We start from the raw sequence: 57,671 nt of genomic DNA on the forward strand, positions 1-57,671 counted from the left end.
ATTTTATTGTTTTTAAATATCCTCATAAAAAAATATATATTAAAATAACATAATTGATAGTAATTTATATATTACATACGTAAGTTTTAAAAGTCAATATTATTATTACTATTTTAATAAACTTTCACCTTAATTTAAAAATAAATTAGAGTTATTTTATTTACTAACCATTTTATTTGCTGGCTGTTTTATACTATATAAATTTAAATTGACAAAGCGACACAAGTGTCTTATAATTAAAAACGACAGTTATGTCGCAAAGGAGGAAAATCTATGGCAACAAAAGGAATGCAAACTAAACAATTTATTATTGATATTTCAATAAAGTTATTTTCTGAAAAAGGCTATAGTAATGTAACTATGAAAGATCTTTGTGAGGCATGTAATTTAAGTCGTGGTGGTCTATACAGACATTTTAATTCAACAAAAGAAATTTTTATTGATATGTTAAATTCTCATAAAGATAATGCTAAAAATTTATTAGATGAAAGTATCAAGGAAGATATATCAGCTAGGCAGATGTTAGAGTATTTTCTTAATCAACAAAAGTCAGAAATACAAAGTGAATACTCTGGATTAGATTTTGCAATCCATGAATTTGCTTTTGTAGAAAAAGACCAGCGTGATTATATGAACAAAAGATATAATTCAGCCATTACAATGCTTTCGAAGTTAATTGATTATGGGCAATCTAAAGGTGAATTTAAAAAATGTAATTCTATGACACTTGCAACACACATAATGTTCTTGTTTGATAGTATGAAGACATCAGCACCTGTTTTAGTACTTACAGATGACGATATTGATAAGCAAATAAATTTTATAAAGGATATGGTGATTTTATATGAATAAACAACAATTCCATAAAATTGACTTACAAAACTGGGAACGATATACACATTTTTATTATTTTTCAAAGATGACAAATGTAGGATTTGATTTAACTATAGAAATAGATATTACTCGTTTACTTGATGAAACGAAAAAGAGAAATATCAAATTTTATCCAGCATATCTATATATAGTAACAACTTGTTTAAATCGATATAAAGAACTAAAGATTGCATATGATGAAAATGAACTTGGATATTGGGACACTTTAACTCCATTTTATGCAATTTTTCATGATGATAATAAAACTTTTTCATCAATATGGACAGAATACAATAAAGATTTTTCAATATTCTATAAAAGTTATTTAAATGATATTGAACGATATGGAAAAAATTATGGTTTTTTAGCAAAACCTAATCCTCCAAAAAATTGCTATACTGTTTCATGTCTTCCATGGATTAGTTTTAAAAGCTTTACTGTACATAATCATGGTCTTGAAAATTATTTTTTCCCTACAGTTGAATCAGGCAAATATTATCAAAAAGATGAAAAAATACTTCTCCCTCTTTCTATAACAGTACATCATGCAGCTACTGATGGATACCATGTAAGTTGTTTTATTGATGATATACAAAAAATGTGCTTTAATACTGATACATGGTTATTCTAAAAAATAATCTGTATTATAGACATATATTATAATATTTATAATCTAAGATAAACAATCACATTACATGAATAAGATAATGTGATTGTTTACTTATACTCATATTTTTTCTTATTTTAATTATAATTATTTATTTTTTCTTCAATTTTATTTAAATACTTTACTCTCTTAGTACATCCCACAGTTAACAAAACTAAAACTACTATTATTGATGTTAAAATATAAATATAGTTCATATTAGAAAACCATCCTTTACCATCTTCCATGTAAGTCGAAATACTTATAAACCATCGTATTGGACTTATGATACTCATATTTTGCAACATAGTAGGCATTTTATCAATTGGAATAAATGAACCACCAATAAGTGATAGTATAAGAGATATACCAGTAGCAAATAAATTTGCATACATCTCTTTATTAAACAATGAAGATACAAATGTTCCAAAAGAAGTTGCTAAAGCCGATATCCATACACCCATTAAAAGTAAATTTATATAACTGATACTAATATCAATATTAAACAATTTAATGATAGTTATTGAAACTAAATATTGAAAATATGTGATTGCAAAGTTATATAGTATATTCCCTAACACATATCCTCTTATATTTTGTGGTGAATATAATATTCTTGTAAATGTACCTGAATTTTTATCTTTAATAATCATTGATGCTGTAACAGTAGATGTTATCATTAAAAATAATACAATAAAAGCAATTATTCTTTGCAAAACACCTAAGGTATTTTCTTGTAGTTTATTTATATTTATAGGTGTTGAATCTTCTTTATATGATTCTATTAAATACTCTAATATATTATTTGTATTTTTATCTTTTATCGAATACAGTTTGAAATTACCCTTATTGAAATATATAACAGCAGAATATTTTCCAGTTATAATATCAGTTTTGACTGTTTTAAAGTCTGCAATTTCAACATCAATTCCTTGAGTGCTTTTTAATGTCTTAACCATATCTGTATAAATCTTCTTTTCAGATTTATTTAAAACTTGTTCATTTTTATACTCACTCAAAATCCCAATATTAAAAGATGGTTTACTTATGTAATTTGCTAGTACTCCAAGTATTACTATAATTATTGGAAATAATAGTATAACTAAAAAACCCGATTTTTTATTTATATTTCTTTTAAAATTATTATTAAAAATACCTAGTAAGTTCACTATATAAAGGCCTCCCTTTTAAATAATTTAACTGTAAGTACTGTCATTAAAATACTTGTCATTACAAATATAGATGATATATTAAAAAGGGGTTGTAAATTATCATCATAAATACAAGTAACTATACTCCTATTGACCCAAGTTAATGGTGATATATTAATTACTAATGAAACAACTGGATTTAATGAACTAACTGGAAAAAATACACCTCCTAAGAAACCAAAAATTACTATTGGTATATTAATGACATTACGTAGTATATCTAAGTTTTTGCATGCAAGACCTAAAAACAAACCTATAGCTGATACTACAGTTGACTCACACACTAAAAGAAAAATAATAGCTAAAAAATTTCCACCAAAACTTATCTGAAAAACTCCTTTTATTATAACTAAAGTTATTACATTACACAGTGAAAGTATAATTGTACAAGAGAAAAGTTTTGAAAGTACTAACTCTTTTATGGAAATAGGAGAAATCATATAACGATAGGATGTATTAGAAATTTTCTCATCTTGTGCAGCATATGAAACACTAATGATTCCCATAAGAATACAAAATGGTATTGTGACAATAGTATAATAGTTATATGATGTAAATTCTGTTCCATAAGACTTTGATGTTAAATATCCTAATAACATTATGATTATTAATGGAAAAACAATATTATAAAATAAAATAAAAAAATCTTTACTTCTTCGCTTGATTCCTAATCTAAACAATGGCAAAAAATATCTCATCTATTATTCCTCCAAATCTCTCAAATTTGTACCTGTAAGATATAAAAAAATATCCTCCAGTGTCTTGCAACCAAGTTTTAAATACTTATCTTTATATAAGCTTTTATCTAAGTCTTCTAAAATTACTCCTTTATCAATTAAAACAATCCTATTACATAAAGCTTCTATTTCCTCCATATAGTGACTAGTATAAATAACTGTTGTACCATTCTTATTAATCGTTTTAATTGCTTCCATAATTTTATTTCTCGATTGAGGGTCAATTCCAACTGTTGGCTCATCCATAATGAGAATTTTAGGGCTATGTGCAATTGCACAAGCTATATTTAATCTACGTTTCATTCCTCCAGAAAATTTTGATGGTAGTTCTTTATGTCTACCCCAAAGTTCGACAAACTCCAAAGCCTCTTTAGTTCGAGATTTAAGTTCATTTCCTCTAAAACCATACAATGAACAAAAGAATTTAACATTATCATATGCACTTAGGTCTTCATATATTGCCAGCTCTTGTGGTACAACACCAAGAGCACTTTTAAAGATATTTTGCTGAGTTTTGATACTTTTACCCCTATAATATATATCTCCACTATCTGGAGATACAGTTGTAGTAAACATATTAATAGATGTGCTTTTTCCTGCTCCATTTGGTCCAATAAAACCTAAAATATCTCCTTCTAGTATTTTAAAACTCTCTCCTGATACAACTTCCTTATTGTTATATCTTTTAGATAACTTTTCAATCTCTAATAGTACATTTTCCATTTATAAAACCTCCTAATATTTTAACCAATATTATATATCCAATGTTGTATATATTATTTTTTTAAAACACGAGTCTTTGACTCGTGCTATTATAAATAAACTTATTTTTTATTTTGTAATTTTAGTATTATTTTATCTATATTCTCGATAGCTTTGTCTGGATTATTAATTATTTCATCTCTGAGTTTTTGAACCTCTAATAGTTCACTTTTTGCCTCATTTTCAAATAAAAAATCGTCTTCTATATTTGAAAAATCTATAGATTTAATTACGTTCTGTGTTTCATAACCAACAGATATGTACTTATCAATATTATTGAGTATTTCCTCATGCCATAGTATTTGATAATTCAAATTATCTATTGTCATATCAAAGGCAATTCTTTCTGTTGGAAGACTTTTTTTATCAATATTTTTAATTTCTTTCCAGTTTTCCCAATACTTTTTCTGCTCTATAAGATGCTTTATATGCTTTTCAAGATTGATTTGTATAGTATCTCTTGGTAATACATCTAAAATATTATACAACAGGAATTTATTTGAACCTACTGGAACTATAGGCATCTGTAATTCTTTTTGTAGTTCTTCCTTTAACTCCACTTTACCACTTTGTGTAATCTCATAAATCTTACGAATTCTAGCACCAGTTTTTTCTTCTCTCAAAACTCTGACTGCCCCATCTTTTTCTAGCTTTGTCAATGCATAGTAGATTGAACCTGATTGTATTTTTGTCCATCTATCTGCACCAGAAACCTGTAAAAATTTTTGAATCTCATATCCATGTGTTGGCTTAATATTTAAATAATATAAAATTAAAGTACGTATCAGAAAAATTCACCACCTTATACTCTATCTTGGATATTATATTATCACCAACGTTGTATATAGTCAATAGTTGTTATTTAAATAAATATATCATAACTTACTATTTTTATTGTTTAGCACAAGGAATCCCATGAGACATACATATCCAATTGTATTTTAAATTTTCTATCTCACTTACAGATTTCATCATTTTTTCAGAATCCCAGTTCCACAGATTAGGATATGGGATTATATTTCCTTTCTTATTCTTAACTAAATCTCCTGCAAACAATACATCTTCAAAAAGCATACATACATGTCCTGGTGTATGTCCAGGAGTATGAATAATTTTTATATTCCCGACTTGCATATTATTTCTATAAGGCTCTACATCTTTAATAATTCTTTTTGAAATTGTCTTTCCAATAAATTTTTTGAATCCAGGTCTATCCTTCTTCCCTATAATAAAAGGTATATCTTCCATATGAGCCCACACTTTTGCTCCTGTATGTTCTTTCAATAACTTAATATTAGATATATGGTCAACATCATGATGAGTCAGTAAAATATGCTTAATCTCAGTTAGTTGAATCCCAAGTGTTTTTAATTCTTTAATTATACTATTCCCCATAAAAGGAAGTCCTGTATCTATCAATGTAATCTCTTCATCAAACACAATAAAACAATTTGCACCATGAGTACTATCTAACAACAATACATTTTCTTTTATTTTCATAAATAAATCCCCCTTATTTTATATTTTACCTATATAATTAATTAGTAAAGTTATAATAAATTATAGTGCTTTACATTAACTTTATTTTTAAAAAGTATACTATCGTTATACAAGTATACCATCAGTATATTTTTTTATCAATAGAATCAGTAGAAAGGAGTATTTTATATGTCAGAATTATCAAGAAGAGATAAAGAAAAAATCCAAAGAGAAAATGAAATTATTGTTAAAGCAGAAAAATTATTTTGTCTTAATGGATTTGATAACACTTCTATGAATGAACTAGCAAAAGAAGTAGAATATACAAAACGTACTATATATAAGTATTTTTCATGCAAAGAAGATTTATTTTTTGCTGTTGTACTAAGAGGGTATAAAAGACTTTGGAATAGTGTTAAAATAGAAAGTTCAAAAGGTAAAACTGGATTTGAAAAATTAAAATTTTCATATTCTGCATTTCATAAATTTTATTGTAAGGAGCCTTCTTTACTAGCTTTAATGGGAATGATTGGACTTGTACAATCTAAAAATTCAGACTTAGAGATACCTTTTAAAGAAAATTTTTTTTCTTTCAATAAGTTTATGTTTGAAGAAATACAAGAACTATTTGAAATGGGAAAAGTTGATGGAAGTATTAGGTCAGATATTGAGATACCTACTCTTATGTATTCATCAATATTTACACTTACAGGATTTTTTAATTTATTATCTATAACAGGAAAATCGTATCTCAACAATTTTAATATAGAAGAGAAAAAATTTATTGAAACCACACTTGGTCTTTTGATAGATTCACTTAAAGCGTAGTTTTAATTTATAAGTTTTTGACAGGGATTTTATTTTACACTATAAATTTTTTTAAATGAAAGGACTGAAAATAAATGGCAAAAATACTTCTTTTAGAAGATGATGATACAATTGCATTTGGAATAAAAGCTTCCCTAGAAAAGAAAAAACATGTAGTTTGTTGTTATAGTACAATTACTGAAGCTAAGAAAAAATTTGACAAAGATATCGATTTAATTCTACTTGATTTAAATCTACCTGATGGGATTGGATATGAATTTTGTAAATATGTTAAAAATATAAGAGATACTCCAGTGATATTTTTGACAGTGCGTGATGATGAAAAAGATATTGTACAAGGTCTGGATATGGGTGCAGACGACTATGTGGTTAAGCCATTCTTGCTTTCAGTACTTCAATCTAGAATTAATGCTGTGCTTAGGCGTACCCAATATAACACTACTAGCACTCTTACATGTGAAAATATAAAATTGAATAAAGATGAAGTTAAAGTATATTTGGATAATATTGAAATCCCTTTGACAGCAGGAGAATACAAACTACTCCTAAGCTTAATGGAAAATAAAAATAAAGCACTTACTCGTGCAAAACTATTAGAAATGCTCTGGGATATAGATGGCAACTTTGTAAATGATAATACTCTTACTGTTACAATAAAGCGACTTAGAGAAAAACTAAAAAATCCATCCTGCATAAAGACCTTGAGAGGTATAGGATATAGAATGGAGGACAGCTAGTGAAAACTCCAAGAAATATCAATAATACTGTTATTTTTATAGTATTCTGCTTAACTATCACTATTTTATTAAGTATAATTCTAACAACTATAACTTCTTCTGAAGAATATAATATGATATCTAAAACCATTGGTACATCATATCAACTTAACCCTAAATCTACAGAATATATTTTAGAATCACTAAAAAATTCAAGTTCTCATGACTTTAATGTAGGAAATGAGATTTTATTAAAACATGGTTATACTAAAAATACATTTTGGTATAAAAACTTTTTTTATTTCATGATAGTATCCTTTGTTATAGTGTCAACAATGGCTATGGTTGTGTTCATAATTCAGTATAGAAAAAAAATACATAACATGATTAGAATCAATACTCTTACTCACTATTTGGAAGAAGTCAATTTAGGGAAAGAATCCATACTTTTACGATGTGAAGATGAGTTTTCACATCTTGAAGACGAGATATATAAAACTGTGGGAGAACTTCGTTGCTCAAAAGAATTTGCTTTAAAAGAAAGACAAACTCTTTCAGATAATCTTGCAGATATTGCACATCAACTTAAAACTCCAATTACTTCTATGTCGCTTATGGCACAATTACTTGCAGAAAGTTGTCCAGATGAAGAAATAGATTACCTTAATAGACTTACAAACCAAATATTAAGATTAGAAAGATTGGTGTCATCTTTACTTACTTTGTCAAAATTAGATGCAAGTACTTTAATATTTGAAAATAAACTTATAGATGTCCATTCTCTTCTTACTAATGCTGTTGAACCTATAGAAGGAATTTTAAAAGAAAAAAATCAGACATTTATTATTGAAGACTCTTCGTTCGTAGAATTTGAGATTGATATTAACTGGACTTTGGAAGCTCTTTTAAATATTCTTAAAAACTGCAGTGAACATGTAGAAGATGGCGGACATATTGTTGCTTATTATAGTAAAAACCCTCTATACATTGAAATTATTATAGAGGATAATGGGAAAGGTTTTGCTCAAGAAGACCTACCATATATTTTTAATCGATTTTATCGTGGTAAAAATGCTAGTAAAGACAGCATTGGTATAGGTCTTGCTCTATCAAAGTCTATTATAGAAGGTCAAAATGGTACTATACATGCAGAAAATGGTCATCATGGTGGTGCACGATTCATAATTAAGTTTTATACATAAAAGACTGGATTATAGGAAAACACCTATAATCCAGTTACATTATATCCTATTTATCTATCATTTACACATTATCTATCACTTACACACAATATTCTTTAAAGTTGCTTTTAAAAAATATTCAATAAATCTTGTTTATATTGTCTCATTTTTTATAGATTCTACTATGTTTTCACTCTTTAATTGTTTACATCCCATAGTATACGACGCTATTACTACAATAAGTATCAATATGGTAAAGCTCGTCACTATGGATATTGGTGCAAATAATAAGTACTCCATAAAACTTATTTCATTTATATGGATGAAAGCATACAATATAGCTATTTGCACAGGAATACTGAGTAATAATGGTGTAAGACCAAAAAATAATCCTTCTAGGATAAGCATCTTTTTCATACCCTTTGGAGACAATCCTGCAGAACGTAACATAGCAAATTCTTGTCGTCTACTTCTAAGATTCCCTGAAACAGTCGCCCATACATTTGATAAACCAATTGCAGCTAATAATGCTGTAATAAATCCTACTATCAAATTCATAGTTATTTGTCCACTCTCACTTAATTCTTCATTTTCTACAACATCATTAATGCTATAATCACCTGACCCATAATATTTATTGCAAATAGATTCAAACTCTTTTCTTACTTTAGAAATATTATCATTATTATCTATTTTAAATAATCCTGTTATTCTATTTGATTTTAATCTACGGTTTTCATGATAGTTTTTGGACACATCCTGTACTATAGACATTGGTACTATTTGAATTAATGTGTATCTACCAAGATTTTCTGCTATTTGTGGAAGTGTATCTGTAATAGTTCCTACTTTCATATTAAAAGTATAATTTCCCTCATCTTCATCATATACCTTTTCATTTAATGTAATGTTATCTCCTACAGAAAGATTTAAATAATCTATATATACTTTATCCCTACGTGTACTACGCTCAACATTTTCCTCACGATTATATACAATCGAAATCGGATTTTTTGTATCATAATATGGTTTTGGGTCTATAGAAAGTTGTTTACAATATTTTGCAAAACTCTCATCATCAAGTCCAATCATAGTTGAAGTAATACGAAACTTACCATCACGTTCTATAGGAGCATATTTTTTAGCTGATACTATCTTTTTAAATCCTCCACTCTTTGCAAGCTCTTTTGAAGCGTCTTTTTCAGTTAACCAAGTGATTGCAGACATTTTTAGATAATATAATGAACTCTCTACACCTTGTGTACTGTTTAATTGTTCTAAAAACTGTTTTTCTGCAGGTTCACTATTTTCCAAATGCAATGATATATCCCTTTGATTAGCATAAATATCACTACCATAAACACGCTCTGCACCTCTTTGACATGCAATTATATTTAGAAAGCTCATCAACAATAAAAAAGAAAGTGTTAAAGATATTGTTGCGGTACGATAAGATTTTTTACGGGAACGAAGCGCATTTACTGCAAGCTCTCCTTCTATACCAAATAAGTTTGTTAGTGAATATTTATGTGACTTTTTGATTTTAATACTATCACCTTGTCTAATTGCTTCTATAGGTGATATTTTTGATACTTTACGTGCTGGGATAAGTGCAGAAATCCATACTGTTATTATTGTAAGTAAAACAGCTGGCAAGAAAGCAATAACACCATAAGTAAAGATTACCTGTTGATTATTATTAACAGTATCGACTGAATTAATATAACTTACAAGACCCTTACACAATGCCCATCCTAAAAATAAGCCTATAGGCAAAGGAATAATTGTCAATAAAAACCCTTCAAAAACCACAGACTTTTTAATCTGCTTTGGTGATGCTCCAATACTAGCTAGTATACCCAATTGAGTAAGTCTAGCATTTGCTGATAGTGCAAAAGCATTGTAAATCACCATTACAAATACGCCTACTGTAAAGATTGCTATTGTTAGATACATAATAGGTGTTGAAAATTTTTCTATACTGTTCATAGATGCTTTTTGCTCTGGAGAAAAAACTAACATTTTTAAAAGATAATTACTATTATACTTAAGATTGTATTTTCCATATTCATTCATTTTCCATCCTAATGATTTAGCAAGCTTTGGAAGCTCTTTATATGTATCTCTAATATTTTTAAATCGTAAATATACAGTAATATTATCACTAGGCTTTATACTTGCTCTATCAAGATAACCAAGAGCTGTATATGCAGGTACAACTGATGAAGTAGTAACATCTATTTTCCCTACTATTGTCAACGTAGTCTCTGAAATCTCCTTAAAACTTTCACCTTTCGATTTTGGAGCTACGGGTTCAAGAAGATTTCCATTTAAAACCCTATCTCCTATTGGTATAGTAATCTTATCACCAATTTTTACATTTGGATTACTCTCAAAATATTGTTTTGATAGTGCAATTTCATTAGCATTATTTGGTCGACGACCCTCTAGTATAGTGTCTTTCTCTGGCATAGAATTCCAATATTCTGAGGTAGCATTTCTATAAATTATGTAATCCCTTTTATCATCATCAATTTTACCTACATACCACTGTCCTTTAATCATCACATCATCAACTGAAGAGAAATTTTCAATTAATGATAAGTCACTTCCATGAGTTTCATCAAATAACTCTCCATGCCAATTACCTTCTTTCTCAATTGAAAGCCTTATAAAATCACTCCACATTGTATATAATAGTCCACACAAAGAAGACATCATAGTTGTAGTAAGTAATATAGCTAACATTATAGCCATACTACTGCGCTTATTACGACGTACAAAATCTAAGGTGTATTCTTGAAGAATATTCATTTCTTCACCACCTTTTCAGAAACTATCATACCATCTTCCATAGTTATAATACGATTTGCTTCTAATGCTATTTTTTCATCATGAGTAATAAGAAGTATTGTTTGATTAAATCGTTTATTTGATAAGTTTAGTAAATCTACAATTTCTTCAGAATTTTTTCTATCAAGATTACCTGTTGGTTCATCTGCTAATAAAATAGCTGGTCTATATATTAAACTTCTAGCTATAGCTACTCTTTGCTGTTGTCCACCTGAAAGTTGACCTGGAAGATGTTTAAGCCTATCAGTTAATCCAAGTGTAGATACAATTTCAGAAAACCTATCTTCATCCACTTTCCTTTTATCAAGTAACATTGGTAATAATATATTTTTTCTAACATCAAGAGTAGGTATAAGATTATAAAATTGATATATAAGCCCTACTTTTCTACGTCGAAAAATTGCCAATGCTTCCTCTTTTAAGCTTGCTATTTCAGTGTCTTCAATATAAATTTTTCCAGATGTAGGTCTATCTACTCCTCCAAGCATATGAAGTAATGTAGATTTCCCAGAACCAGAGGCTCCTACTATAGATACAAAATCACCTTTTTGAACTGATAAATTCAAATTATTAAGAGCTGTCACCATGGTTTGATTTGAGCCATATGTCTTTGTTAAATTTTCACATTTTAGTATTTCCATATACAATCATCTCCTTTATAGTTAAAGTTTAGCAATCCAAAATGACATTATAGTGACACACCAAACTAAATGTTTACACTCTCTTAAAATCCTCTTTTCAATTAAATATAATACTTTACATAAACACCTTATAATTTTTAACCAATATAAGATTATTTTTTATTAAATTTTGTTCATATCTTTTTACATCTACTTAAGATAATATAAATAAAATAAAAACTATGCAATATATTTATCAATTCATTGCATAGTTCCTTAAATTTAACTATATTTTAGTATAAAGTTATGTCTATTATATAGTACTGTAATATTTCTTAATTATATCAATTGCAATCTCTTTTACTTTTGGTCCTCCAATTTCTTTATTAGAATCATCTGATTTAATAGCAAAGTAATATGTATCATCTTCATTTTCTACCATACCAACAAACCATGCATCAACACATTGCTTCTTTTCATCAAATCCTGTTCCAGTTTTACCATATACATTCATTTTCTTATCATTTATATCTATTTTCATAATGTCCTTCAAGAGATTAATATTCTCTTTTTTAAAGCTTGTATCACCCTCAAAAATTTTAGCTAATACTTGTGTTTGCTCTTTAGGAGATATTTTTAATGAAGATTCTAACCAGAACCCATTTAAATCTTTACTTCCATTTTTTAAATTTCCTTCCCACTCACTAATGTCACAATTTCCATATTTTAGATTATCTAGTGTGTTTTGAACAAATTTAGCATCAACTTGATTCATCAGTTTTCTATGATACCAAACACAAGATGCTTTAAATGCTTTTTCTAGATTAAGATTTCTATTCCAATCTTCAATCTCATAAATTGTTCCATTATACCCCATAACTGATTCTTTTGAGTTTACTATTCCCTTTTCTAGACCAATTAATGTTGAAATTATTTTGAAAGTAGAACAAGGTGAAGCCCTTGTTTCAATTAATTCTTTGTTATATATGTTATATTCTTTATTTTTACTACTGTAAAAAATAGCTCCTCCACTAATATCTTTAAAACAATCACTATAATCAACTACATTAACTTTATCTTTTTTCTCCTGTGTACTATCTTTAGCCTCTAATTCATTTGATTTAAAATTTGTATTGTTACTCTTAATATTTTGTTCTTTATTATTTTGATTACTTCCCATTAAATATTTTGCTATAAACACAATGACTAATAGAATAATTATTAAAATAAAACTTGTTTTTCTTTTCATACCTTACTCCTTCCTAATATGTATATCTATAATCCTCCTCTAATATTATAAAAACCACTATTATAACTATCAATAACATTATTCTCTCCCTTCAAGTAGTAAGACTATGCCTGAATACGCACCTAAAACTTACTATTGTAGTATTTAAAATACTACAATAGTAAGTTTTAAAAGTCAAGTTATTTAAATCTTTTAAACTCGCTCATTTTTACTAAATTTTAAATAAGTTCTATGATAGGATTTTTGTTTTTTATATGCAACATCACTAATTAATACTGTTTACAATGTAAACAAATTTAAAAATAATATCTGTAATATAGCAGAATATATCAGGAAAATAGGTTTTAATCTTATTATAATATAACTACATAATATAATTACGCTACTCAAATATATAAAGAAAGGACTTAGTATTTATGTCAGATATCATAATAAAAGGACTTACACATAATAATTTAAAAAACATATCACTTAAACTTCCCAAAAACAAAATCATTGTCTTTACTGGAGTTTCTGGCTCTGGAAAATCAAGTATTGTATTTGACACAATTGCAGCAGAATCACAAAGACAAATGAATGAAACATATTCAGCATTTATTAGAGGTCGACTTCCAAAATACAAAAAACCTCATGTAGAACTGATTGATAATTTAACTGCTTCTGTAATCGTGGACCAGTCTCCTCTTGGTGGCAATGCACGTTCTACAGTAGGAACTATAAGCGATTTGTATTCTTCACTAAGATTATTATTTTCTAGAATTGGAAAACCATATATAGGAACAGCATCCTACTTTTCGTTTAATGACCCAAATGGTATGTGCAAAAACTGTTCTGGAATTGGTAGAGTTAAAGTGATTAATATTGAATCTATTCTAAATCCTGAAAATTCATGGAATGAAGGTTGTGTAAATGACTCTCTATTTAAACCTAATTCATGGTATTGGAAACAATATGCTGAATCTGGACTATTTGATTTAGATAAACCTCTAAAGTATTATTCTATGGAGGAATATAATTTATTGCTATATGGCTCAAGAGATGGAAAAAGCAAGCCTGAAAATTCAAAAGTTGAAGGTATTTTTAATAAGTACAATCAAACATATCTAAATCGAGATATTAGCAATATGAGCAAACACACCAAAGAAAAGTCGGAAAGACTTATAACTGATGAGGAATGTCCTCAATGTCATGGAAAAAGATTAAATAAAGATGCACTTAACTGCACTATTTTAGGGTATTCTATAGCAGATATGGGTAATATGGAATTTACTGAACTTTATAATTTACTCTCTCAAATAAATGATAAAAAAGTTGAAACAGTTGTCAACGCTCTTACTGATGGTTTAAAAAGAATGATTGATATTGGACTTCCTTATTTACATCTAAATAGGGAATCAACTTCTCTATCTGGAGGAGAAGCCCAGAGATTAAAACTTGTACGCTATATGGGAAGTAGTCTCACAGGTCTAACTTATATTTTTGATGAACCCAGCACTGGAATGCACCCAAGAGATGTATATCGTATGAATCAATTATTAAAAAAACTTAGAGACAGAGGAAATACAGTTTTGGTAGTAGAGCATGATAAAGATGTCATATCTATAGCCGATGAGATTATAGATATTGGCCCAAATGCTGGTAAACATGGGGGAAATATTATATTTCAAGGTACCTATAATGAATTACTTCTAGCAAATACACTTACTTCAAAAGCCATGAATTTATCATTATCTCTAAAATCTAATACTCGTAAAGCAAAAAGCTTTCTTCCCATTAGAGGAGCTTGTTTGCATAATCTAAAAAATGTTGATATAGATATACCAGTTGGAATCATGACAGTTGTTACTGGAGTTGCTGGTTCTGGTAAAAGTACTTTGATTTCTCGTATTTTTGCAAAAAAATATGAAAAAGATGTTATTAAAATTGACCAAAACCCTATCACAACTACAAATCGCTCTATGCCAGCTACATTTCTTGGTTTTTTTGATGAGATAAGAAAACTTTTTGCTAAGGAAAATAATGTTGGCGAAAGTTTATTCAGCTTTAATTCTAAAGGGGCTTGTCCTATTTGTAATGGAAAAGGAGTACTTGTTACAGAACTGGTATTTATGGACCCTGTTATTAACACATGTGAAGCTTGTAGAGGTACTAGATATAATGAAGAAGTCCTGTCTAAATTATACAAGGGTAAAAATATAGTTGAAGTTCTTTCTATGACAGTGGATGAATCTCTTGAATTCTTTACAGAAAAGAAACTTTGCAAAATACTACAAACTATGAAAGATGTGGGATTATCTTATATGACTTTAGGGCAGCCACTTAGTACACTGTCTGGTGGAGAATGTCAAAGAATTAAACTAGCAAAAAATCTTAATAAAAAAGGTACTATATATATTCTAGATGAACCAACTACTGGTCTTCATATGTCCGACATTGACAAGCTTATGTTGATTTTTGAAAGAATAGTAGACGAAGGTAATACAGTTATTATCATTGAACATAATTTAGATGTTTTAAAACAAGCAGATTGGGTGATTGATATTGGACCTGATGGTGGTAAAAATGGTGGGCAGGTGGTGTTTGAAGGTACTCCATTAGAAATGCTTGAAAAAGGTAATACTATAACATCAGACTTTCTTAGAAAATCAATAAAAAAATAAGAACAATGGTGTAAATAAAACTACAGAAGAAATGCTTTTTCATTTAAAAAAATATCTATTAAAGTACGAAATAAGAATATGCATAATTATATATTTTATTTATGGCTTGTACAGTTCTAATTACCTCAAATAGTACTGCTGATATTTTGTTAATTCTATAGAAGATACTTTAATCTATAGAATTAACAAAATGATTAACAAAATAATTGGTAAAATAAAAAAATTTCAACAAATACAATTATATACACAAACGTTAAACTTGTATAATTGAATAATTTATAGAGTAATCTTAGGTAAGCTTATATAAACTATATATATCTCAATTAAGTTCTATCAACTGCGTTAAATTTCCAGTGTATGTAAGCTTAAGTCTATGCATAGCCCGTGTACAAGCAATATATAATAAACTACGGTCGTAATCATTGTAATATGTTTTATTATTTACTGAAGGAATAACAACTTCATCAAACTCCAACCCTTTTGACATTTTAATAGAAGTAATTGATACGCCTTTTACAAAACTAGAGCTTTCAGGAGATATTAAATTAACATCATATTCTTGCTTAATAACATCATAGATTGCTTTAGCCTCACTGTTGGTTTTTAGTATAATACCAAGGGTAGCATTGTTGCTTTCCTCAAACTGCTCAATCTCCATTTTTATCTTATCTATCTCATCTTGTTCATTGATGCATTTAATTAAAACTGGCTCCTCACCATGTCTTTCTATAGCTTCCAGTGAAGTTATATTTTGAATTTTCTTGGCAAAATTAATAATCTCAAAAGTAGAACGATAACTCTTATTTAACATTACTAACTCTCCACCATCATAAATCTGCACCATATCATCTAACGTATGTAGATGATTGGGGTTGATTAGTTGTCCAAAATCTCCAAGGATAGTCTTTTTACATTTGAAAAGCAAGTTTATTACAGCATATTGAATAGGAGTATAATCTTGCATTTCATCAATAACAATGTGTCTTATCACTTTGTCTTCTTGTAATCCTTCATAGGCAGCATGAAGATATATAAATGGATACACATCTGCCCACTCCAGAGTCTTCTTTGATGGCATTACAAACATATCTTGAATATTCATCTGTTTGAAGAAGTCCTTATACAGTGCCAGAGTATTTTTTATTGTTAGCATTCCATTTAGACTTTTCAGTATATTTTTTACTTTTGGTAAGTCTTCTTCCATAATATTATCTGATTCAAATCTATAACGAATATCTTCTGCTACCATCTCTAGCCTTTGCTTAACTGGATATTTGTTATATGCATCAAATCTTCTTCGTATCCAATCACTTTTAGCTGTAAAACTTCCAAAAGTATAATCTTTAGGAATAAAAAGTCTATTTGGCATTTGCTTTATATATTTGTCCATAAGCTTTAAAAAATCAAGTGTAGACTTGAAACGTACTCTTTCATCCCATTGTACATCATTTATTTCCAGAGAATCTTTTTCTCCTTCAAAATCAATAATTCGTTCTAATTGAACTTCGGCTATATCTTCAAAACTTAATTCACATAGGGGTTCTTCTCCTAGCTCAGGAAGTACATTAGAAATATAGTCACCAAAGACTTTATTAGGTGATAGAATAATTACATTATTTGCTGATATCTTATCTTTAAATCGATAAAGAAGAAAAGCAATTCGATGTAATGCTATAGATGTTTTTCCAGAACCAGCTACTCCTTGAATAATGAGAGTGTCAGCCTTGTCATTTCTAATAATTTGATTTTGCTCTTTTTGTATTGTTGAAATGATGGATTTCATCTTTTCATCTGAAGTATTACTAAGTTCCTGTTGAAGAATATCATCTTGTATATTCATAGAACTTTCAAGTACATATTCCAGTGTTCCATTTTTAATTTTAAACTGTCGTTTACGTGTTATTTCTCCATCTATCCATCCTAGTGGTGCATTATACCCTGCTGGCCCTATCTCACAATCATAAAACATACTGGCCATTGGAGAACGCCAATCGAGTATTAGAAGTTCATTTTCATAATCAAATGCAAATCGACCAATATAATACTTTGAATCATCATCTTCATCTTTTAGTTTAAAATCTATCCTAGCAAAATATGGCGAATCTTTCATTTTAGCAATCTTGTCTCGAACTTTTACCATAAAAGCCCCATAACTATCTATTTGCTTTAGTGCCAGTTCATTCTGAAACATTTCATGTGGGTCTATCTCTCCACGATTCTTTACCATATATAATTTAGCATCCATGTAATCTCTATCAAGTTTATCAACTGAATTTTCTGCTTTCTCCAAAGAATTATCCAACTTGTTATTTATATCTATAAGATATGAAATCTCATCTGGAAAAGATGTTTTTAACTCTATCTTTTGTTCAGATATATTATGTTTAGAAACAGATGTGATAGAATTACAACTTTCTAATTGCTGATTTTTAGACATTTGAACCCTCCTTGTCAACTGAGTATTATCTTAAATCATTATACTGAATTGAACTTTAAATTTTTTAATCATTCTTGCTCTTTGGTTCAAATTTAGTTAACTCATTAGTACTATTCATTGTCTTTATCATTCTCAGAAGACAGAACAAATTTTTGAGTAGGATACCCAAATTCAGTCAGTAATTCAGCTTCTGCAAAACCTAACTTCTTTATCATATTCCGATGTCCTGTATCAGCTTTATCTCCTTCTCTAAAAGTTGTGATTGAGATAGATGTATCTATCAAAAAATTCTCAATAACCTTTTTCAGAAACACCTGTGCAATATCTGAATTACGATATTGAGGGTGTATTCCAAAAAAGTCAATGCTTCCAGTTTCTTTATTAAATATCATATTTGCAATAGCAATGTTATTAAATTTTAATATCAAGGCTCTTTCTTCCAAAATATATTGTTTTAATTGAGAAATATACTCTTCCTCCTGTAAATTTGGAAAACCATCTATAACCAATCTGACTAAATTCATCCATAATGGTATATCAGATATCTTAGCAAGTGTAATATCTTTTTCTAATTCCGATATATTTTTTGAAAATAAATTATCTTTTTTCAAAACAAATCTTAGCTGCAAAGGATAAAATTCTTGTTCTTTTCGATATTTATTTGGAGATTTTTTATACATATCTTTAAATACAGAAGTAAATGCTTGTTGACTTTCATAGCCAGCTATCAATGCAATTTCAATAATCGATTTTTTAGAAAATACTAATAGTTTTGCTGCCTCTGTGAGTTTTCTTCGTTTTATATAATCATGCATTGTCAAACCAACAGAAGTTGTGAAAGTTCTATGTAGATGATATTTTGAATAATGAACAGCATTAGCAACTATATCTAAGTCCAGCTTTTCTGATAAATGTTCCTCTATATAATCAATAGCAGTTATAACATTATTTACTTTATAAAACATTGCAGCTCTCCTCCTTTTATCCATGAGACATTATATCAGTTACTTCTTAGTCATATTTAATAAATCTTGCTCTTTTTTATAATGTAAAAATTATTGTTTATACATCTATCTCATCCTATAACCTATTTTCAAATTTTCTTACATATTCCTAACTTAATAATATCCACTTCTTCATATAATATAATCATAAAAAAGTAAAGTAGAGTATTTCATTTGAGATTCTTAATATTCTCTTGAAATACTCTTCTTTATATAAATACTTCTTTATTTTTAAATATACACTTAATTTATTTAGCTTAAAATAAAATTTCAAATTTACTATCTTTTCTTCTATTATTTAATTAAAGACTCCAATCCTTTAATTTGCAATAGTTTTTTGTTTAATAAAGCTAAAAATTTGGCTATTGTTTCCTGTTTATTAGATTCTTTAACTAAGTAATAAATAAACCTATCTGGTGGCGCATCCTTTATATAATGTATCTCGATATTGGATATTTCCTTAAGATGATATGCTACTGACACTGGCACAATTGCCCATACATTTTCTTGTCTCATAAAATATTCTAAAAGAGACATCTGGTCTAAAAATACTTTAGGTTGAAGAGTTGAGCGAAACCAAAAGTTATTCCACAAATCATATTCAGGATTCCATGGAAGTCTTATTTCATCCGCAACATCTAAAACAGATGGGTGCAATTCCCCATTGTATTTTGAGCCATAACTTGTTACCAGCAACATGGCTTCTTTAAATATTGGTATTGTTTCTATGTTATTAAAAAACATATCATCTGAAATAAGGGCTATATCAACTTCACCCTTGGAAACATAATCGTATGCTTCATAAGAATGATAGTTGTAAAAGTTTACATTATACTCTGGATATGTATTCATAAAACAGGAAAATACATCTGGAAGGATGTATGAACTAACACTTCCTATAGAGGATATATTTAGAATTTTACTTCTATCAATCTTAGTTATATACTTAGCTTCTTGTAAGAGAGTTTTATATTTTTCTGCTATTGGAACAAATGCCTTCCCTTCTTCTGTCAACTCTGATATTCGGATTCCTTTTTTTCGATTAATTAATTTGTATCCCAATTCAGCTTCTAATGCATGTATGCGTCTACTTAAGGCTGGCTGAGTAACATATAAACTTTCAGCAGCAGCAGAAATGCTTCCTAGCTTTATAATAGTCAAAAAAGCTTGTATCTCAAGTTCTGTCATAATCTTACCCCAATTCATAATATAAATATTTATTTATATTATATGGATAAAAACAGCATTTTACAATTATTTAATATGACTGTAAACTAATTGTATCTTAAGATTTAACGAGGTGTCATTATGAAATATACAACTAACTTAACAGAGGGAAACATAAGGAATGAATTGCTTATACTCATGTTCCCATTACTCTTAGGAAATATACTCCAACAACTTTATAATACTATTGATGCTATTATAGTTGGTAGGTTTGTAAGTCAAACTGCTTTTGCTGCTGTAGGTGTAGCTGGAACTATTATGAACCTTTTTATATTTGTACTAAGTGGAAGTTGTACAGGTATATCAATTATATTTGCACATTTTTATGGAGCTGGTGATTTATCTTCATTTAGAAAAGAATCTTTTCTAGCAACTGTTTTTGGCATTATATTAACTTTAGGATTAAGTATATGTGCAATATTTATACTTTCTCCATTACTAAATCTAATTCATACACCACAAGAAGTTTCAAGTATTGCGATATCATACCTAAATATTATTTTTTGTGGACTTATCGCAACATATTTTTATAATTTATTATCGGCAGCCTTGAGAGCTGTTGGAAATACTAAAGCTGCTCTAATTATCTTAATGTTTTCAATGATAATAAATACTGTTTTGGATATAGTTTTTGTTGCAGTATGTGATTTTGGAATCCAAGGAGCAGCTTCTGCAACTGTACTTTCACAGACTCTTGCATCAATTCTTTGTTTTATTTATATAAGAAAAAACATTTCATTTCTTTTGTTTGGAAGGGAAGATATGAAGTTTGAATGGAAATTACTAAAATTAACTATATCCTATAGTCTAATTTCAGCTCTTCATCAATCCAGTTTATATATTGGAAAATTACTAGTACAGGGAGCTGTAAATCTAATGGGGACAGACATGATTACAGCATATACTGCTACTACAAGAATTGAAGGATTTGCTAATTCTTTTGGTGATAGTGGTACTGAGGCTATCTCTATATTTGTCGCACAAAATACTGGAAATGAAAATAGAAAAAGAGCAAAACAAGGATTTTATACAGGATTGATTATCCTAGTGTGTCTAGGAATTGGATTATCTTTGATAATGTATTTCTTTGCAAGGACTACTATTGAATTTATGACGAATAATTCCAATAGTAGAATTATGATAAATGGCATAGAGTACATGAAAACTATAGCTATTTTCTATGTTTTATGTTTTATAGGGAGTGCATTTGTTGGATGGTATAGAGGAAGTGGAAAAGTAAATATTCCTGTGATTGGAACCATCTTACATATATCAATTCGTGTTATTATTTCTTATTTGTTTATTCAACAATTTGGTTTAAAGACAATTGCATTTGCTACTGGCATAGGATGGCTTTCTGTTGTAACATTTCAGTATATTATTTTTTATAGGTCAAAAAAAATAGAAAGGTGAACTCTATCCAAAGTTCACCTTTTATGTAAATAACTTTTTTTATTTTGATAGATATTAATCTAATTTATAATATATCAGAGTTAAGATTAACAAATTAAACTTTTGAGTATATAATATATTACCCTAAGCTATTTATTAGTAACTCTATTTTAAGTTAATATTGTGTTTGAGTTAATCCCATGTTTTGAGCTAATTTTATTTTGTATGCTGAACATACTCTATAATTGTGCCATCTGGATGTTTTACTGTCATATTATATCCTGTAGGAACTATTTTCTTATCTCTTATCACTACTGCTCCACTTTGTAGCAGATAACTTCTCCATTCATCCACAGAATCAACCATAAAAGTAGCTTTAGTTTCTATAAATGGTTTAAGAGCAGTATCAGAACCAGATAACAGTAAAATGTTTCCTACTTGAGCCAACTCTAACCCCACTTCTTTATAAGAAAAACGTAAAGAACATTTATCTTTTAAAAGATTTTAATAAAAAGGAATTGCATTTTCTATATCTTTAATATAAAAACGTGTTAATACATCATATATCTTCATATTATTTACTCCTTTATTTATCTGTCTTGTTTCTTCTCGATTATATCATTTTGCAAATATTATGACAATGTCTCAATCATTAAACCACAACTATAATAATTACCCTAATAAGTCCTTATTATCGTATAACAGGTAGTAACTTTCAATAAAAACGTCTATCAGTCACTTATTAAATAACAATTTAATGTGTCATATCATAAACAATCCATATAAAAAACAAGTTAACTACCATTCATAGTAAAATGTTAGTTAACTTGTTTTTTATTACAGTTAAACCTATGTGTCCGCAGAATTTTTATTCAGTTTTGTTGTTTATATAATAGGTAACATCATTTTAGTGAGATACTCGCTTTCAGGACGATTTAAATCATTCAAATACTGATAATAGATATCTCCATGAAGTTCATATCCCCTATCCTTCGCCCACAAAAATAATTCTTCAAGTGTAGGGTCTTGCAGTTCATATGGTCCTAAATCAATTGCAGTTATTATTTTCTGTGTTGGAACAATCTTTTGCAAAATTTCATTTTCTGTATCCATATGATTAAATACAGAATGATTAGTTACAGGAAAACCTACTTCAACATCTAATTTTTCCAAGTCCATGTTATGAAAACATACAATTGGTGCTCCTGCAGACAATATTCCCTTTTCTTCTAGATAGTTGGAAATTTTTCGAAAACTTTGCTGTGAAAACTCTGAAAATTCCACCATAAAGTCAATAGTTTTTCGTATTGCTAAAATGCAATACTCAGGCTGTTCAGCCATCGTTATATTAGATATTCTAGCCATTTTATATCCTCCATTATTTTATTTTTTTCTTAGCCTCTGTTTTGTAATCTTTATTATTAGTTGCATTTTTTATATTAATAGTATAGCAAAACCAATATTATGATGCTTGTCACACAATGCTCTTATTTTAAGTAGATATATACAAAATAATGGATAATTCAAATAAAAAATAGTTCTACTTGTTAAATAGCTAGTATTTATCATTTAAAGTCATAAAGAAAAGTAAAATTGACTTTGTAGTTCTTCTAATATATTAATAACATTAAGATTAAACATATTTGTTAAATTGCTTCTTTTATAGGTACCTTCTGCATAAAATTAAGAGATAGTTTGACAACTATCGCTTAAAATAATTCCATTATTTAAATTTAATTAATTCTTATTTTTATTATCAAATTACTAATATTCTAAAACATTTTAACAGTTTTCATCTAATTCGCCTAGAATCTTATGAATATGAATCATTAAATATAATTCCTCCTGCCTAGGCAATTTTCTAGAGTATTCCTTGTATATATAAGCTCCTATTTTTTTTACACATTCATATTCTTCTTTACAATTTTTGCGTACTTGATTATATATAAAATCTATCTTTTCTTTTGATGGTTCATTAGCCAGAAATCTTTGAGAAAAAGCCTTTAGATGCATTACAAATCTCATATAATAAAAGGATTCTTTATTATATACAATAGAAAAGTGATAATGAACTATTTGTAAAATGGCATTTACAATTTTAGCACTTCTCTTATTTCTATCACTATAAGGATTGTCTTGTTGTGCATTTATAAAATGGCCTGCTATATTACCAATTTCCTCTTCTGGTAGTTCTAAACCAAGAACCTCCTTAAAAACAGTAATCGCGTATTTTCCTATATCATATTCTTTTGGATTAAATTCTTTAATTTCAAACAAATAGTAATTCTCAATCATTATACCTTCTTTAAATCGTCTCACTGCAAAGGCGATGTGGTCAGTTAAAGCCAAGTATATATGGTTCATAAGTTTTAAGTTATACTTTTCTATTCCATATGAGATTATCATTTGAGCTATACCAAAGTAGTCTGCATCTATTTCTGATGCAAGTTGTATAATACTCTTTTTTACATTTTCATCATAAAGAACGAAAGTTTTTTCTATATCTTCTTTATTTAACTCAGACCCAATCTTATAATTATGACCAATTCCTTTTCCCATCAATATTATTTCTTCGTCATTATCATCCTTTGCAAGTAGCAACGAATTATTTAATACCTTTGTAATGTACATACTAAAAACCTCAATATATTATATTTATTTTGTTATTCCATTACTCTCTATGACTTCTTTATACCAATAAAAACTATCTTTCTTTATTCTTTTTAAATCTAAAGTTTCGTGGTCTGTCCTGTTTATATAAACAAGCCCATAACGTTTATTGAAACCTTGTGAAGAACTTAAAAGGTCTGTAAATGACCATAGACAATATCCCATCATCTCTACACCATCTTCAATAGCTAATTTGCATGCATTTATGTGACTGTTTAAATAATCTATACGATAGTCATCATGAATTTTACCATCTTCAAGGACATCTTTAGCTCCAAGCCCATTCTCCGTTATTATAACAGGTAAGTGATACCTTTGCCAATATTCATTCAATGCAACTCTAAGACCTGATGAATCTATTGATGCACCATACTCTGAAGCCTTTAGATTAGGATTCATCGACATTTTAAATAATCCATACATACTGAAGTCAACTGTTCCTTCTCTTAACCCAAATGGATGTTGTGAATCCTCAGGTAAAGCCTCTGCACAGTTTGTTCTATAATAATTTACAGCTATAAAATCCATTTTAGCTTTTTTAAGTACTTCTTTATCTTCATCTTCCATATGAGGAACTATATTTCTTTTCTCAAGATAATTCATATAATACCCAGGATATTCTCCATAATAATGCATATCAAGCATGTAGTACACTTTAAAGTTATCGTTCATTCTTGCAGCGTATACATCTTCTGGTTTAGATGTAAGAGGATATGTTACAGACGATGATACTGCTGCTCCAATCTTGCTTCCTTCTATCATTTCATGGCATGCATTAACAGCCAATGCATGGGCTAAACAAAGATTATAATCCATTTGAGCACGCATTTTATCTATCTTCCATGGGTCTGTTTCATTGTATATATTAATTCTCTCTTCTACTCTAACTATTAAATTCTGTTCATTATGAGGTTGCCAATATTTCACTCTATCTCCAAAGTGCTCAAAGCATACTTTGGCAAATCTTTCAAAAGCATAAACAGTCTCTCTACTTTCCCAACCATTATACTTCTCCACTAGTGTAAATGGCAGGTCAAAGTGATATAAAGTTACAAATGGTTCAATGTCACACTCTATCAATTTATCTATTACTTTATTATAAAAATCTAGCCCTTTTTGGTTTATTTCTCCTTCACCATCTGGAATTATTCTTGCCCATGAAATTGAGAAACGATAAGTTTTCATTCCTAATTCTTTCATCAATTCAATATCTTCTTCATAATTATGATAAAAATCTGATGCTACTTTAGTGTCTGCTTGCAAGTGAGACTTTTTAAAAGAATTGTAATCAGCCACTGTTTTTCCTTTATTGTCTTTATCCCAAGCTCCTTCCACTTGAAATGCTGAAGATGATGCTCCCCATAAAAAATTTTTTGGAAATCCTGTGTTCATAAATGTCACTCCCTTTATATTAATTTTTTAATCGTTTTATTTATTAATTTATTACGCTGAGTTAATCTTTATAGTTCTAATCAACTTAATTATTAACTAATGAAATTATTTTATCATTTGTAGATACATGACTAGATTTATAAGAAATCACTTGCGCAAAATCAAACGTATTATTTACTATAACTGGTGTAGTTACATCATATCCAGCTTTTTTTATTTCATCTATATCAAAGGTTATAAGTTTAGCACCTTTTTTAACTAAATCGCCCTGATTAACATGTTTTACAAAGTGTTTTCCATTTAACTCTACTGTATTAATTCCAACATGTATTAACATTTCTGCTCCATTATCTAGCTTTAATCCTATTGCATGTAGTGTTGGAAATAAAGAAGCTACTTCACAATCAGTAGGAGCTATTATTACTCCTTTTGTAGGTAATACAGCTATACCTTCTCCCATAGCTTTTGATGCAAATACATCATCTTTCACTTCTGATAATTCTATACAATCTCCTTCCACAGGTGAAGTTATATCAATAACTCCCTCTTTTGTTTCTACTTTTATAGTAGAGCTATTTCCTTTAGAAGATTCTTCTAAGTCTTCAAACCCAACCAAATAAGTTAAAATTGCTGAACCAAAAAATGCTATAGCACAACCTCCTAGATAACTTAAAAAACCTAACACTCCTGCTTCAGCATATACAGGTATAGTTAAAACACCTTGGTTTGCAAATGCGTTACCATAAGAGCCACCCATTCCCATTATGCCACCTCCGATTGCACCACATATTACAGCACATACCATTGGTTTTTTTAACCTAAGATTAGCACCATATATTGCAGGCTCAGTTATACCAAATAGTGCCGTTATAGTTGCAGACATAGAGATTGTCTTTAATCCTTGATTTTTAGTTTTAAAGAACACCCCTAGAGCAGCTCCTGCTTGCGAGAAGTTTGCAGCTCCTGCAAAAGCCAATAAATTCTGTCTTCCTGTTTGAGCAACATCACTTATACCTATTGGTAGTAGTGCTCTATGTGCACCAAATATAACCAATACACACCATAATCCACCTATGAATGCTCCACACAATGCAGGACTTAGTTCATAAATATACTTGTAAACAAAGTTTATAACATTTCCTACATATATCCCAATTGGTCCAAATAAGAATAATGTTGCAGGTAACATTATAACTAATGATAAAGTTGGAACCATTATTATTTTAATTACTTCAGGTATATACTTTTCCAGCATTTTCTCAACATATGAAAGAGCCCATATAGCAATAATTATTGGAATAACAGATGATGTATATGTGGCCTTTGTTACTGCCAAGCCTAAAAATCTAACTGTTTCTTCTCCTGCCATCAAAGCTGTAAAAGTTGGATAACAAAGTGTTGCCCCTAATACCATAGATATTATTTTATTTGCATTAAACACTTTAGCCGCAGTATACCCTAGTATGATAGGCATAAAATAGAATATAGAATCAGCCATAGCATTTAGAATAATATAACTTTGAGTCTCTTTTATATCTACACCATTTTTATTCATATAATACATAGCAAGAACTGATAAAATACCTTTAATCATACCAACCCCTGCTATAGCAGGTATTGTAGGTGTAAATATTCCAGCTACAGCAGATAATATAGAGTTCATTATACCTTGTTTTTCTTCATTTCCACTTTTCTTATCTATTTCACTTGATTGAGGTACCATTTTTACAACCTCATCATACACCTTTTTTACTTTATTACCAATTACAACTTGTATCTGACCCATACTCTCTACAACAGTTATTACTCCCTCAGTTTTAGATAACTTATCCTTATTGACCTTAGAAGTACTTTTTACTTTGAATCTAAGTCTTGTCATACAGTGAGTAACTTCATTTATATTCTCTTTTCCACCTACATTTTGTAGGATTTCTTGAGCTACATTTTTATAATCCATATGTTAATCCTCCATCTTCAATTATAGGCTTTTTGTTTTTATGGCCAATTAAACAAAAAAATCGAACCAAATAAATAGATTATACCCATAGTACTATATAGGTAACCTATAAAAATTGATTCGATCTTGCCTGCATCACCAGTAACACGTCTACTGTAATATTCAAATTTGTTAATTTTATAGTAACATAAGCGTTTTCTTAATTCAACTATAAAATATAATTTTTCAACAAATAATTATTATTTTTATATTGAAATTTATTTTTTAAATCTTAAAATACTTGATTTAATAACAAAAATGGTATATTATTTCCATTATAAATATACCATCTGGAGGATAATATGAAAAAAATATTTAATCAAAAACTACTTTTACTGTCTATTGTTGTATTTTTCTGGTTTTCACAATATGTATACATACCTTTTCAAAATCCATATTTAAGTATATGTAATGTATCTACAAACATGATTGGTATAATAATAGGCTCATATGGAATCTCACAATGTTTACTAAGACTTCCTGTTGGAGTTTTTGCAGATTCCGTAAATAAGCATAAACTATTTATACTATCAGGAATTTTATTCGCTGGTTTAGCATCTCTTATAAGAGTTCTTTCTCCCAAAGGAGAAGGCTTTCTTATCGCTAATATCTTGTCTGGAATAGCCTCATCAACTTGGATTTCTTACATGGTTCACTACACTGATTTTTTTTCCATAGAACATCAACAAAAAGCTACAAGTACGATAATCTTGGTAAACAACCTAGGAATGTTAATTGGATTTGTCATGAGTACCTTATTTTATGAAAAATTAGGAATGGTAAATTTGTGTATTATGAGCGTAATATCTTCAATCATTGGTACTCTTCTAGCCTTAAATGTAAAAAATCATCACTCAATAAAAACAACCGAAAAAATACCATTTAAGAATTATTTATCTATATGCAAAGATAAAAGACTTGTATTTTTTTCTTTTATGGCATTGATTCAACAAGGCATCCAAATGTCTACCACAATGTCATTTACTACTCAAATTCTTAAAGAACTAGGCTCTAGCTCCACCATTATAGGCCTATCTTCTATATTTTACATGGTATGTGCTGTTGTATCTTCTGGATTTGCTTCTACTAAATTTTGTACAAAACATGGACCAAAATTTTGGATTCCCTCAGTGTTTTTTTTGATTTCAGTTTATTGCTTTCTAGTTCCAACAGTAAAAAGTATTAATATAATATTTATGCTACAATCGTTACCAGGAATATCTACGGGCATACTTCTTTCTTACCTTACTAGCGAATCTATGAAAAATGTACCAAAGTATCAAAAATCTACTGCAATGGGGTTTTTTCAAGCAGTTTATGCTATAGGAATGTCTATATTTCCAATGCTAGTGGGTAAAATATCAGATTATATTTCAATACAATATGGTTATTTTATTTTAGCTTTTATTGCTGTAATTGCTTCCATATTGTCTTATACATACTATAAAAAATTAAATTTAACTCTTAACTATGATATAATACAATCATAAAAAAATTATATGTTTAGGAGTTTTTATGATAAATTTAAATGCCACTGAACAAATTATTGATTATATTAAAGAAAATATTCTAAATGGAACTTTTAAAGTTAATAGTAAATTGCCAAGCGAGAGAAAGATTGCTGAATTATTTAATATAAGTAGAATTCCTGTAAGGAATGCTATAGACAAACTTTGTAAAGAAGGAATACTTAGGTCTATTCCCTATTCAAGTCCCATAGTTGAAGGATTTAAAAAAGTTGACCTTTTTTCTGATAACGAAGTTTATAAAAATCATAATATACAAGAATTTTATGTTGAATCTTTAAGAGCAAGACAACTTATAGAAAGTGAAGCCACTAAGTTAGCCATTTTAAATGCTACCTCTGAAGAACTTCAAAGAATAAGATATGCTTACTTGAAATCTGTAGAAGAACTAGACAAAGTTTCTCAAGGCTTAATAGAAGAATGTTATGATGCTGACCTGCAATTTCACAAAGAAATAATTTTAGCTTCTCATAATCCAATTTTTATAAAGTATTATGAACTAATACCTAAAACGGTGTCTTCTAACCAATACTTTGGTTTTAAATATAGAAACTCACTGCAAGATATGATTAGTCATCATCATGAGATAATGATGGCTTTTGATAGTAACAATGCTAATTTAGGTTATACATCAATGTATAACCATTTAGAGGGAGTTATTCAGTTATTTCAGCGAGATTAAACTTCTATTTATAGGTCTGATAGTTAAACTCGTAAAATTATAGGTCTGATAGTTCATACTTAAGAGAACTAAATATTTTAATATGTACCACAAAGAGCTTGTTTTAACATACTACTAAACATAGTGTCCAAATAAGCTCTGTTTTACTATTCACAGATTATTTTATTAAGTATCATAATTAATATTAGATTAGATATACTAGTTACTTAAAAATAAAATTGATTGTAATATAAACAATTATAAAGCATTCTTTGGTAGATTTCTTTTTTCCTAGTTTAGTGTATTTTTAATAATTATAATATCATTTCTTTAATTATGCATATAAAAAACAGCAAATCATGAGAATTTACTGTTTTATATTTTGATATTCAGACTTACTTAATTTGATATTCAGATTTACTTAATCAGCCATAATTTAGCCTTGTAAAATTTGATTAACATCATCAATAGTTATATCCATTCTTCTAGCTATTTCACTAAGATTCATACCTTGTTCTTGGAATCTATTAACTACTGATTTCATGGACTCACCTATTTCAATTAAATGGTTATCCAAGTCATAAATTCGAACTACCTTTTGCCCCCATGGTGCTTCTTTTACACCATGAAGTAAAGTAACATCATTTCTTTTATTTAGTTTTGATATAAACTCTTCAAAATGTTTTGCTTCAAAAAATATTTCACAGTTATTCTCTTTGCTCTTCATATCTTCTTTTGAAATTCCTGTCAACCAATCAAAGTCTTCTTGTAATGCTAACCCACCCTCAAATGCAATGTTTTTTCCATAGTCAACAATAACTTTTAAATCAAATAATTCTTCATAGAATTTACGAGCAATTTTAATATCTTTTACTGCAAATAAACAACCTGCATATTTCATAAGTTACCTCCATTAAAATTAGTACATAGATTATAACATTGCACCAGAAAAAAATATTGTAAAAAACGGACATGCTTTTTGTATTTTTTAAGTCAACAAATGTGAGTGCTCTAAATAAATGTAAGTTCTCTAAATAATAGTAATATACAAAATAAATGCTACTTTATAAGCGAATGGATACAAAAGTTCCATCCTGAGTTTCTACATGAATAATCTCAAGCCCTTTATACTGTTTAAAAACAGACTGGCACTCACGAATGAGTTCCTGTAGAAACTTTTTGGTAATTACTTCCTGATATGGCTCTGGGAGTGATTTTTTAATCTCTGCAATAACCGATTCTGGCAACAAAAGGACTGCAGTATTTGCTAGAAACAATGGTATGGGTAACCACAAATTTGTTTCTTTTGAGCGGACAATAATGCGCATAAATCTATTCTCCTAGTATTATTTTATAAAAACTTTAACTGTAGTACCATCAGCCGAATCAACCTCTACGATATTTCCAAGTGTTTCATTATCCAGACATTCAAGAATAGAGGTAGTAAGAGCATCTAGGTCTATACCTTGCAAATCTTCATTCTTAATTGGCAACTTGCCTGTCATTTTCAATATTTGACGTATAATCTTTACAGGAAGTTGCACATTTACTTTATCACCCTCTGGAGTATCCACAATAATCTTCAACATCTTATTTTCATATGAAGTACTGCTTTGTTTGGTAAAAGCTTGACTATCAAAGTCTTCTGAATAATTCGTAAACTCCTCTTGAGGTGTAGTTTCTTCTAATGCATCAATCAAATCAATTGCCTCTTTGGCAGAGAGCTTTCCCTCCTCTACCATTGTTAAAATTCTCATTTTTTCATCCATATTATTTTCCTCATTTCTGCTCTTTTGCCATCCATTCCAACAGAAATAGCCTCGTATTTTGGTGACTACTTCTGGCTATTATCAGGGATAGAGATAGAGCTTCATTTATTTTCTTTCATTTGCTCTAATGCCTCTGCTGGAGAGATTTCTCCTTTTTCCAGTGCATCTAAAATCTCCTTTTTATGTGAATAAGAAGATGATGTTACATTAGGTTTACCATCTAGCTTTTGGATAATATCATCTAACCTAGAACGAACAGTTGGATAAGAAATCTTTAATTCTTTTTCCACTTCTTTTATATTGCCACGACATTTTAAAAATGTTTCTGCAAAGAATAAATCATCTACAGATAGATAGTCAAATGCACTGAGGCAGAAATCATTTTCAATCACTGTATCACAGTTTTCACATTGTAGCTTGACAACTTTAAGTTTTCTTCCACAGACAGGACAGCGGCTGATAACTTGATACATCATATCACCTTCTTTCCATCTAATATCTATAATATAAATCAAAAAATTAATAAAGTCAATATATATATTAAAATAATTAATATTAATATTAAAATAATTAATATACCACTAAAATATTAATCAATTTATACTTATAAATTGATTATCGAAATACTAGTTTCTGTATCCTTATTTCAAATTCCTTTTTGTTTATAAAAGAATATAATCAAAATACATAAATACCATCATATCCTAAAAATGGGTGACTTTATTACACCCTCCGCAATTCTTCTTTAGAAAATGGCGGCTTTGATTTTACTTCAAAACCGCCATTTTACTAACACCTATGTTTAAGAGCAAGCATTTCTATTACCAAACAACGGTTTTTAACCATTGAACAGTTGTTCACAAAGTGTTGATTTATATAACCTGATGTTTGTTATAAGCGCGTATAGCAAGAAAAAGAAATATAGGAATTTCAATTATTGCTGCCGCTACTATGACATACGGTACCCAAATGCTTGCCTGCCCAATATGCAGATAATTAAAGCTAATTAATTGGTACAATAAACTATTTTGCATACCTACTCCTGCTGATGGTAAGATAAAAGTAAGCCAATTGGCTCCAGCCGAATACGTAAATATTGGAAGTAAGCATGTTACAATAGCAATTAGGATAACAGAAAGTGAATCCTTGCATTTAGCTGATAAAAACAGTGTGAAACTGACAGTTGCCAGCAGAGAAATAAGTCCTCCTATTGCCAAGGTAATCTGAAGCTGCCCTAAATTGAGTGCAGGCAAGCTGATAACCGAAAATAGCATCTGCATGGATGTTTTCATACACTCGGTTCCAAATGCTAGATTTGAAATTATCAAATGAATTGAAATACATATGGCGAATGTTGCAGTAAAAATAGTAAGTGCAGCCATAATCTTTGCAATTGCCAATCGAGAATGTCCATGTTTTGTACAGCGCAAAATGCTATCTGAACCCGTTTGGTATTCATTAGAAAACGTAGGGGTCACAGCCGCAGTACAAAGAATGACTAGAATAAAAATAAATAGAATAATATAATCAAATGCGTCTCTTGAATATCCAGCGTAAAGCTTAAAAGGCGTATTTACTTCTACATATTTTTGTATAGCATGTTCCTGTGCGGTTGGATATTTCTTTTGCTCCATCTGCATGACATCTTTCAGATGTTGCGTCGTCTGCTCATAAAAGCCATCTAATTTATCAGGAGAAATATCCATTAAGCTTATTCCCTCACCAGTTTTTGAATTAGCATAGGCTTCTGGCAGTCTTCCCAATAGAGATTGAATAGGGAATACCTTTTTTATATAAACATCTGTAGGGAATTCACCACTATCAAGGCTGTCTTCTCCATACACCGAAACTGCACTTTGATAGCTATTCAAAGCCTCTTTAAGTTTTTCTGGATTAACTTCTCCATTATTTTCAGAGCGAAGTGATTTTTTATAAGCAATTGCTTCCAGCCCATTTAGCTCTGCTACCTTGTTGCCGTTTTTATCATATTGATTGATATCCTCATACAAGACTGGAAGCCAAGCCATCACCACAGACATGAATAATGCGATAAGTAATAAAATGATAGAACGACGTGATTTCAACACACGTTTTATTTCAAGACGATAAATACGCATCATTTACTTTCCCTCCTCACTGATTTCCTCTTGTGGAAATAACCATAAATATAAATCCTCCAAACGGGGTGGAGCCATTACTGAATCACTTGTTTTGGCTTCATCTGCCAAATAACGAACTGATACCTGATTATTACCTTCACTGCGTTGGTTAATAATACGAAGCTGCATTTCATACATAGGCATCTTTTCAGCAGGTATGGTACAATTCCAAACTTTACCTGTAACTTGCTTGACCAATTTATCGGTTGTCCCTACATCAAGAATTCTTCCTGATTTCATAATGGCGTTTTGAGTGGCAATATACTCAATATCAGATACGATATGAGTTGAAATAAGGACAATCCTGTCATGAGAGAACTCTGAAATAAAGTTGCGAAAACGAACCCTCTCTCCAGGGTCAAGCCCAGCCGTTGGTTCATCCATTATTAGAAGTTTAGGGTCGTTCAACATTGCTTGTGCAATTCCCACTCGACGTTTCATTCCACCAGATAACTTGATAATTTTTTTATTTTTAACATCAGTCAAGGTAAGTGTATGTAGCAGGCTATCAATCTTTTTTCTTGTTTCTCTAGCAGGAACATCCTTTAATGCAGACACATACTCCAAATAGTCCTTTACTGTAAAATCTTGAAAGAAGCCAAAATCTTGTGGTAAGAAACCGAATAGATTTCTGTATTCTTCTCCCATCGAATGAATATCCTTACCATCAAAAATAATTTTCCCACTAGTTGGTTTTAGAATATCCGCAATCATTTTCATAAGCGTAGTCTTACCAGCACCATTAGCTCCAAGAAGCCCCCACACGCCAGGTGTAAGATTTAAACAAACATCATCAACTGCGGTTTTATCCTTAAAATTTTTTTTAAGATTTGTAATTGTCAATTCCATGTCTTTTCTCCTTTTTTATAATACAAAAACAAACGTCCTTGTTCAGTTTTATTTTACTGAACAAGGACGTTTTAAACTTTAATATTAACAGGATAAATTCCTAAGAAAATCCTAATATCCAATTAATTTTTTCCTAAGACTGAGTTGGAAGTAATACAGTAAAAGTAATCCTATCATTTTCACTTTGAGCCAAAATTTCTCCGCCATGCAAAAGAATAATTTCATTGGCAATAGAAAGCCCAAGACCTGCACCACCACTATCCGATTTACGAGCCTCATCTAAACGATTAAATTTTTCAAAAATTGTAGATAATTGTTCTGTTGGAATAGTGTGCCCTTGGTTTTCAAATTTAATTTTAATCTTATCCTGTTCCCTTCGAGCGTAAATCAGAATTTCTGTATTAGGATAGCTGTATGTAACAGCATTTTTGAGCATGTTGTTAAACACTCTAGCTAGTTTTTCAGAATCAGCATAAACCGTCAGATTCTCATTTGCGTTAAGTACAGCAGAATTTCCTTTAGCAGATAATACAGGATAAAATTCATCAATGAGTTGTACAAGCATATAGTATAAATCTACATTTGTTTTTGTTAGTTGAATTTGCTGTGTATTGTACCTCGTGATTTCAAAGAATTCATTAATGAGCTTTTCCAGACGTATAGATTTCTTCAAAGCAATTCCAATATATTTTGCCTTCTGTTCTATTGGTATGTCAGGTGCTTCATCCAGTAGACTTAAATAACCTATTACAGAGGTAAGAGGTGTGCGAATATCATGAGCTAAATACACAACTAATTCATTTTTTTTGTTTTCAGCTTCTTTTACAGCTTGCTGGCTAATCAGAACAGCCATTTTTATTTGGTTCATCTGCTTCTCCATATCTTTGAGTGGTTCAGATAATTCAATGGTGCTGTCATTTGGTTGATATATTGTTTTAGTGGCATTCATGACTTCCTGCAAATATTCCCACGGTTTTTTCCAGTAATGATAAAAAATACAGAAAAAACCTATAATCAAATATAGAAAATAAATGACTTCAACTCTAAGATGTAGCCACGTAAAAAATGTATTTGAAAATCTACTGAATCCATAGTCAAATAATATTGCCAAAATATACCCAACTAAGGTATAAATAATTAAGGTTATACAGAGTTTCATACGTAATTTCTTTTCTATACCAGTATTCGTCATTGCTATCACCTCCATATTTATACATTCATTAATTGGATAACAGAAGAACTGTCATCAGCACTAAAAAAAGAACTGCAACGATTCCAGCTAGGGTTGAAATTACTGTATCTGTTTTTTGCTTATCTTTTAGTATTTTCAGCAGTAATGCATATAGACTAATACCAATTATTCCACCGAACATATTGGTGATTAGGTCTGTAATATCTGTACTTCCAATAGCAAGAATATACTGAATCATTTCAAAGATAAAACTGGTTCCAAAAATAATAAGAACTTTATTTTGCAGTTTCATTCTTGATGACAACATAGAAAGTAAAACTCCGAAAGGAATAAAAATTAAAATATTATCTATTACTTCCTTAAAGTGAAACTGTTCTCCAACAGAAGTAGAGTAATGAAAGGGAATCAAGTTGATACTCCTTGTGTAACCTATATCGCTTATTCTGAATTGTAGTTTAAACAATATAATCCATACTAATAAGACTAAATAAAGCATGAATAATACACAACTAATTATTTTTAAATGTTTATTTTTTTTCTTCATAGCGTAACTTTTCCTCTCATCATGTTGAGTTTTAGTTAAATTTTATAACCCACTCCCCATATAGTTTTGATATATTTAGGTTTTTCAATAGTGTCACCCATTTTTTCACGTAAATGTCGTATATGAACGGTGATTGTATTGTTACTTTTGCTATAATACTCATCTTGCCATATTTTATGGAACAATTCCTCAGAACTAACAACATTTCCTTTGTTCTGTAGCAAAATACAAAGTATAGAATACTCTGTTGGTGTAAGTGAAATAGGATTTCCCTCAAGTAGACATTCATATGTCTTAGTATTAATTTCTAAACCTGAATAACACAAAACAGAACTTGTATCAGATTCTTCTTGTATATGATTGTACTTTTTGTATCTGCGCAGCTGAGCCTTTACTCTAGCAATTAATTCAAGGGGACGAAAAGGCTTTGTGACATAATCGTCAGCTCCTAAAGTTAATCCTGTAATTTTGTCAGTTTCTTCATCTTTTGCAGTTAACATAATAACTGGAAAAGTGTCCTTCTCACGTATTTTTCGACAAATATCAAATCCATTTACATCAGGCATCATAATATCTAAAATAGCAAGGTCAAGCTCTGTATTTTCTATACAAGTAAGGGCTTCCTTAGCTGAATAATACTTAAATACAATATAATCTTCATTTTGCAGATAGACCTCTATTAAGTCTGCTATATCATGTTCATCATCTACTACAAGAATTTTATCATTCATAACTGTTTTCCTCCTTTCGGCATATCTAAGATATTTTATTATTATATCAAAAGAATCTTTACTATTTATGATTTTCTGCATAAGAAATTATTAAGAATTTCTTAACCTTATAACTTTTTGTGGCTATCTTTCGGTTTTTCTGCTTCTTTTGGTAGCAACCACATACGACTAGAATGTATAGTGTCTGGTATTCAATTTTCAAACAATCTTGCTGAATAATAATTGATGAAGTAAAGAATGTTATTTGGATAAATGAAAAAAGCACTCCCCCTCAAGAGAATGCTTAGTTATGACTATATAAGATAATGATAGAGAAAGTATAATGATGTTCAAAAATGAATATAAAACACAACTAATGAAAAATAAATCATTTTCATTGACTCTAAAATCAAAATCTTCAATTCTTAATATATAAAATTTATGTAATGCTTGTAATTGCTTGTTTTTTAAATTTATAAAATAAAAGTATTGATGTAGCTAGTGCTATAATTTCAGCAATTGGAATGGAAATCCAAACCCCTAAAATACCAATAGAATTTCCAAATATATATGCTAAAGCTGGTAATACCAATAACTGACGCATTAAAGTAATAATCAAACTATCTACACCTCTGCCAACAGCTTCAAAAACAGCAGTCATTGTAATTGAAATAGCAGAGATAATAAAAGCTGGAGAAATAACACGTAATGCAGTAATTCCTATAGATTTCATTTCAGCATCAGCATTAAATAAAGTAAGTATTTGTTCTGGAATAAGTTCAAAGAAAATCATTCCAAATAGCATTATACAACTTATAATTACAATAGAAATTTTTATTGCTTTTTCAGCTCTAAACCATTTTTTTGAGCCATAGTTATAACCAACAACTGGTCTCAATGCTTGCATAAGCCCGTATGATGGCATATATACGAATGTTTGAAGTTTAAAAAAAATCCCGAATGTTGCAACAGCTGTCTGTGAAATTGTAGCAAGAATACCATTTAATATTGATACCATAATGGAAGGCACCGCCAACATTAATGTTGATGGTATAGAAACGCTATAAATGGCTTTTAAAGCGGAACTACTTATACGAAAACCTCGAAAATTTATACGTACTTCTTTTATCTTATATTTTAATATAAAAACTGCCAAAAGCATACCTGCAATCTGTCCTATAACTGTTGCGATAGCTGCTCCACGTACTCCCATAGCAGGAAAACCACATAATCCAAAAATTAATATAGGGTCTAATATAATATTGGTAATTGCGCCTAGTCCTTGTGTCAACATTGGTAAAGCAGTTTTTCCAGTTGCTACAAAGATATTTTCAATAGCTACCTCAAATAATAAAGAAAAAGAAAATAAAATAATAATAAAAGCATAATCATATCCCCATTGGGTTATAGTTGAATCTGATGTGAACTGGCTTAAAAAAGGATTTATTAGAAATAATCCTAACAGAATAGAAATGATATAGTGAAGCCCTACAAAAACGATACCATGTGTTGCTATTTTATTAGCTACTAATGTTTGTTTTGCTCCTAAGTAACGTGATATACAAGAAGCAAGACTTATTCCTAATCCTAATGCTATTGATAAGATAATGTTTTGAATTGGATATACTAACGACACTGCTGTAACTGCATCTTGCCCAATTTTAGCAACGAAAATACTGTCTACAATATTATACATAGACATAATTAGATTAGAAATCATTGGAGGAATTGCCATTCTCATCAATAATGGTAATACTGGTTTTTCCTCTAACATATTCAATTGTTCCATAATAAATAACTCTCCTTTAAACTTGATTAATTTATAAATTAGTTTGCAGAGTTATCCATCGATATCTTCCTTGCCATGGACATAGTCTGAATCTCTTTTTTGACGGAAGAATTATATTTTTTTTATAGTTTACATTACTTGTCAAAAACATAGACTCTCTCTCCTTATAATGGTTACAATGTGTCTTTAAAACTATATCTCAGTGCAATATACTTAAGTTATCGCTTGCCTATTTCCTTTATAGAATTCTCCATTATTGCTTTTACATTTGCACCCTTAATATCCAAATTTTCAGCTTTATAGCATATAACTTCTGGTATCCCATAGAAAATATGGCTTAGAGCTTTAATATAATCATATCCTAAATTATATTCTGAAATTAATCCTCCAGCAGTGGTTACATATATGATTCTTTTAGCTTTACAAAGACCTTGTGCTGTTCCATCTGAGGCATATTTAAAACTTAAGCCACAAACTGTTACAGCTTCAAAATAAATTCGGATAGATGCTGGAAATGTCAAATCCCAATAAGGAGCAGCAATTACTATTTCATCTGCATCCACAAATTGATGAGCATATCTAAACATTGGTGCAGAAAAGTCATGATTTTGAGAATATATATCTCTTTTTTGTAAGGTTTCCCAATTCAAAGGCATAATCTGCTCTCTTTCTAATTTCACTTCCTCAATAATACCATCCATTTTATCTAACACATGTTGAGCTAAAATATATGTACGTGACTCTGGACGCACACAAGCATTTAAAAATAAAATTTTACTCATTTTTTCACCTACAATCTTTGATAAGCACTATTTCCAATAAAGACACAATTGTAGTATATCATATCAATTCTTCTTTTTCTATGATTTCTTTCAGTGCTAGACCTTACTAATTGAAATTTTACATAATAAATCAGCAAACATACTTGCAATACTAATACCTTAGTATCTTACATGTTAGTCTATTGGTACTTATATACAAAATCATATCATAGTGCTACTAATCTTATGTTTAACAAAAAGGAATTACTATCATTGAACAAAAAAAAGTAACAACTATCTCTCTAGTTGCTACCTTCCTAATCATCAATTCTTGAGTTTTGATATACTAAAATTTTTAACTTGAGATTTGAATAACTTTTCAACTTCATCAACTATACTTTGTATATTATTTTCATATTCTAAGTCATAATATACATTTATCTCACCTATACTATTTATACTCATAGAATATTCTTTTCTTTCTATTATACATATACTGCCACAATCTGATAAATCATTCTTATATATTGATTTTAATTGTCTTTTTATCTTAGGAAAATCTATCGCTGGATAAACATTGTTTGGATAAAAACTCTTATCATATATTAACATCTTATCCACCCCTTATCATTCTATTTATAAAAATTTATACCTTATTAAAATCATATTAAACATATTTTTCCATATTTTTATAATTATTATAAAGTCTTCACTCCATCTATTGATATAATCTACTAGAATTATTAGTTGAGGATGTTAGATGTATCTCATATGAATGGGTTATGAATTACATCATAATAAAAACTGAATCTAGACGTGATATCAAAGCTGGAATTTTCCAATTTATTTGCTTTATAGCATATATTATACAATTTGCTAAAAATGAAATTGAAATATACAGCACTATACCTAAAATAAAAATTTCTTTTATATCCATCTTGCTTTATTTTGAACATAACTAAATATTAGAGTTGCTTTTTTGATTTATTTAATAAAGAAAAAAGAGCGGAATAAATTTCCACTCTTTTACTATATATAAAAAACTAAATTATTCTTTTACAACATCTTTAGTTGTTTCTTTTTTATAAACACCATCATCCAAAATTGTATTTCCTTTTTCTAGAGTGTCTTTAGTTGTTTCTTTTTTATAAACATCTCCAGATACAGAAGTATCTGCAAATGATTTATTTGCAAGTAATCCAAATCCGCTTAAACCAATTAATCCTGATAATCCTAGAGCCATAAATTGTTTTTTCATAATTATTATCTCCTTTTCTTTATCTTATTTTCTAAATAATACCATAATAATGTTTACAAAATGTTTACCATATTTAAAAACTATAAATTCATCTAATTCTTTTATTATCTTTTCTCTTAAACCATTAATCTTATCATTCTCCTTTTTAATTTATTGTATAAAAAAAGACCATCTACAAAGATGACCTTTTGGGTTAATCTATTTTTTTATGTTCTTTATTCTTTTTACCTGCCAATCCTTATCAGTATCTTCCATTATGTATGTTCTAACTATTTCACCACACTCCAAACATAAATCAGAATATACTGTTGCCGCCCCTAGTAAATTGTATCTTAATCCAACATTGCCAGTATCACTTTTTCCTCCCCATTTAATATTTTTTTGAATTTTCTCACTACCGCAGTTAGGACATTTCATGTTTATACCTCCTAGTAATTATTTTCTTTATAAAAAAGTTAGAAATTAACCTAAACCTCTTACTATCTATGCAGCATATTCGTATTTTTTTTATATTCTCTAACAGCATCATTCCAAGCTGCATCTACAGTTATACCCTTTTTATTAGCAATCTTTTGTGCTATTTCTATTATCTTCATAGCTCTTCTTGATATGTTCATACTTATTCCTCCTAAAGTTCTCATATATTTTATATACAAATATGTATATTTAAATTCATTTAGTATTTATATAACCTTTAGCTTACTTATATATTATCAAAAGTTTGTGTACTGAATGTGAACTGTGTTAGAAGAACTTTAGAATTTTAAAAAATAAGAAAATAATATTAAAGCAAATTCATGTCATTATTTTCCATATACCTATTTTTAATAAATATTGGCAATGTGTTAACAAAATTTTTAAAGAAACATAAGAAGTTACAAAAATAAATAAAATTAAAATTCTGTGAACAATATATAAACTCCAACTTTGTATATAAAAAAAAATGGGTGAATGTGTAACAATAAATAGTTTAAAATATTTAAGTAGAGTTGCTAATTATGAACTTGGTATAGATTTTAATTTTCATAGTTTAAGACATAAACTTTGCCACCGAAAAACAATTACGGTGGCAAACTGGTGGCAAATCCAACTTTATAACATGATACAAACAGTTGAAACCCTGTTATTCTCTAATAAGTTTAACTACAGTCTCACAATGCGGAGTATTAGGGAACATATCCATACACTTAACCAACTTAATCTCATAACCATAACTCTTAAAATCAACCAAATCAACAACCAAAGACTTAGGATTACAAGAAATATAAACAATCTCCTCTGCACCAAACCCACAAATATCTCTAATAGCATCCTTGTGAATCCCTGGTCTAGGAGGGTCAACAATGATTAAATCAGGCTTATCCTTTAAATCCTTAACAACCTTAGCAACATCTCCAGCAATAAACTCACAATTAGTAAGCCCATTTAACTTAGCATTCTCATTAGCTGCAACAACAGCTTCCTCAACTATTTCAATACCATACACCTTCTTAGCTGCACCAGCCATAACTTGTCCAATAGACCCAGTCCCACTATATAAATCAAATACAATCTTATCATTGTAATTTCCAATAAAATCTCTAGCAATACTATAAAGAACCTCAGCTCCCTTAGTATTAGTTTGGAAAAATGAGAATGGAGAAATCTTAAATTTAAGCCCTAAAATCTCCTCTTGTATATAATCTCTTCCATATAAAACTCTCAACTCATCACATTGAACAGCATCCGCCAGACCATCATTAATAGTGTGAAGTACACCTACCAACTCAGCTTTTAAATTAAGTCCTAAAAGCATGTCCTTAAATTCATTCATATTAAAATCTTCTTGAGAAGAAGTAACTATATTAACCATAATCTCATTAGTATGAATCCCTTTTCTAACTACAAGATGTCTTAAATATCCCTTGTGATTCATTGTTCTATAATAAGGAAGATTTTTTTCATTGAAAAATTCCACACTAGATACTAATACTTTTGAGAAGTCTTCATCAACCAACATACATTCTTCAACAGTTTGTATATCTATATGCTTTCCTTTTTTATGAAGTCCTAATGTTAAAGGTCCATTTTTTACTTCATCTCCAAAAGTATACTCCATTTTATTTCTATAGTACTTGTTTTCAGGACTTCCTTCTATTCCTAAAAATTGAAATCCAAATAAGTCTTGCTTTAAAAATAAATCCATAACTTGTTTTTCTTTTATTTCTAATTGCTTTTCATATGGCACTGATAGTAATGTACATCCTCCACATTCTCTAAAGTGCTTACAAGGTATTTCAGTTTCAAGTGGTGAATGTTCAAGCAACTCCATCATCTTAACTTCTGCTTTTTTGCTTCTAACTTTTTTAACAGCAGCTTTTACCTTTTGACCACTTATCCCGCCCTTCATATGAATAACTCTATCTCCAACTTGGCTTAAAGATGTACCTCCAAACTCCATTTTATCTACTTCAAATTCTATAATATCCTTTTTCTTCACAAATTCTCCTCCAATTTACTATAGTGTCTTTATTATCTTTCTTCAATCAATTTTACTTCTTCATCTGTCAACTCTCTATATTCGCCTAACTCTAAACTCTCATCCAACTTTAAATTACCTATAGACAATCTTTTTAAGTATACTACTTTTTTATCTACGCTTTCAAACATTCTTTTAACTTGGTGAAATTTACCTTCGTGTATTGTAAGTTCTATCTCTGATTCCTCATCACTCTTTAATATTTTTAACTGAGATGCCATAGTTTGGTACCCATCATCAAGTACCACTCCTTCTGCAAAAGCTTCTACATCTTTTTCAGTCACTATCCCATCAATTTTTGCATAATAAGTCTTAGGCACATGCTTCTTAGGCGATAAAACTCTGTGAGAAAGCTTCCCATCATTAGTTAAAACTAATAATCCTTCTGTGTCTTTGTCTAATCTTCCAACAGGAAATGGTTCAAATGCTAAGTATGATACATCAATCAAATCTAAAACTGTTGAGTCGTATTTATCTGTAGTCGCTGATATATATCCATCTGGTTTATTCATCATTAAATATATATATTCTCTATAGACAACTTCTTCTCCATTGAATAATATTTCATCATTTTCAGTATCTACTTGAGTCCCTGGGTTTGAAACTTCACTTCCATTTACTACTACAGACCCTTGCTTACAATATTTCTTTATCTCACTTCTGCTTCCATAACCTAAGTTTGAAAGAATTTTATCTATACGTTGCTTCTTAGCCATTAAAAATGTTCTCCATTCTCATAATATTTTTCTTTTTCAAATAATGTAAATGCTAAATCCATACTTTCAACATCTAAATTATTTCTTATGCTATCAGTTATTATTCTTGCTACTATGTCTTGTACTTCTTGTCCTCTATCAAACCATGCTATCTCGACAAAAGGATATACTTCTACTATTTTACCATCTCTTATTGCAACTGATTTTATACATTCTATCTCAAAGTAATCTCTTGGACATTTTACAGCTTCAACTAAATCATCTATCATTTTTTCACTTATTTTACATATATCATTTTCATGAATTCCTCTTATCTTTATCTGTGGCATATTGACTCTCCTTTATTTTAAAACCTTTCTTTATTTTAATTCTTCCTAAATCGTTTCTATTCTTTATTATTCTACCTAATCCTATTATCTTCTATTTAACATTATACTTGTAATTTATAGTTATTACAATTTACTATATACTTTTTTTGATTTAACGTTATAATATAAGTGATGGGTAAATTTTAAAAGTTAATAGGAGGAGTTTAAAATGGCATTAATTACTACAAAAGAAATGTTTAAAAAAGCTTACGAAGGTGGATTTGCTATAGGTGCATTTAACATAAGTGACTTAGAACAATTACAAGGTGTTTTAAAGGCTGCTAAAGCTAAAAATTCTTATGTTATGATACAAGCTTCTATGTCAGCTGTTAAATATGCTGGACCTCATACTTTAGTTGAGATGGTTAAAGCTGCTTCTGATGAAATAGGTGTAGATGTAGCTCTTCACTTAGATCATGGTCCAAATATGGATGCTATTAAAACTTGTATTGATGCTGGTTTCTCTTCAGTTATGATAGATGGATCTCATTTTGACTTTGAAGAAAATGTTAAAATAACTAAAGAAGCTGTTGAATATGCACACTCTAAAGGTGTTGTTGTTGAAGCAGAACTTGGTGTTTTAGCTGGAACAGAAGATGATGTTACTTCTGATGTTCATAAATATACTCAACCTGCTGAAGCAGTTGAATTTGTTGAAAGAACAGGAGTTGATTCATTAGCAATAGCTATAGGAACTTCTCATGGTGCTTTCAAATTCAAAGGAGAAGCTAAATTAAGATTCGACATACTAGAAGAAATCCAAAGTAAATTACCAGGTTTCCCAATAGTTCTTCATGGTGCATCTGCTGTTGACCAAAACGCTGTTGCTACATGTAATGAATTTGGTGGAAATATAGCTGGAGCTAAAGGTGTACCTGTAGACATGTTAAGAAAAGCATCTTCTATGGCTGTTTGTAAAATAAACATGGATACTGACTTAAGACTAGCTATGACTGCTGCTGTTAGAAAATTCTTAGCTGAAAATCCAAAAGAATTTGACCCAAGAAAATACATTGGTGCTGGTAGAGATGCTATACAAGCTGTAGTTGAAAGTAAAATAGATGATGTTTTAGGTTCTGCTAACTCTATAAACTAATATAACTTTTAAATATTTATAAAAGAAAAGAGATGACTTAGAATAATTAAAATTATTTTTAAGCCATCTCTTTTAAGTTGTATATAGGTTATGTATTTAAAATTATATTATATTTATTCAAATTACTCTATTAACTTATTTATTAAACACGAATATATCCACTTTTTATCTTTCTATGTATTGTAGAAGGATATATTCCTATCACTTCGGCTGCCTTTGTTATTGACCCATATTTATTTATAGCTTTACTTATCATTATTTGGTCTACCATTTTATATGCATCATTCAGATTCATAATTCCATTTACCACTATTGGTGATAAATCATCTGATTCGTTATCAATCATATCCAGATTTATAAGCATATTAAATTCATCTTCTCCAATTACGTTTTTGGCTGATAATACTACAAATCTTTCAATAATATTTTTTAACTCTCTTATATTTCCTGGCCAAGAGTATTCTTCCAATAACTCAATAACCTTAGGTGAAACTTCTACTTCTCTATTGTACTTATCATTATAAAGTTTTAAGAAATACTCAACCAATGGAACTATATCTTCTTTTCTTTCTCTAAGTGGTGGTATCTTTACTGGAATAACACTCAATCTATAGTACAAATCTTGTCTAAATTTGAGGTTGTTTCTAAGGTCCTCATGAGAAATATTAGTGGCACTTATATATCTAACATCTATCTTTATAGGTTTACTTCCACCAATTCTAGTAATTGTATTTTCTTGTATAACTCTAAGTAATTTTTTTTGCATTTGCATTGGCAGTTCGCCTATTTCATCCAAGAATATAGTTCCACCATTTGCTTCTTCAAAAAGTCCTTTTTTACCTTTTTTCTTAGCTCCAGTAAAAGAACCTTCTTCATATCCAAAAAACTCTGATTCTAATAATTCATTTGGTATAGCCCCACAGTTTATAGCTATAAAAGGCTTTTCCCTTCTTGAACTATACTTATATATTGTCCTAGCTATAATTTCTTTTCCTACACCTGATTCTCCATTTATAAATATAGAAGAATCTGATGCTGCAGCTCTCTTGACAACTTTTTTTATATTGTCCATAGTCTTACTTTTGCTTATATACTCTGTATCTTCTGATACATCACTATATCTTATCTGAGATTCAAGTTTAATAACCCTTGATATATCTCTTCCTGTAAGTACTCCTCCTGTAAGTTTTCCTTTTGAGTCCCATCTTGGAACAGCTGTATAAGCGATAAGTTTTCCATCAGGATAAACAATATTTCTATAAATCTTTTTCTTTACCTTAAGCATATTTAATATTATTGGTTCTTCAACTAATCCCTGTCTGACAAGATCTGTTATATTTCTACCAAGTACTTCAGTTCTTTTAAAAGGTAAAATCTCATCACTGACAGTATTCATCTTTTCAATTACCCCATCTTTGTTAAATACAACGACAACTTCATCTATATGTTCTATTATATCCTCAACTACTTTGTCAGATATTACAGACTTCTCAAATAAATAAACTATGTTATTTTCATTATCATTATCTTTCATATTATAAATATGTGCAGTCATTCTTAATTCTCTAAAAGCTATTTTCTTTTTATTATTCACCAGTATATCTTTTTTGTCAAAATTTGAATCTAATTCATTTATATTTTTAGGTCTTTTTATATCGAGAAAACTAAAAATATTATCTATTAGATGATTACAGTATATTATTTCGCCTGACTCTTTACATAAAATAGCTGGATTTTCTACATATTCTATAAGCCCTATCAAATTATTATCCATTAATATTCGCACCTTTCATTAAGTAATTTATTGAACTACATACAAAATTTATTGTTTGCTTACAATAAATACTATTAGCACATACAACCAACTCCTTATTTGTCTTTTTTTAATATCTTCCTTCATTAAAATACAACTTACAGATAATTTTAATGGTCATAGTTTGTTAAAAATTTCATTTTGCTTTTAATTGTATTTTATCACATATTCAGTAATTATTTGTCTATTTAACACAATTTAATTAAAATTAGTGCTTATTTTTGAAAATAAAGATAATCCTTATAGAATACGACTCACATTTTGTAAGTAATATACATATAAGGATTATCTAGATATCTTGTATTATAAAATTTTATTCAAACAGACTTTTTAATAACTGACAAATACGATTTAGCAATAACCATATTATGTAATAATATTTATGTTACTAACTAATAAGGCTTATTTCATCAGTAGTATTTAGGTACTTGTTACCTATTAAGCTTTTATAGCTTCTAATAAATCATCAACGCTATCTAATTTATCTATAAGCATTGGAACTATTTCATGTAAGTCTCCAACTACTCCATAATCAGCAATTTCTAATATTGGAGCTGCTGGGTTTTTGTTTATAGCAATTATGAAATCTGATGATTGCATACCTGCTAAATGTTGTATTGCTCCTGATATACCACAAGCTATGTATAGGTTTGGTTTAACAGTAGTTCCTGTTTGACCTACTTGGTGAGAATGGTCTATCCATCCAGCATCTACAGCAGCACGAGAAGAACCAACTACTCCACCTAATTTGTCAGCTAATTGTTTAAGCATTTCAAATCCTTCAGGTCCACCTAATCCTAGACCACCTGATACTATAACATTTGCATCTGTAAGAGATACTAAATCTTTTTTACTCTTAACTGTTTCTAAAACAGTAGTTCTTATATCATCTTGAGTTATTTTGTAGTCTAATGCTATAACTTCACCAGTTCTTGTTTCGTCTTTTTCAGCTTTATCCATAACGCCAGGTCTAACTGTAGACATTTGAGGTCTATGGTTTGGACAAATGATTGTAGCCATTATGTTTCCACCAAATGCTGGACGAGTTTGTTTTATTTTCTTATCTTCTGGGTCTATTTCTAATTTAGTACAGTCTGCTGTTAATCCAGTTCCTACTCTTGAAGCTATTCTAGGTGCTAAGTCTCTACCTATATGAGTTGCTCCGAAAAGCATTATTTCTGGTTTTATTTCATCTATTGCATCTTTTATTACTTTTGTATATGCATCAGTTGTATATTTTTCTAAAAGAGCATCATCTGCAACATAAACTTTATCAGCTCCATAAGAAATTAATTCTTTAGCTAATCCATCAACATCTTTTCCTAATAATACTGCACAAAGTTCTGCATCTACTTCTTTAGCTAATTTTCTTCCTTCTCCTAATAATTCGATAACTACTGGAGTTATTTTTCCATCTCTTTGCTCTGCAAATATCCATACGTTTTTATAAGAACTTAAATCTTTTATATCATTCATAGTTTGTACTCCTCCAACTTATATAATGTGCTTTTGTTTTAGACCTATTATTATTTTGTTAGCTATTTCGTCAGCTTTACCTTCTAAGATTTCTCCTTTTCCTCTTGGCTCAGGAGTAAATGATCTAAATACTTTAGTTGGTGATGCTTTTAAGCCAACTTCTTCTTTATTTACGTCTAAATCATCAATTGTCCAAACTTTTACATCATGTTTATATGCTTTAACTATTTTATCAACAGACATATATCTAGGTGCATTTAATTCTTTTACTGCTGTTAAAAGTACAGGTGTACTTACTTTAATTAATTCATATCCATCTTCTAATTGTCTTTGAACTATTATGTCTTTTCCTTCTATTTTGAAGTCTTGTACATATGTAACTTGAGGAATGTCTAGTTTTTCTGCAATTTGTGGTCCAACTTGTGCAGTATCTCCATCTATTGCTTGTCTTCCTGCAAATATTATATCATAATCGCCTATTTTAGATATTCCTGCTGCGATAGTATTTGATGTAGCCCAAGTATCAGCTCCTCCAAATGCTCTATCACTTAATAATATTGCATCATCAGCCCCCATAGCTAAACACTCTCTTAGCATAAAATCTGCTTGAGGAGGTCCCATTGTTATAACTGTTATAGTTACATCATCATGCTCATCTTTAATTTTTAATGCTTCTTCTAATGCATTTGCATCATCTGGGTTTAATATACTAGGAACCCCATCTCTTATAAGAGTACCTGTTTCTTTATTTATTCTTACTTCGTTAGTATCTGGAACTTGTTTTACGCAAACTAATATTTTCAAAGTCTATACCTCCAATTTCATTAGATTATTTATTATTTTAATACGTTTGATGAAATTACCATTTTTTGAACTTCTGATGTTCCTTCGTATATTGATACGATTCTAGCGTCTCTGTAAATTCTTTCTATTTCATAATCTTTTATGAATCCATATCCACCGTGAAGTTGTAATGCTTTATAAGCAACTTCATTTGCAACTTCTGCTGCATAGTATTTAGCCATCGCAGATTCTTGAGCAACTCTCATTCCTGCATCTCTCTTTTGTGCTGCGTCATAAACTAATCCTCTAGCTGCACAAACTTTTGTTTCCATATCAGCTATAGTAAATTGAGTATTTTGGAATTTAGCTATAGGTTTACCAAATTGAACTCTTTGTTTTGTATATTTAACAGCTTCATCTAAAGCACCTTGAGCAATTCCTAAAGCTAAGGCAGCAACACCTATTCTACCTACTTCTAAAGTACCCATTGCTATTTTAAATCCATTACCTTCTTTTCCTATAAGGTTTTCTTTTGGAACTTTAACGTTTTCAAATATTAAGTCAGAAGTTTCAGTTCCTCTTATACCCATCTTATCTTCATGAGCTCCTGTTGAGAAACCATCCCATTTGCTTTCTACTATAAATGCTGATGTCCCTCTAAGACCTTTAGATCTATCTGTAACTGCTATTACTATAGCTATATCGCAGAATGGTCCATTAGTTATGAAAGTTTTTCTACCATTTAATATGTAGTGGTCTCCTACTAATTCTGCTGTTGTTTGTTGTCCACCAGCATCAGAACCAGCTCCTGGCTCAGTTAAACCAAATGCTCCTATTAACTCACCTGTTGCTAAACCTCTTAAGTATTTTTGTTTTTGCTCTTCAGTACCATTGTAAAGTATTGGTAATGTAGCAAGAGAAGAACCAGCTGTTACAAAAGTAGCTGTTGAAGCACATCTTCTAGCTATTTCTTCCATTATGATAGCGTAAGAAACATAACCTGCTCCCCCTCCACCATATTCTTCTGGGATATTACTGCTTATAAATTTTGTCTCAGCTAATTTTTTGATTAATTCCTTAGGCATTACACCTGTTTTATCCATTTCTGCTGGTAAAGTATCTAATTCTTTACTAACAAAATCTCTTACTGCTTTTCTTAAAAGTTCTTGCTCTTTGTTATATAACATAGCTTCCTCCAATTTTCATATTTTATAGTAAATTTATTTTAATGAACTTAAGCTAAACTCATCATCTCAGCAAATGTTTGAATACGAGTTCTTGCTTGTTCATTATTCTGAGTTTGTTGGTCAATTTCAACATATAAAGTAGGTATTCCACTATCTTCTATATCTTTCTTAACTAAAGGATAATCGTATTCTTCTGGGTCACAGAATTTCATCATACAGAAGATAACACCATCTACATCTTTCTTTTTAACTTCATCTACTATAAGTGACCCACGTTTTTTCTTAGGGTCATAAGCTAATGAACAACCTTCTATGTTTGACCATTGTCTTGCTAATCTTTCTAATGCATCATCACCTGCAGGTACATCTGTTCTAAATTGTCTTGTTTCTTGAGCTAAATCATCTGCTACTACTGCTATATTATTGTCTTCTAAAATATCTAATATATCTTTAGAATCCGCTAATATACCTGTCAATAAAACTTTCTTTCCAGAACAGACTTCTTCTGGCATTGAGTTTAATTTTGCTATTAAATCTTTTACTAATTTAGTGTGTTCTTCTTTTCTCATAAAGAATCCACTTTTAATTACTAAGCTTCTTATTGATGGTTTTATAGTATTAGAATGTTTATAAGCTACTTCAACAAAGTCTCTCATAGTTTTTCTATGTTCATTGTAAATTTCTATACTGTCATGAATTTTTACTTCTTCTATTTCATAACCACATATTTCTTCAAGTTCTCTTTTTACACCTTTGTACTCACTGATTAGGTATTTTACACCAGCTTCAAGTTTTCTGTTTTGTGGGTGTACTAATGATATATATTTTATGTGAGGTACTGCTGATTTCCAGTTTTGTCCTAAACAAATTAATGTGTCACACATACCTGGTATGATAACTCCAGATAATTCATCATATGCACCTTTTAATCCATATTCTAGACATGATTGCATTATTGAACATGCAAATGCAGGGAAATATTGTTTAGCTAAATCTAATTCTGTTTGTCCACCCCATATACCAACTGGAAGCATTCCAGCTGCATGTATAATTTCTTCTGGGCAATAAACTGGGAAACAACCTATAGCTTTTTTACCAGTTGCATTTTTATATTCTTTTACAGCCTTATTTGGATTTTCAACTACTTCTTTCATTTTAGATAAAATAGCTTCCATTATATCTCACCTCTATTAAGTTTTTTTCTTTCTTCCATTACTTCAACTAAACCTTGAATTCTTGTTTCAAATTGAGCATTAGTAAAGGCTCTAGGGTCTGCTTGGTCACCATCAAATCCAGCATATGGTAATCCAGTTTCTTCAGCTGCTCTTCTTTGCATTTCATATTGTATTAAACTCATAAGTTTACAGCTTCTGTTCATATGATAGAATGCTCCATCACATTTACCCTCTACTAAAGAATCAACTCTATATTTTGTCATACGGTCTAAGTTTACATTGTTAAACATAGTACTGTATGCTACTGCCATTCCATCTAAATCATTAACTTCATATTGTAATGCCCAAGCATGTGGGTAAACACTACCTGTCATATTAACTCCAAATTTAGCTAATGTTTTCATTTTATATCCAATATATGGCCAGCAAGGTATACCTTCCATCATTATTCTGTATTTTTCTTCTCCTCTAAAAGAAGATTTTCCAGTTTTCATGTTGTCTTCTAACTCTTCTATAAGTAGTTTAAATGCTTCTGTAGTTTCTTTTTTACCTCTAGCGCAAACTATTACAGCCATGTAAGTAAATAAATCAAATCCATTCATTGGTGAAGGAGAAGAATCTGCTGGTAAACTCATAGAATATTTCCATAGTCTTCCATTTTCAGCTGATATTTTCATTACTTCTTCAAATTTCTTAGGGTCAAATTTCTTTCCTGATATAACTTCTAATTGTTTTATAGCTTCTTCAAATTGAGCTTTTATATAGTCTATTCTTGATTGAGTTACTTCATCTTCATTATTGAAAGTTGTATCAATCATTATTAAAGGTATATCCAATTCTCTTGAAATATTTTCATACCATTTTATAACTTGATTACATATATTATTACAGCAAAGTAGGAAATCTGGAGCTGGCATATCTAAAGCTTCGCATCCACCATTTTCTAAAAGACCAAAGTTTGTTCTTGCATATGCACATAGGTCGATAGAATATCCTTTAGATTCAGCCATTTCACATAATTCTAAAGAACCTTTTTTAGCCGCTACCCCAGCTGCTTGATTTTCTGGATATAATACATTTAAGTCAAATACTTCTGCTAACTCTTGAGGAAATACTGATGTTGACCAACCTACAGGTCTTCCTTCTTCTTTAGCTTTAAATGCATTTGCATATTGTTCAGCTAATAAATCGTTTATTACTACTCTAGCTTCTTTTTTTTCAGACATTGTCATCCCTCTTTTTATATATTTTTCACTTCTTTTTGTGATTCTTTTGCTTCATCAAAAGCATATAATGCTGCTCCTAAAGCACCAGTTAATTGAGGTATATCAGGTACAATAATTTCTGTATTGATTTCTCTTGCCATAGATCTTACAATTCCACTATTTCTGGCAACTCCACCAACCATTACTACGTTTCTTTGTACTCCTATTCTTTTTGCTAGGCTAGAAACTCTCTTTGCTACTGAAGTGTGAATACCTGCTACTATATCTTCAATTTTTGCATTTTCTGATAAGTGTGATATAACTTCAGATTCTGCAAACACTGTGCATGTACTACTTATTGATACTTCATTTTGAGAATTCATAGATATACTTCCGAGTTCAGATACATCAACCTCTATTATTTTTGCCATTACATCTAAAAATCTTCCTGTACCTGCAGCGCATTTGTCATTCATAAGAAAGTTTAGTAATCTTCCATTCTTATCTAGCTTTAGTACTTTAGCATCTTGACCACCTATATCAATAATGGTTCTTGTCTCTGGAATTATGAAGTTTACTCCTCTAGCATGACAACTTAACTCACTTATCTGTTTGTCAGCATCAGAATATTTCATTCTCCCATACCCTGTAACTACTATTTTCTCAATGTCTTCTCTTGCAAGACCTGACTCACTATATAATTTTTCCAAAACTCTTGATGGTCCAGTAGTCCCAGTACCAGAAGATATAGTAGCTGAAGCCACAATATCCTCTCCATCTTTTAAAATTACTCCCTTTGATGCAGTTGAACCTATATCTAATCCCATTGTATACATCTTTAGTATTCTCCTTTCCCAAAATCTAGAAATACTAATTAGTATCTTACAACTTTATCTTCTTTTAAGTTATTTATTTTTGATTCGTCATAGCCTAAAGTTTTTAATACTTCTATAGTATGTTCCCCTACTTTTGGTGCTGGTGTATAATCTTTTATTCCTTCATTTCTAAACATAACTGGAGTATTAACTAAAACACCTGTATTTCCACTATCATATGTCTTCTTAAATAAGAAGTCATTTGCCCAAGCTTGTTCATCATCTAGTAAATCTTCACAGCTTTGGATTTTTTCAAATGGTAAGTCTGCTTCTTCTAATAGAACTGACCACTCATCTAATGTTTTTTCTAACATAGCTTCTCCAACTATCTTAACTAAATCTTCAATGTGATTAACCATTGAATCTATGTTGTTGTATCTGTCATCTTCTAATATATACTCTCTATTTATAACCTTACAGAATTTGCCTAACCACTTGTTGTATTGTATTAAAGCTAATTGAATCCATCTTCCATCTTTACATTTATATGTAGTCATTAATGGGCTGTTTGGATTTTCTCTTGATAAAGGCATTTCATTTCCGTATTGTGCTGTTGTTATCATTGTTCCCATTCCATATATAGCTGTATGGAAAAGACTTACTGTTACTCTCTCACCTTTACCAGTTTGACCTTTTTTATGTAATGCTGCTAAACTTCCTGCTGCTAATGCTAGACCTGCATAGTGGTCACCAAATCCTGCTGCTGTATTTGCTGGAGATGTTCCTTTTTCCATTACAGATTGGCTAACTCCTCCTCTTGCAAAGTATGCAGTATAGTCAAATCCTGGTTTATCTTTTAAAGGTCCTTTTTCACCATATCCTAATATTTGAGAGAATATTAATCCTGGATATTTATCTTTTATTTGGTCATAAGCTATACCCATTTTTTCTAATGCTTGAACTCTAACATTAGTTACAAATATATCTGCTTCTGATAATAACTTATGTAATATTTCTACTCCTTCTTTTGATTTTATATTAATACTTACACCCTTTTTATTTCCATTTTCTAATTCAAACATAGGGTTTTCATCATCTGATGCTGGAGATTTAAATGTTCCACCCATAACTCTTATTCCATCACCTTCTATAGGTTCAATCTTAATAACCTCTGCACCCCAGTCACCTAACATTTTTGCACAACATGGTGCTGCGATGAAACTTGAAAGTTCTACTACTTTAACTCCTTCTAAAAGCATAACGTTTTCCTCCTTAATAGTATCAATTATAAAATTTCGATTAAATCACTCATAAAATACTTTTTTCTGATATTAACTATTTGATGTCAAAGTTCCTAATCTTATCTAAAATAACTTAAAATTTATTAAAATTATTTTTTATTGTTTTATTGTCTTACACCTATATTGTTAAGCATTTATCGTGCCAACTTTATATTTAATCAAAATATCGCTTGATTTGAATGTTTTTTAACAATATACAATTGCATTATTAATTCCATTTCGTGGCATCATGCAACTCTCCATTGCATTTTGCTATTTTTTCCATGCATTTAAAAGTTTTTTTTATATATTTTTTTATGAAAAAGCTTGACATTTCAAAAAAAATTTTCATTGCTAAACTCAAAAACACATGTTATCATTGTAATTAATCAGCAAGTTAGTTAACTAATTTCAGACTTAGATAATTTTTTAATAATATTTAATCTAAAAAATAACAATTTCTTTGATAAATTTTTAAAGCAATTATTCTATTAAATAAAAAATGACTAGATATAAAAATGACACAGGGAAAACAATTTCAAAACTAAATTTTTAACCTTAAAAATTTTGTACAAAAAATATAGCCTTATATTGCTACATATTATTTCTAAATGAAAGATTACCATATAATTTAATAATTACAGGAGGGTATTGATATGAAAATACTAGTATTTGGAGCACGCGATTATGAAGAACCAGTAATAAAACAATGGTCTGAAGAGCATAAGGATGTTCAAGTGGATATTTATCCTGAAAACATGACTGAAGAAAATATCACTAAAGCTAAAGGATATGATGGTATATCTATACAACAAACTAACTATATAGATAATCCTTATATCTATGAAACTTTAAAAGATGCTGGAGTTAAAGTTATAGCTTCAAGAACTGCAGGGGTTGACATGATAGATTTTGATTTAGTTAATAAAAATGAACTTATTGTTACAAATGTTCCTTCTTATTCACCTAATGCAATAGCTGAATTAGCTGTTACTCAAGCTATGAACCTTTTAAGAAAGACTCCTTTAGTAAAGAAAAAAGTCTGTGAAGGTGACTATCGTTGGATAGCTGAACTTCTTGGAACAGAAGTTAGATCTATTACAGTTGGTGTTATAGGTACAGGAAAAATAGGTGCTACTTCTGCAAAATTATTCAAAGGCTTAGGAGCTAATGTAATTGCATTTGACCAATATCCAAATAAAGATTTAAATGATATATTAACTTATAAAGATTCTTTAGAAGACCTTCTTAAAGAAGCTGACCTTATAACATTACATACTCCTTTACTTGAAGGAACAAAACATATGATAAATAAAGATACTTTGGCTATAATGAAGGATGGAGCTTACATAGTAAACACTGGTCGTGGTGGTTTGATTAAGACAGGGGACTTAATAGAAGCACTAGAAGCTGGAAAAATAAGAGCTGCTGCCCTTGATACATTTGAAACTGAAGGATTATTCTTAAATAAAAAAATGAACCCAGGTGAATTAACTGACCCAGAAATAAACAAACTTCTTTCTATGGAACAAGTTATATTTACTCATCACCTTGGATTCTTTACTAGTACAGCGATAGAAAATATAGTTTATTCTAGTTTAAGTAGTGCTGTAGATGTTATAAGCACAGGAACTGCTGCTAACAGAGTAAATTAGTATTTTATAAATATATTTTTTCATTAATTAGCTATTATCTAACAAAATAGCCTTTAATTTCCCAAATATAAGAGAGTCTATTCAATATACATTGAGTATGACTCTCTTATATTATTTTTCTTCTTTTATATTATTTGCATACACCTACTATTTATTATATTTTATATCGAATTTACAACCATCTTTATAATCATCCTATTAATTTATCCTAATTACAATCTACTTTTCCATCAAAAGACTTTGAATGGGTACAATTCACTTTTTACCAGAAAAATACCAAACAAACTATGAAAATTGTATGATTAATATTAATATATTTATAAGAAAACATTACAAGAATGCTAGTTTAGGATTTTTGAGGAGGGATTATATTGGAAAAAATAAACAAAGCTACTTCTAAAAAGACGACCTGTATCGTCACTTCAGCGTTATT

54 protein-coding genes (1 of these 54 running past the window's edge) are annotated in these 57,671 nt (G+C 29.5%); 12 read left to right on the top strand and 42 right to left on the bottom strand.

Annotation, left to right across the window (positions count from 1 at the left end):
- Nucleotides 1–273: 273 nt before the first annotated feature.
- Entirely contained in the window at nt 274–852 is a 579-nt protein-coding gene (locus KGF52_RS01295; protein ID WP_227838863.1) for a TetR/AcrR family transcriptional regulator, read from the top strand.
- Nucleotides 845–1,504 (top strand): chloramphenicol acetyltransferase, encoded by a 660-nt coding sequence (locus KGF52_RS01300; protein WP_227838864.1) that lies wholly within the window; start codon nt 845–847, stop codon nt 1,502–1,504. Before KGF52_RS01295 ends, KGF52_RS01300 begins: the two co-directional genes overlap by 8 nt.
- A gap of 113 nt (nt 1,505–1,617) precedes the next feature.
- Here KGF52_RS01300 and KGF52_RS01305 read toward each other — a convergent pair whose 3' ends face one another.
- The 5 genes from KGF52_RS01305 to KGF52_RS01325 form a co-directional block, all read right to left on the bottom strand.
- Complete coding sequence (locus KGF52_RS01305) at nt 1,618–2,688, bottom strand: ABC transporter permease (RefSeq protein WP_227838865.1); 1,071 nt, start codon at nt 2,686–2,688, stop codon at nt 1,618–1,620.
- The gene (locus tag KGF52_RS01310) at nt 2,688–3,428 is read right to left on the bottom strand and encodes an ABC transporter permease (protein WP_227838866.1); all 741 of its coding nucleotides are present in this window, start codon (nt 3,426–3,428) and stop codon (nt 2,688–2,690) included. The genes KGF52_RS01305 and KGF52_RS01310 overlap by 1 nt, the downstream gene beginning before the upstream one ends.
- 3 nt (nt 3,429–3,431) lie before the next feature.
- Nucleotides 3,432–4,190 carry an ABC transporter ATP-binding protein gene (locus KGF52_RS01315; RefSeq protein ID WP_227838867.1) on the bottom strand — a complete coding sequence of 253 codons (759 nt, stop codon included), beginning with the start codon at nt 4,188–4,190 and terminating at the stop codon, nt 3,432–3,434.
- Between the two features lie 101 nt (nt 4,191–4,291).
- The gene (locus tag KGF52_RS01320) at nt 4,292–5,023 is read right to left on the bottom strand and encodes a PadR family transcriptional regulator (RefSeq protein WP_413927381.1); all 732 of its coding nucleotides are present in this window, start codon (nt 5,021–5,023) and stop codon (nt 4,292–4,294) included.
- Nucleotides 5,024–5,120: 97 nt separating this feature from the next.
- Entirely contained in the window at nt 5,121–5,729 is a 609-nt protein-coding gene (locus KGF52_RS01325; RefSeq protein WP_227838868.1) for an MBL fold metallo-hydrolase, read from the bottom strand.
- Between the two features lie 168 nt (nt 5,730–5,897).
- Here KGF52_RS01325 and KGF52_RS01330 point away from each other — a divergent pair, with 168 nt between their 5' ends.
- From KGF52_RS01330 to KGF52_RS01340, 3 genes are all read left to right on the top strand, one after another.
- On the top strand, nt 5,898–6,536 hold the full coding sequence (locus tag KGF52_RS01330; RefSeq protein WP_227838869.1) for a TetR/AcrR family transcriptional regulator: 639 nt from the start codon (nt 5,898–5,900) through the stop codon (nt 6,534–6,536).
- 74 nt (nt 6,537–6,610) lie between these two features.
- Entirely contained in the window at nt 6,611–7,273 is a 663-nt protein-coding gene (locus tag KGF52_RS01335) for a response regulator transcription factor (RefSeq protein ID WP_227838870.1), read from the top strand.
- A complete protein-coding gene (locus KGF52_RS01340; protein WP_227838871.1) occupies nt 7,273–8,454 on the top strand; it encodes a sensor histidine kinase in 1,182 nt (393 codons plus the stop codon). Before KGF52_RS01335 ends, KGF52_RS01340 begins: the two co-directional genes overlap by 1 nt.
- 132 nt (nt 8,455–8,586) lie before the next feature.
- Here the strand turns inward: KGF52_RS01340 and KGF52_RS01345 are convergent, their stop codons facing one another.
- The 3 genes from KGF52_RS01345 to KGF52_RS01355 all read right to left on the bottom strand — a co-directional run bounded on the left by KGF52_RS01345 (nt 8,587) and on the right by KGF52_RS01355 (nt 13,155).
- Nucleotides 8,587–11,247: an ABC transporter permease gene (locus KGF52_RS01345; RefSeq protein WP_227838872.1), complete on the bottom strand. Its 2,661-nt coding sequence runs from the start codon at nt 11,245–11,247 to the stop codon at nt 8,587–8,589.
- Nucleotides 11,244–11,927 (bottom strand): ABC transporter ATP-binding protein, encoded by a 684-nt coding sequence (locus KGF52_RS01350; protein WP_227435330.1) that lies wholly within the window; start codon nt 11,925–11,927, stop codon nt 11,244–11,246. Before KGF52_RS01350 ends, KGF52_RS01345 begins: the two co-directional genes overlap by 4 nt.
- Nucleotides 11,928–12,219: 292 nt before the next feature.
- Nucleotides 12,220–13,155 carry a penicillin-binding transpeptidase domain-containing protein gene (locus tag KGF52_RS01355; RefSeq protein ID WP_227838873.1) on the bottom strand — a complete coding sequence of 312 codons (936 nt, stop codon included), beginning with the start codon at nt 13,153–13,155 and terminating at the stop codon, nt 12,220–12,222.
- A 416-nt stretch (nt 13,156–13,571) separates the two neighbouring features.
- On the opposite strand from KGF52_RS01355, the gene KGF52_RS01360 reads away from it, so the two are divergent.
- Entirely contained in the window at nt 13,572–15,815 is a 2,244-nt protein-coding gene (locus KGF52_RS01360; RefSeq protein WP_227838874.1) for an excinuclease ABC subunit UvrA, read from the top strand.
- Nucleotides 15,816–16,134: 319 nt separating this feature from the next.
- On the opposite strand, the gene KGF52_RS01365 is transcribed toward KGF52_RS01360, so the two are convergent.
- The 3 genes from KGF52_RS01365 to KGF52_RS01375 form a co-directional block, all read right to left on the bottom strand.
- Nucleotides 16,135–18,252 (bottom strand): UvrD-helicase domain-containing protein, encoded by a 2,118-nt coding sequence (locus KGF52_RS01365; protein ID WP_227838875.1) that lies wholly within the window; start codon nt 18,250–18,252, stop codon nt 16,135–16,137.
- Between the two features lie 110 nt (nt 18,253–18,362).
- Nucleotides 18,363–19,217, bottom strand: a complete 855-nt coding sequence (locus KGF52_RS01370) for a helix-turn-helix transcriptional regulator (RefSeq protein WP_227838876.1) — start codon at nt 19,215–19,217, stop codon at nt 18,363–18,365.
- A gap of 333 nt (nt 19,218–19,550) precedes the next feature.
- On the bottom strand, nt 19,551–20,444 hold the full coding sequence (locus tag KGF52_RS01375) for a LysR family transcriptional regulator (protein ID WP_227838877.1): 894 nt from the start codon (nt 20,442–20,444) through the stop codon (nt 19,551–19,553).
- Nucleotides 20,445–20,564: 120 nt separating this feature from the next.
- On the opposite strand from KGF52_RS01375, the gene KGF52_RS01380 reads away from it, so the two are divergent.
- Nucleotides 20,565–21,896 (top strand): MATE family efflux transporter, encoded by a 1,332-nt coding sequence (locus KGF52_RS01380; protein ID WP_227838878.1) that lies wholly within the window; start codon nt 20,565–20,567, stop codon nt 21,894–21,896.
- Between the two features lie 195 nt (nt 21,897–22,091).
- Here KGF52_RS01380 and KGF52_RS21555 read toward each other — a convergent pair whose 3' ends face one another.
- The 5 genes from KGF52_RS21555 to KGF52_RS01405 form a co-directional block, all read right to left on the bottom strand.
- The gene (locus tag KGF52_RS21555; protein WP_413927380.1) at nt 22,092–22,322 is read right to left on the bottom strand and encodes a VOC family protein; all 231 of its coding nucleotides are present in this window, start codon (nt 22,320–22,322) and stop codon (nt 22,092–22,094) included.
- A gap of 438 nt (nt 22,323–22,760) precedes the next feature.
- Nucleotides 22,761–23,240 (bottom strand): GyrI-like domain-containing protein, encoded by a 480-nt coding sequence (locus KGF52_RS01390; RefSeq protein WP_227838879.1) that lies wholly within the window; start codon nt 23,238–23,240, stop codon nt 22,761–22,763.
- 417 nt (nt 23,241–23,657) lie between these two features.
- Complete coding sequence (locus KGF52_RS01395) at nt 23,658–24,506, bottom strand: PRD domain-containing protein (RefSeq protein ID WP_227838880.1); 849 nt, start codon at nt 24,504–24,506, stop codon at nt 23,658–23,660.
- Between the two features lie 24 nt (nt 24,507–24,530).
- Nucleotides 24,531–25,937 carry a glycoside hydrolase family 1 protein gene (locus tag KGF52_RS01400; RefSeq protein WP_227838881.1) on the bottom strand — a complete coding sequence of 469 codons (1,407 nt, stop codon included), beginning with the start codon at nt 25,935–25,937 and terminating at the stop codon, nt 24,531–24,533.
- A gap of 85 nt (nt 25,938–26,022) precedes the next feature.
- Nucleotides 26,023–27,894 (bottom strand): beta-glucoside-specific PTS transporter subunit IIABC, encoded by a 1,872-nt coding sequence (locus tag KGF52_RS01405; RefSeq protein ID WP_227838882.1) that lies wholly within the window; start codon nt 27,892–27,894, stop codon nt 26,023–26,025.
- Nucleotides 27,895–28,235: 341 nt separating this feature from the next.
- On the opposite strand from KGF52_RS01405, the gene KGF52_RS01410 reads away from it, so the two are divergent.
- Nucleotides 28,236–29,423, top strand: coding sequence for an MFS transporter (locus KGF52_RS01410; RefSeq protein ID WP_227838883.1), 1,188 nt, complete (start codon nt 28,236–28,238; stop codon nt 29,421–29,423).
- A gap of 25 nt (nt 29,424–29,448) precedes the next feature.
- Nucleotides 29,449–30,141, top strand: a complete 693-nt coding sequence (locus KGF52_RS01415; protein ID WP_227838884.1) for an FCD domain-containing protein — start codon at nt 29,449–29,451, stop codon at nt 30,139–30,141.
- 415 nt (nt 30,142–30,556) lie between these two features.
- On the opposite strand, the gene KGF52_RS01420 is transcribed toward KGF52_RS01415, so the two are convergent.
- The 18 genes from KGF52_RS01420 to KGF52_RS01505 all read right to left on the bottom strand — a co-directional run bounded on the left by KGF52_RS01420 (nt 30,557) and on the right by KGF52_RS01505 (nt 44,714).
- Nucleotides 30,557–31,021 carry a VOC family protein gene (locus tag KGF52_RS01420; RefSeq protein ID WP_227838885.1) on the bottom strand — a complete coding sequence of 155 codons (465 nt, stop codon included), beginning with the start codon at nt 31,019–31,021 and terminating at the stop codon, nt 30,557–30,559.
- A gap of 163 nt (nt 31,022–31,184) precedes the next feature.
- Nucleotides 31,185–31,448, bottom strand: a complete 264-nt coding sequence (locus KGF52_RS01425; RefSeq protein WP_227838886.1) for a hypothetical protein — start codon at nt 31,446–31,448, stop codon at nt 31,185–31,187.
- An 18-nt stretch (nt 31,449–31,466) separates the two neighbouring features.
- A complete protein-coding gene (locus KGF52_RS01430) occupies nt 31,467–31,889 on the bottom strand; it encodes an SHOCT-like domain-containing protein (RefSeq protein WP_227838887.1) in 423 nt (140 codons plus the stop codon).
- Nucleotides 31,890–31,990: 101 nt separating this feature from the next.
- Nucleotides 31,991–32,362 (bottom strand): DUF2089 domain-containing protein, encoded by a 372-nt coding sequence (locus KGF52_RS01435; RefSeq protein WP_227838888.1) that lies wholly within the window; start codon nt 32,360–32,362, stop codon nt 31,991–31,993.
- Between the two features lie 399 nt (nt 32,363–32,761).
- Nucleotides 32,762–34,009 (bottom strand): ABC transporter permease, encoded by a 1,248-nt coding sequence (locus KGF52_RS01440; RefSeq protein WP_413894800.1) that lies wholly within the window; start codon nt 34,007–34,009, stop codon nt 32,762–32,764.
- Nucleotides 34,010–34,897 (bottom strand): ABC transporter ATP-binding protein, encoded by an 888-nt coding sequence (locus KGF52_RS01445; protein WP_227838889.1) that lies wholly within the window; start codon nt 34,895–34,897, stop codon nt 34,010–34,012.
- A 133-nt stretch (nt 34,898–35,030) separates the two neighbouring features.
- Nucleotides 35,031–36,089 (bottom strand): sensor histidine kinase, encoded by a 1,059-nt coding sequence (locus KGF52_RS01450; RefSeq protein WP_227838890.1) that lies wholly within the window; start codon nt 36,087–36,089, stop codon nt 35,031–35,033.
- Between the two features lie 28 nt (nt 36,090–36,117).
- The gene (locus tag KGF52_RS01455) at nt 36,118–36,633 is read right to left on the bottom strand and encodes a VanZ family protein (protein ID WP_227829339.1); all 516 of its coding nucleotides are present in this window, start codon (nt 36,631–36,633) and stop codon (nt 36,118–36,120) included.
- Between the two features lie 35 nt (nt 36,634–36,668).
- Nucleotides 36,669–37,364 carry a VanR-ABDEGLN family response regulator transcription factor gene (vanR, locus tag KGF52_RS01460; RefSeq protein ID WP_227838891.1) on the bottom strand — a complete coding sequence of 232 codons (696 nt, stop codon included), beginning with the start codon at nt 37,362–37,364 and terminating at the stop codon, nt 36,669–36,671.
- A gap of 418 nt (nt 37,365–37,782) precedes the next feature.
- Nucleotides 37,783–39,132, bottom strand: a complete 1,350-nt coding sequence (locus KGF52_RS01465; RefSeq protein ID WP_227838892.1) for an MATE family efflux transporter — start codon at nt 39,130–39,132, stop codon at nt 37,783–37,785.
- A 218-nt stretch (nt 39,133–39,350) separates the two neighbouring features.
- On the bottom strand, nt 39,351–39,914 hold the full coding sequence (locus KGF52_RS01470; RefSeq protein ID WP_227838893.1) for an NAD(P)H-dependent oxidoreductase: 564 nt from the start codon (nt 39,912–39,914) through the stop codon (nt 39,351–39,353).
- A 303-nt stretch (nt 39,915–40,217) separates the two neighbouring features.
- A complete protein-coding gene (locus KGF52_RS01475) occupies nt 40,218–40,505 on the bottom strand; it encodes a hypothetical protein (RefSeq protein WP_227829335.1) in 288 nt (95 codons plus the stop codon).
- A 436-nt stretch (nt 40,506–40,941) separates the two neighbouring features.
- A complete protein-coding gene (locus KGF52_RS01480; protein WP_227838894.1) occupies nt 40,942–41,151 on the bottom strand; it encodes a hypothetical protein in 210 nt (69 codons plus the stop codon).
- Between the two features lie 198 nt (nt 41,152–41,349).
- Complete coding sequence (locus tag KGF52_RS01485) at nt 41,350–41,568, bottom strand: hypothetical protein (RefSeq protein WP_227838895.1); 219 nt, start codon at nt 41,566–41,568, stop codon at nt 41,350–41,352.
- Between the two features lie 62 nt (nt 41,569–41,630).
- Complete coding sequence (locus KGF52_RS01490; protein WP_227838896.1) at nt 41,631–41,768, bottom strand: hypothetical protein; 138 nt, start codon at nt 41,766–41,768, stop codon at nt 41,631–41,633.
- Nucleotides 41,769–42,274: 506 nt separating this feature from the next.
- Entirely contained in the window at nt 42,275–43,630 is a 1,356-nt protein-coding gene (gene rlmD / locus KGF52_RS01495) for a 23S rRNA (uracil(1939)-C(5))-methyltransferase RlmD (protein WP_227838897.1), read from the bottom strand.
- Between the two features lie 32 nt (nt 43,631–43,662).
- Nucleotides 43,663–44,385 (bottom strand): pseudouridine synthase, encoded by a 723-nt coding sequence (locus KGF52_RS01500; protein WP_227838898.1) that lies wholly within the window; start codon nt 44,383–44,385, stop codon nt 43,663–43,665.
- On the bottom strand, nt 44,385–44,714 hold the full coding sequence (locus KGF52_RS01505) for a DUF1904 domain-containing protein (protein ID WP_227829329.1): 330 nt from the start codon (nt 44,712–44,714) through the stop codon (nt 44,385–44,387). Before KGF52_RS01505 ends, KGF52_RS01500 begins: the two co-directional genes overlap by 1 nt.
- 208 nt (nt 44,715–44,922) lie before the next feature.
- On the opposite strand from KGF52_RS01505, the gene fba reads away from it, so the two are divergent.
- Nucleotides 44,923–45,849, top strand: coding sequence for a class II fructose-1,6-bisphosphate aldolase (gene fba, locus KGF52_RS01510; protein WP_227838899.1), 927 nt, complete (start codon nt 44,923–44,925; stop codon nt 45,847–45,849).
- A 142-nt stretch (nt 45,850–45,991) separates the two neighbouring features.
- On the opposite strand, the gene KGF52_RS01515 is transcribed toward fba, so the two are convergent.
- From KGF52_RS01515 to hadA, 8 genes are all read right to left on the bottom strand, one after another.
- Nucleotides 45,992–47,623, bottom strand: a complete 1,632-nt coding sequence (locus KGF52_RS01515) for a sigma-54 interaction domain-containing protein (RefSeq protein WP_227829327.1) — start codon at nt 47,621–47,623, stop codon at nt 45,992–45,994.
- 477 nt (nt 47,624–48,100) lie between these two features.
- Complete coding sequence (locus KGF52_RS01520; RefSeq protein ID WP_227435443.1) at nt 48,101–49,138, bottom strand: electron transfer flavoprotein subunit alpha/FixB family protein; 1,038 nt, start codon at nt 49,136–49,138, stop codon at nt 48,101–48,103.
- Between the two features lie 18 nt (nt 49,139–49,156).
- Entirely contained in the window at nt 49,157–49,942 is a 786-nt protein-coding gene (etfB, locus tag KGF52_RS01525) for an electron transfer flavoprotein subunit beta (RefSeq protein ID WP_227829325.1), read from the bottom strand.
- Nucleotides 49,943–49,974: 32 nt separating this feature from the next.
- Nucleotides 49,975–51,108, bottom strand: coding sequence for a putative isocaproyl-CoA dehydrogenase AcdB (gene acdB / locus KGF52_RS01530; RefSeq protein ID WP_227829324.1), 1,134 nt, complete (start codon nt 51,106–51,108; stop codon nt 49,975–49,977).
- Between the two features lie 47 nt (nt 51,109–51,155).
- Nucleotides 51,156–52,283, bottom strand: coding sequence for a (R)-2-hydroxyisocaproyl-CoA dehydratase subunit beta (gene hadC / locus KGF52_RS01535; RefSeq protein WP_227838900.1), 1,128 nt, complete (start codon nt 52,281–52,283; stop codon nt 51,156–51,158).
- A complete protein-coding gene (gene hadB, locus KGF52_RS01540; RefSeq protein WP_227452795.1) occupies nt 52,283–53,509 on the bottom strand; it encodes a (R)-2-hydroxyisocaproyl-CoA dehydratase subunit HadB in 1,227 nt (408 codons plus the stop codon). The genes hadC and hadB overlap by 1 nt, the downstream gene beginning before the upstream one ends.
- A 14-nt stretch (nt 53,510–53,523) precedes the next feature.
- On the bottom strand, nt 53,524–54,324 hold the full coding sequence (gene hadI, locus KGF52_RS01545) for a 2-hydroxyisocaproyl-CoA dehydratase activator HadI (protein ID WP_227838901.1): 801 nt from the start codon (nt 54,322–54,324) through the stop codon (nt 53,524–53,526).
- Between the two features lie 38 nt (nt 54,325–54,362).
- Nucleotides 54,363–55,562 carry an isocaprenoyl-CoA:2-hydroxyisocaproate CoA-transferase HadA gene (hadA, locus tag KGF52_RS01550; RefSeq protein WP_227838902.1) on the bottom strand — a complete coding sequence of 400 codons (1,200 nt, stop codon included), beginning with the start codon at nt 55,560–55,562 and terminating at the stop codon, nt 54,363–54,365.
- Between the two features lie 677 nt (nt 55,563–56,239).
- On the opposite strand from hadA, the gene KGF52_RS01555 reads away from it, so the two are divergent.
- Together KGF52_RS01555 and KGF52_RS01560 are read left to right on the top strand one after the other, a co-directional pair.
- Entirely contained in the window at nt 56,240–57,238 is a 999-nt protein-coding gene (locus KGF52_RS01555; RefSeq protein WP_227829320.1) for a D-2-hydroxyacid dehydrogenase, read from the top strand.
- A 371-nt stretch (nt 57,239–57,609) separates the two neighbouring features.
- Nucleotides 57,610–57,671: the beginning of a TIGR04002 family protein gene (locus KGF52_RS01560; RefSeq protein WP_227838903.1), read on the top strand. It continues 466 nt past the right edge of the window; 62 of the gene's 528 nt are visible here — the first part of the coding sequence; the start codon lies at nt 57,610–57,612; the stop codon falls past the right edge of the window.

This window comes from Clostridioides sp. ZZV15-6597 (assembly GCF_020657815.1).
Taxonomy (GTDB): Bacteria; Bacillota; Clostridia; order Peptostreptococcales; family Peptostreptococcaceae; genus Clostridioides.

Excerpts from the sequence above, each read along its gene's own strand:
- acdB (WP_227829324.1), bottom strand. The coding sequence starts at position 51,108 with ATGTTATATAACAAAGAGCAAGAACTTTTAAGAAAAGCAGTAAGAGAT.
- KGF52_RS01465 (WP_227838892.1), bottom strand. The coding sequence starts at position 39,132 with ATGGAACAATTGAATATGTTAGAGGAAAAACCAGTATTACCATTATTG.
- hadB (WP_227452795.1), bottom strand. The coding sequence starts at position 53,509 with ATGTCTGAAAAAAAAGAAGCTAGAGTAGTAATAAACGATTTATTAGCT.
- KGF52_RS01475 (WP_227829335.1), bottom strand. The coding sequence starts at position 40,505 with ATGTTAATATATGATAAGAGTTTTTATCCAAACAATGTTTATCCAGCG.
- vanR (WP_227838891.1), bottom strand. The coding sequence starts at position 37,364 with ATGAATGATAAAATTCTTGTAGTAGATGATGAACATGATATAGCAGAC.
- KGF52_RS01355 (WP_227838873.1), bottom strand. The coding sequence starts at position 13,155 with ATGAAAAGAAAAACAAGTTTTATTTTAATAATTATTCTATTAGTCATT.
- KGF52_RS01430 (WP_227838887.1), bottom strand. The coding sequence starts at position 31,889 with ATGGATGAAAAAATGAGAATTTTAACAATGGTAGAGGAGGGAAAGCTC.
- KGF52_RS01440 (WP_413894800.1), bottom strand. The coding sequence starts at position 34,009 with ATGATGCGTATTTATCGTCTTGAAATAAAACGTGTGTTGAAATCACGT.
- KGF52_RS01295 (WP_227838863.1), top strand. The coding sequence starts at position 274 with ATGGCAACAAAAGGAATGCAAACTAAACAATTTATTATTGATATTTCA.
- KGF52_RS01415 (WP_227838884.1), top strand. The coding sequence starts at position 29,449 with ATGATAAATTTAAATGCCACTGAACAAATTATTGATTATATTAAAGAA.
- KGF52_RS01490 (WP_227838896.1), bottom strand. The coding sequence starts at position 41,768 with ATGAACATATCAAGAAGAGCTATGAAGATAATAGAAATAGCACAAAAG.
- KGF52_RS01345 (WP_227838872.1), bottom strand. The coding sequence starts at position 11,247 with ATGAATATTCTTCAAGAATACACCTTAGATTTTGTACGTCGTAATAAG.
- KGF52_RS01470 (WP_227838893.1), bottom strand. The coding sequence starts at position 39,914 with ATGAGTAAAATTTTATTTTTAAATGCTTGTGTGCGTCCAGAGTCACGT.
- hadA (WP_227838902.1), bottom strand. The coding sequence starts at position 55,562 with ATGCTTTTAGAAGGAGTTAAAGTAGTAGAACTTTCAAGTTTCATCGCA.
- KGF52_RS01370 (WP_227838876.1), bottom strand. The coding sequence starts at position 19,217 with ATGTTTTATAAAGTAAATAATGTTATAACTGCTATTGATTATATAGAG.
- KGF52_RS01480 (WP_227838894.1), bottom strand. The coding sequence starts at position 41,151 with ATGAAAAAACAATTTATGGCTCTAGGATTATCAGGATTAATTGGTTTA.
- KGF52_RS01435 (WP_227838888.1), bottom strand. The coding sequence starts at position 32,362 with ATGTATCAAGTTATCAGCCGCTGTCCTGTCTGTGGAAGAAAACTTAAA.
- KGF52_RS01455 (WP_227829339.1), bottom strand. The coding sequence starts at position 36,633 with ATGAAGAAAAAAAATAAACATTTAAAAATAATTAGTTGTGTATTATTC.
- hadI (WP_227838901.1), bottom strand. The coding sequence starts at position 54,324 with ATGTATACAATGGGATTAGATATAGGTTCAACTGCATCAAAGGGAGTA.
- KGF52_RS01520 (WP_227435443.1), bottom strand. The coding sequence starts at position 49,138 with ATGAATGATATAAAAGATTTAAGTTCTTATAAAAACGTATGGATATTT.
- KGF52_RS01315 (WP_227838867.1), bottom strand. The coding sequence starts at position 4,190 with ATGGAAAATGTACTATTAGAGATTGAAAAGTTATCTAAAAGATATAAC.
- KGF52_RS01335 (WP_227838870.1), top strand. The coding sequence starts at position 6,611 with ATGGCAAAAATACTTCTTTTAGAAGATGATGATACAATTGCATTTGGA.
- KGF52_RS01405 (WP_227838882.1), bottom strand. The coding sequence starts at position 27,894 with ATGGATTATAAAAATGTAGCTCAAGAAATCCTACAAAATGTAGGTGGA.
- KGF52_RS01310 (WP_227838866.1), bottom strand. The coding sequence starts at position 3,428 with ATGAGATATTTTTTGCCATTGTTTAGATTAGGAATCAAGCGAAGAAGT.
- KGF52_RS01445 (WP_227838889.1), bottom strand. The coding sequence starts at position 34,897 with ATGGAATTGACAATTACAAATCTTAAAAAAAATTTTAAGGATAAAACC.
- KGF52_RS01390 (WP_227838879.1), bottom strand. The coding sequence starts at position 23,240 with ATGGCTAGAATATCTAATATAACGATGGCTGAACAGCCTGAGTATTGC.
- KGF52_RS01300 (WP_227838864.1), top strand. The coding sequence starts at position 845 with ATGAATAAACAACAATTCCATAAAATTGACTTACAAAACTGGGAACGA.
- KGF52_RS01485 (WP_227838895.1), bottom strand. The coding sequence starts at position 41,568 with ATGAAATGTCCTAACTGCGGTAGTGAGAAAATTCAAAAAAATATTAAA.
- KGF52_RS01325 (WP_227838868.1), bottom strand. The coding sequence starts at position 5,729 with ATGAAAATAAAAGAAAATGTATTGTTGTTAGATAGTACTCATGGTGCA.
- KGF52_RS01450 (WP_227838890.1), bottom strand. The coding sequence starts at position 36,089 with ATGACGAATACTGGTATAGAAAAGAAATTACGTATGAAACTCTGTATA.
- KGF52_RS01410 (WP_227838883.1), top strand. The coding sequence starts at position 28,236 with ATGAAAAAAATATTTAATCAAAAACTACTTTTACTGTCTATTGTTGTA.
- KGF52_RS01500 (WP_227838898.1), bottom strand. The coding sequence starts at position 44,385 with ATGGCTAAGAAGCAACGTATAGATAAAATTCTTTCAAACTTAGGTTAT.
- KGF52_RS01420 (WP_227838885.1), bottom strand. The coding sequence starts at position 31,021 with ATGAAATATGCAGGTTGTTTATTTGCAGTAAAAGATATTAAAATTGCT.
- hadC (WP_227838900.1), bottom strand. The coding sequence starts at position 52,283 with ATGGAAGCTATTTTATCTAAAATGAAAGAAGTAGTTGAAAATCCAAAT.
- KGF52_RS01350 (WP_227435330.1), bottom strand. The coding sequence starts at position 11,927 with ATGGAAATACTAAAATGTGAAAATTTAACAAAGACATATGGCTCAAAT.
- fba (WP_227838899.1), top strand. The coding sequence starts at position 44,923 with ATGGCATTAATTACTACAAAAGAAATGTTTAAAAAAGCTTACGAAGGT.
- KGF52_RS01395 (WP_227838880.1), bottom strand. The coding sequence starts at position 24,506 with ATGTACATTACAAAGGTATTAAATAATTCGTTGCTACTTGCAAAGGAT.
- KGF52_RS01400 (WP_227838881.1), bottom strand. The coding sequence starts at position 25,937 with ATGAACACAGGATTTCCAAAAAATTTTTTATGGGGAGCATCATCTTCA.
- KGF52_RS01380 (WP_227838878.1), top strand. The coding sequence starts at position 20,565 with ATGAAATATACAACTAACTTAACAGAGGGAAACATAAGGAATGAATTG.
- KGF52_RS01365 (WP_227838875.1), bottom strand. The coding sequence starts at position 18,252 with ATGTCTAAAAATCAGCAATTAGAAAGTTGTAATTCTATCACATCTGTT.
- KGF52_RS01360 (WP_227838874.1), top strand. The coding sequence starts at position 13,572 with ATGTCAGATATCATAATAAAAGGACTTACACATAATAATTTAAAAAAC.
- KGF52_RS01515 (WP_227829327.1), bottom strand. The coding sequence starts at position 47,623 with ATGGATAATAATTTGATAGGGCTTATAGAATATGTAGAAAATCCAGCT.
- KGF52_RS01425 (WP_227838886.1), bottom strand. The coding sequence starts at position 31,448 with ATGCGCATTATTGTCCGCTCAAAAGAAACAAATTTGTGGTTACCCATA.
- KGF52_RS01555 (WP_227829320.1), top strand. The coding sequence starts at position 56,240 with ATGAAAATACTAGTATTTGGAGCACGCGATTATGAAGAACCAGTAATA.
- KGF52_RS01330 (WP_227838869.1), top strand. The coding sequence starts at position 5,898 with ATGTCAGAATTATCAAGAAGAGATAAAGAAAAAATCCAAAGAGAAAAT.
- KGF52_RS01375 (WP_227838877.1), bottom strand. The coding sequence starts at position 20,444 with ATGACAGAACTTGAGATACAAGCTTTTTTGACTATTATAAAGCTAGGA.
- KGF52_RS01505 (WP_227829329.1), bottom strand. The coding sequence starts at position 44,714 with ATGCCACAGATAAAGATAAGAGGAATTCATGAAAATGATATATGTAAA.